General features: G+C 72.7%; 38 protein-coding genes, 1 rRNA gene, 1 other RNA gene and 3 pseudogenes. 30 read left to right on the top strand and 13 right to left on the bottom strand.

Annotation, left to right across the window (positions count from 1 at the left end; all coding sequences use genetic code 11):
• Nucleotides 1-67, top strand: a 5S ribosomal RNA gene (rrf, locus tag ACWCRA_RS27850); the annotation flags it as partial.
• 509 nt (nucleotides 68-576) lie between these two features.
• Here rrf and ACWCRA_RS27845 read toward each other — a convergent pair.
• Complete coding sequence (locus tag ACWCRA_RS27845; RefSeq protein WP_451068888.1) at nucleotides 577-1,800, bottom strand: DUF7544 domain-containing protein; 1,224 nt, start codon at nucleotides 1,798-1,800, stop codon at nucleotides 577-579.
• Between the two features lie 181 nt (nucleotides 1,801-1,981).
• On the opposite strand from ACWCRA_RS27845, the gene mtnA reads away from it, so the two are divergent.
• The 7 genes from mtnA (at nucleotide 1,982) to ACWCRA_RS27810 (ending at nucleotide 10,504) form a co-directional block, all read left to right on the top strand.
• Nucleotides 1,982-3,112 (top strand): S-methyl-5-thioribose-1-phosphate isomerase, encoded by a 1,131-nt coding sequence (gene mtnA, locus ACWCRA_RS27840; protein WP_451068887.1) that lies wholly within the window; start codon nucleotides 1,982-1,984, stop codon nucleotides 3,110-3,112.
• A 4-nt stretch (nucleotides 3,113-3,116) separates the two neighbouring features.
• The gene (gene mtrA / locus ACWCRA_RS27835; RefSeq protein ID WP_187438793.1) at nucleotides 3,117-3,806 is read left to right on the top strand and encodes a two-component system response regulator MtrA; all 690 of its coding nucleotides are present in this window, start codon (nucleotides 3,117-3,119) and stop codon (nucleotides 3,804-3,806) included.
• A 1-nt stretch (nucleotide 3,807) separates the two neighbouring features.
• Entirely contained in the window at nucleotides 3,808-5,805 is a 1,998-nt protein-coding gene (gene mtrB / locus ACWCRA_RS27830; RefSeq protein ID WP_451068886.1) for an MtrAB system histidine kinase MtrB, read from the top strand.
• The gene (locus ACWCRA_RS27825) at nucleotides 5,795-7,639 is read left to right on the top strand and encodes an LpqB family beta-propeller domain-containing protein (RefSeq protein WP_351550941.1); all 1,845 of its coding nucleotides are present in this window, start codon (nucleotides 5,795-5,797) and stop codon (nucleotides 7,637-7,639) included. The genes mtrB and ACWCRA_RS27825 overlap by 11 nt, the downstream gene beginning before the upstream one ends.
• 102 nt (nucleotides 7,640-7,741) lie before the next feature.
• Entirely contained in the window at nucleotides 7,742-8,509 is a 768-nt protein-coding gene (locus ACWCRA_RS27820) for a ComF family protein (protein ID WP_451068885.1), read from the top strand.
• Nucleotides 8,510-8,849: 340 nt separating this feature from the next.
• Nucleotides 8,850-9,539: a ribosome hibernation-promoting factor, HPF/YfiA family gene (gene hpf, locus ACWCRA_RS27815; RefSeq protein WP_351550935.1), complete on the top strand. Its 690-nt coding sequence runs from the start codon at nucleotides 8,850-8,852 to the stop codon at nucleotides 9,537-9,539.
• A 209-nt stretch (nucleotides 9,540-9,748) separates the two neighbouring features.
• Entirely contained in the window at nucleotides 9,749-10,504 is a 756-nt protein-coding gene (locus ACWCRA_RS27810) for a response regulator transcription factor (RefSeq protein ID WP_351550933.1), read from the top strand.
• 146 nt (nucleotides 10,505-10,650) lie between these two features.
• Here ACWCRA_RS27810 and ACWCRA_RS27805 read toward each other — a convergent pair whose 3' ends face one another.
• Both ACWCRA_RS27805 and ACWCRA_RS27800 read right to left on the bottom strand, forming a co-directional pair.
• Nucleotides 10,651-11,814, bottom strand: a complete 1,164-nt coding sequence (locus tag ACWCRA_RS27805; RefSeq protein WP_351550930.1) for a winged helix-turn-helix domain-containing protein — start codon at nucleotides 11,812-11,814, stop codon at nucleotides 10,651-10,653.
• A gap of 55 nt (nucleotides 11,815-11,869) precedes the next feature.
• Entirely contained in the window at nucleotides 11,870-12,496 is a 627-nt protein-coding gene (locus tag ACWCRA_RS27800) for a GNAT family N-acetyltransferase (RefSeq protein ID WP_351550927.1), read from the bottom strand.
• A gap of 238 nt (nucleotides 12,497-12,734) precedes the next feature.
• Between ACWCRA_RS27800 and secA the strand changes: the two genes are divergently transcribed.
• The gene (gene secA / locus ACWCRA_RS27795) at nucleotides 12,735-15,548 is read left to right on the top strand and encodes a preprotein translocase subunit SecA (RefSeq protein WP_451068884.1); all 2,814 of its coding nucleotides are present in this window, start codon (nucleotides 12,735-12,737) and stop codon (nucleotides 15,546-15,548) included.
• A 261-nt stretch (nucleotides 15,549-15,809) separates the two neighbouring features.
• Here secA and ACWCRA_RS27790 read toward each other — a convergent pair whose 3' ends face one another.
• Nucleotides 15,810-16,238 carry an Rv3235 family protein gene (locus ACWCRA_RS27790; RefSeq protein WP_451068883.1) on the bottom strand — a complete coding sequence of 143 codons (429 nt, stop codon included), beginning with the start codon at nucleotides 16,236-16,238 and terminating at the stop codon, nucleotides 15,810-15,812.
• Between the two features lie 292 nt (nucleotides 16,239-16,530).
• On the opposite strand from ACWCRA_RS27790, the gene ACWCRA_RS27785 reads away from it, so the two are divergent.
• Both ACWCRA_RS27785 and ACWCRA_RS27780 read left to right on the top strand, forming a co-directional pair.
• Entirely contained in the window at nucleotides 16,531-17,037 is a 507-nt protein-coding gene (locus ACWCRA_RS27785; RefSeq protein ID WP_351550918.1) for a DUF6912 family protein, read from the top strand.
• 71 nt (nucleotides 17,038-17,108) lie between these two features.
• Nucleotides 17,109-17,825, top strand: a complete 717-nt coding sequence (locus ACWCRA_RS27780; protein WP_451068882.1) for an HAD family hydrolase — start codon at nucleotides 17,109-17,111, stop codon at nucleotides 17,823-17,825.
• A 167-nt stretch (nucleotides 17,826-17,992) separates the two neighbouring features.
• Here the strand turns inward: ACWCRA_RS27780 and ACWCRA_RS27775 are convergent, their stop codons facing one another.
• Nucleotides 17,993-18,550, bottom strand: coding sequence for a DJ-1/PfpI family protein (locus tag ACWCRA_RS27775; protein ID WP_451068881.1), 558 nt, complete (start codon nucleotides 18,548-18,550; stop codon nucleotides 17,993-17,995).
• A 452-nt stretch (nucleotides 18,551-19,002) separates the two neighbouring features.
• Between ACWCRA_RS27775 and ACWCRA_RS27770 the strand changes: the two genes are divergently transcribed.
• From ACWCRA_RS27770 to ACWCRA_RS27760, 3 genes are all read left to right on the top strand, one after another.
• Nucleotides 19,003-24,060 carry an NAD-glutamate dehydrogenase gene (locus ACWCRA_RS27770; RefSeq protein ID WP_451068880.1) on the top strand — a complete coding sequence of 1,686 codons (5,058 nt, stop codon included), beginning with the start codon at nucleotides 19,003-19,005 and terminating at the stop codon, nucleotides 24,058-24,060.
• Between the two features lie 347 nt (nucleotides 24,061-24,407).
• Complete coding sequence (locus ACWCRA_RS27765) at nucleotides 24,408-25,037, top strand: RNA polymerase sigma factor (RefSeq protein WP_351550909.1); 630 nt, start codon at nucleotides 24,408-24,410, stop codon at nucleotides 25,035-25,037.
• A gap of 3 nt (nucleotides 25,038-25,040) precedes the next feature.
• Nucleotides 25,041-26,366, top strand: coding sequence for a CU044_5270 family protein (locus tag ACWCRA_RS27760; protein ID WP_451068879.1), 1,326 nt, complete (start codon nucleotides 25,041-25,043; stop codon nucleotides 26,364-26,366).
• A gap of 192 nt (nucleotides 26,367-26,558) precedes the next feature.
• Here the strand turns inward: ACWCRA_RS27760 and ACWCRA_RS27755 are convergent, their stop codons facing one another.
• From ACWCRA_RS27755 to ACWCRA_RS27735, 5 genes are all read right to left on the bottom strand, one after another.
• Nucleotides 26,559-27,776, bottom strand: coding sequence for a glycosyltransferase 87 family protein (locus tag ACWCRA_RS27755; RefSeq protein ID WP_351550903.1), 1,218 nt, complete (start codon nucleotides 27,774-27,776; stop codon nucleotides 26,559-26,561).
• Between the two features lie 309 nt (nucleotides 27,777-28,085).
• Nucleotides 28,086-28,976, bottom strand: a complete 891-nt coding sequence (locus ACWCRA_RS27750; protein WP_451068878.1) for a carbohydrate ABC transporter permease — start codon at nucleotides 28,974-28,976, stop codon at nucleotides 28,086-28,088.
• Nucleotides 28,973-30,328, bottom strand: a complete 1,356-nt coding sequence (locus tag ACWCRA_RS27745) for a carbohydrate ABC transporter permease (protein ID WP_451068877.1) — start codon at nucleotides 30,326-30,328, stop codon at nucleotides 28,973-28,975. The genes ACWCRA_RS27750 and ACWCRA_RS27745 overlap by 4 nt, the downstream gene beginning before the upstream one ends.
• A gap of 3 nt (nucleotides 30,329-30,331) precedes the next feature.
• The gene (locus tag ACWCRA_RS27740) at nucleotides 30,332-31,699 is read right to left on the bottom strand and encodes an ABC transporter substrate-binding protein (protein WP_351550896.1); all 1,368 of its coding nucleotides are present in this window, start codon (nucleotides 31,697-31,699) and stop codon (nucleotides 30,332-30,334) included.
• A gap of 183 nt (nucleotides 31,700-31,882) precedes the next feature.
• Complete coding sequence (locus tag ACWCRA_RS27735; protein ID WP_451068876.1) at nucleotides 31,883-35,119, bottom strand: FHA domain-containing protein; 3,237 nt, start codon at nucleotides 35,117-35,119, stop codon at nucleotides 31,883-31,885.
• Between the two features lie 479 nt (nucleotides 35,120-35,598).
• On the opposite strand from ACWCRA_RS27735, the gene ACWCRA_RS27730 reads away from it, so the two are divergent.
• The 4 genes from ACWCRA_RS27730 to ACWCRA_RS27715 all read left to right on the top strand — a co-directional run bounded on the left by ACWCRA_RS27730 (nucleotide 35,599) and on the right by ACWCRA_RS27715 (nucleotide 41,660).
• Nucleotides 35,599-37,362 carry a serine/threonine-protein kinase gene (locus tag ACWCRA_RS27730; RefSeq protein WP_451068875.1) on the top strand — a complete coding sequence of 588 codons (1,764 nt, stop codon included), beginning with the start codon at nucleotides 35,599-35,601 and terminating at the stop codon, nucleotides 37,360-37,362.
• A gap of 252 nt (nucleotides 37,363-37,614) precedes the next feature.
• Nucleotides 37,615-38,895, top strand: coding sequence for a serine/threonine-protein kinase (locus tag ACWCRA_RS27725; RefSeq protein WP_451068874.1), 1,281 nt, complete (start codon nucleotides 37,615-37,617; stop codon nucleotides 38,893-38,895).
• A 499-nt stretch (nucleotides 38,896-39,394) separates the two neighbouring features.
• The gene (gene prfB / locus ACWCRA_RS27720; RefSeq protein ID WP_351550884.1) at nucleotides 39,395-40,501 is read left to right on the top strand and encodes a peptide chain release factor 2; all 1,107 of its coding nucleotides are present in this window, start codon (nucleotides 39,395-39,397) and stop codon (nucleotides 40,499-40,501) included.
• A gap of 403 nt (nucleotides 40,502-40,904) precedes the next feature.
• On the top strand, nucleotides 40,905-41,660 hold the full coding sequence (locus tag ACWCRA_RS27715) for a hypothetical protein (RefSeq protein WP_451068873.1): 756 nt from the start codon (nucleotides 40,905-40,907) through the stop codon (nucleotides 41,658-41,660).
• 205 nt (nucleotides 41,661-41,865) lie between these two features.
• On the opposite strand, the gene ACWCRA_RS27710 is transcribed toward ACWCRA_RS27715, so the two are convergent.
• Nucleotides 41,866-42,069, bottom strand: coding sequence for a hypothetical protein (locus ACWCRA_RS27710; RefSeq protein ID WP_351550878.1), 204 nt, complete (start codon nucleotides 42,067-42,069; stop codon nucleotides 41,866-41,868).
• A 260-nt stretch (nucleotides 42,070-42,329) separates the two neighbouring features.
• Here ACWCRA_RS27710 and ftsE point away from each other — a divergent pair, with 260 nt between their 5' ends.
• The 5 genes from ftsE (at nucleotide 42,330) to ssrA (ending at nucleotide 46,384) form a co-directional block, all read left to right on the top strand.
• Nucleotides 42,330-43,019, top strand: coding sequence for a cell division ATP-binding protein FtsE (gene ftsE / locus ACWCRA_RS27705; RefSeq protein WP_351550875.1), 690 nt, complete (start codon nucleotides 42,330-42,332; stop codon nucleotides 43,017-43,019).
• A 74-nt stretch (nucleotides 43,020-43,093) separates the two neighbouring features.
• Nucleotides 43,094-44,014, top strand: coding sequence for a permease-like cell division protein FtsX (ftsX, locus tag ACWCRA_RS27700; protein ID WP_351550872.1), 921 nt, complete (start codon nucleotides 43,094-43,096; stop codon nucleotides 44,012-44,014).
• A gap of 67 nt (nucleotides 44,015-44,081) precedes the next feature.
• Complete coding sequence (locus ACWCRA_RS27695; RefSeq protein ID WP_451068872.1) at nucleotides 44,082-45,344, top strand: S41 family peptidase; 1,263 nt, start codon at nucleotides 44,082-44,084, stop codon at nucleotides 45,342-45,344.
• Between the two features lie 47 nt (nucleotides 45,345-45,391).
• Nucleotides 45,392-45,877: an SsrA-binding protein SmpB gene (gene smpB, locus ACWCRA_RS27690; RefSeq protein WP_351550866.1), complete on the top strand. Its 486-nt coding sequence runs from the start codon at nucleotides 45,392-45,394 to the stop codon at nucleotides 45,875-45,877.
• A gap of 111 nt (nucleotides 45,878-45,988) precedes the next feature.
• Nucleotides 45,989-46,384: a transfer-messenger RNA gene (gene ssrA / locus ACWCRA_RS27685) on the top strand.
• A gap of 47 nt (nucleotides 46,385-46,431) precedes the next feature.
• On the opposite strand, the pseudogene ACWCRA_RS27680 reads toward ssrA, so the two are convergent.
• A pseudogene (locus ACWCRA_RS27680) lies at nucleotides 46,432-47,690 on the bottom strand (MFS transporter); the annotation flags it as partial.
• Complete coding sequence (locus ACWCRA_RS27675; protein WP_451068871.1) at nucleotides 47,654-47,767, bottom strand: LysR family transcriptional regulator; 114 nt, start codon at nucleotides 47,765-47,767, stop codon at nucleotides 47,654-47,656. The gene ACWCRA_RS27675 and the pseudogene ACWCRA_RS27680, both read right to left, overlap by 37 nt.
• Here ACWCRA_RS27675 and ACWCRA_RS27670 point away from each other — a divergent pair.
• The 7 genes and pseudogenes from ACWCRA_RS27670 to ACWCRA_RS27640 form a co-directional block, all read left to right on the top strand.
• Nucleotides 47,735-48,448: pseudogene (locus ACWCRA_RS27670) on the top strand (LysR substrate-binding domain-containing protein); the annotation flags it as partial. The gene ACWCRA_RS27675 and the pseudogene ACWCRA_RS27670 overlap by 33 nt on opposite strands.
• A gap of 427 nt (nucleotides 48,449-48,875) precedes the next feature.
• The gene (locus tag ACWCRA_RS27665; RefSeq protein WP_351550863.1) at nucleotides 48,876-50,132 is read left to right on the top strand and encodes a serine hydrolase domain-containing protein; all 1,257 of its coding nucleotides are present in this window, start codon (nucleotides 48,876-48,878) and stop codon (nucleotides 50,130-50,132) included.
• A 200-nt stretch (nucleotides 50,133-50,332) separates the two neighbouring features.
• Nucleotides 50,333-50,935, top strand: coding sequence for a CGNR zinc finger domain-containing protein (locus ACWCRA_RS27660; RefSeq protein WP_351550861.1), 603 nt, complete (start codon nucleotides 50,333-50,335; stop codon nucleotides 50,933-50,935).
• Nucleotides 50,936-51,519: 584 nt separating this feature from the next.
• Nucleotides 51,520-52,107 (top strand): sigma-70 family RNA polymerase sigma factor, encoded by a 588-nt coding sequence (locus tag ACWCRA_RS27655; protein ID WP_451068870.1) that lies wholly within the window; start codon nucleotides 51,520-51,522, stop codon nucleotides 52,105-52,107.
• Nucleotides 52,104-52,838: an anti-sigma factor family protein gene (locus tag ACWCRA_RS27650; RefSeq protein ID WP_351550856.1), complete on the top strand. Its 735-nt coding sequence runs from the start codon at nucleotides 52,104-52,106 to the stop codon at nucleotides 52,836-52,838. Before ACWCRA_RS27655 ends, ACWCRA_RS27650 begins: the two co-directional genes overlap by 4 nt.
• Nucleotides 52,839-52,899: 61 nt before the next feature.
• Nucleotides 52,900-55,305 (top strand): annotated as a pseudogene (locus tag ACWCRA_RS27645) (HelD family protein); the annotation flags it as partial.
• Nucleotides 55,306-55,921: 616 nt separating this feature from the next.
• Entirely contained in the window at nucleotides 55,922-57,361 is a 1,440-nt protein-coding gene (locus tag ACWCRA_RS27640) for an NAD-dependent malic enzyme (protein ID WP_351550854.1), read from the top strand.
• The last annotated feature ends 250 nt before the right edge of the window (nucleotides 57,362-57,611 follow it).

Here is a 57,611-nt window from a genome sequence, read left to right as displayed (position 1 = left end):
AGCTAAGCCTTTCAGCGCCGATGGTACTGCAGGGGGGACCCTGTGGGAGAGTAGGACGCCGCCGAACAATTTTTAGCCTCAGTCCCCTGGATCTTTATGGTCCGGGGGGCTGAGGCATTTCTGCGTTCAGGACCTTTTTCCGGAAGCTGTGCTGATCCGTCTCGGGTGCCGGCTCCAGCGGGGCGCGGGCGTTGGCCATGGCGGCCGGTCCCAGCGGACCGTACGAGCGGGTGGTGAGCCGTACGACGTGGCAGGTCGCTCTGTGCGTGGAGTGGGCCGGGAGGTGGTGGGCCGTCATCACAGGGCGGTGAGCGGGCCTAGGGCGAACCGTCCGGTGAGTCCACCGGGGTGGTGACGAGGGGGGGTGTGCCGGGGATGATTCCCGGCCCACCGCCAGGAGCGGCTGTACGCGCTCTGGAGGAGGCTCGGGGCGCTCTCGGGTGCCCGGGGCCGGGGCAGCTTGTGCCGGGCTGTCTCACGGGTGCGGGCTGCGGGGGTGCGCGGCGTGCCGACCAGGGCGTCATCGCCTGTGCTGATCAGCGATCGGGCCGTCGCACCCCCGTGGTGAACCCGGAGTCAGTTCCCGGGCCCGCTGCCGGGGTCGCCGGTGTAGCCGGGGATGCCGGCAGCGCGGGCGAGTTCGAGGTCGAGTGCCTCGCGGCGGATGCGCTGGTCGATGTAGAGGAGGACGCTCACACCCGCGGAGACCGGGTAGGTGAGGGAGGCGGCGATCACCGAGCCGATGGATGTGGTGATCAGGAAGGGCCAGCCGAAGTCGGGCGTACGGCCGGAGAGGAGATCGCCGAAGCCGCTGCCGTCCACGATGAAGCCGATCACCGTGAACGGAACCGCGATGATCATCGAGACGAGCAGGGTGATCACCAGGGTCAGCAGGAAGATGCCGAAAACCCGCCACCAGGTGCCCTGGACGAGCTTGGCCGAGCGGCGCAGGGACGCGATGATCCCCTGGCGCTCCAGCATCAGAGCGGGCGAGGCCAGCGAGAACCGGATCATGAGCCAGAGGACGAGCGGAATGGCCGCCAGTGTCCCCAGGGCGAGCAGTGTCTCCCCGGCCGTGCCGCCCAGGACCAGGCCGGGCAGCATGGCCGCTCCTCCGATCGCCACGACCATCAGCGGGAGCAGCAGGGTGAGGCTGAAGAGCTGGAGCAGCCGGGGGCGGGCCTCGCGCCATGCCCCGGCGAGGGTCACCGGCTGTCCCAGCACGGAGCGGCTGACCACGACGGTGAGCAGCGCCGTGATGAAGAGCGTGGCGATCAGGGTGATGAGCATCGTCGGGATCAGCTCGACGAGGCCGGCCTGCGTCGCGTCCACGGTCTGCCGCATGTACTCCGCGGAGCCGGGGTCGGCGTCGACCGCCACCGGGTCGGGCAGCAGATGGCGTTCGGCCAGCACGCTGGCGATCTGGGCGATCACCGAGACGGTGACCGTGATGCCGAGCACGGTGCGCCAGTGGGCGCGCAGGGTGGACACGGCGCCGTCGAGTATCTCCCCGACGCCGAGCGGGCGCAGCGGGATGACACCGGGTCTGGCGGCGGGCGGCTGACCCCAGTTGCCCTGCGGCGGGCCGCCGCCCCAGCCGTGCGGCGGCGGCGGTGGCTGCGGTGGTCCGTACTGGCCCGGGCCGGAGGGCGCGGACCACTGGCTCGGGGGCGGCTGGTTGCTGGACCACTTCGAGGCGGTGCCGGTCCCGTCGGAGGGCTCGGCGGGACGGGGCACGTCCGCGTTCCGGCCGTCGGAGTGAGCGGACCCGGGCGAGGCCCAGCCCGGAGTGTCGTTCACAGTCGTCCACCTCATGAATCGGTTGTGAGGTCGGTTCGGAGAACCGACATGTGCACAGGGGCCGTCCGTGTGTCAGTTCGGCAGGCTGGCAGCCATCGTGCCACGCGGGGCCGGTCGGCGGGTGGGGCCGGTATCTCCTTCGTGCCTTCAATGTCGGTGGCTCACCAGGCAGACTGGGCCAATGGCTGATCAGTACGCGCACAACACGGCCCGCGACGAGCCGCCCACGATGCCGGTGCTGCGCTGGGAGGAGCCTCCCGACGGGCCGGTCCTGGTGCTTCTCGACCAGACCAGGCTCCCCGCCGAGGAGACCGAACTGGTCTGCACGGACGTTCCCGCGCTGGTGCGGGCGATCCGGACGCTCGCCGTGCGCGGCGCGCCGCTGCTGGGCATCGCGGGCGCCTACGGGGTGGCTCTCGCGGCGGCACGGGGCTATGACGTGGAGGAGGCCGCGGTACAGCTGGCGGGTTCGCGGCCCACCGCGGTGAACCTGGGGTACGGGGTGCGGCTGGCGGCGGAGGCGTACCGGGCCGCGGCGGGGCAGGGGCCCGAGCGGGCCGCCCGGGCGGCGCTCGCGGCGGCGGTGGAGCTGCACCGGCAGGACGCGGTGGCCAGCTCCCGGATGGCCGGCCACGGGCTCGCGCTCCTCGACGAGCTGCTGCCCGGCGGCGGTCACCGCATCCTCACCCACTGCAACACCGGGGCGCTGGTGTCGGGCGGGGAGGGCACGGCGTTCGCGGTGGCGCTGAGCGCCCACCGCGCCGGGCGGCTGCGGAGGCTCTGGGTGGACGAGACCCGTCCGCTGCTCCAGGGCGCGCGGCTGACGGCTTTCGAGGCGGCGCGCAACGGTCTCCCGTACACCCTGCTCACCGACAACGCGGCGGGCTCGCTGTTCGCGGCGGGGAAGGTCGACGCGGTGCTCATCGGCGCGGACCGGATCGCGGCCGACGGTTCCGTCGCGAACAAGGTGGGGAGCTATCCGCTGGCGGTGCTGGCGAAGTACCACCATGTGCCGTTCATCGTGGTCGCGCCCACGACGACGATCGACGGGGACACCCCCGACGGCGCGTCGATCCAGGTCGAGCAGCGGCCGGCCCACGAGGTGACGGAGCTGCCCGCGCCCCAGCGGCCGGCGGCCGGGGGAGGGCTGCCGCTGGCGCCGCTGGGCACCCAGGCGTACAACCCCGCCTTCGATGTCACACCACCGGAACTGATCACGGCGATCGTGACCGAGACGGGCACGTTGTCGCCGGTCACCGGGGACGGAATAGCGGCGCTGTGTGCCAGGTCACGCCAGGTCACGATTAGCTAATGGGATGATGTCGATTATGAAGGGACGAGTCCTTGTCGTCGACGACGACACCGCACTGGCCGAGATGCTCGGGATTGTGCTGCGTGGTGAAGGTTTCGAGCCGTCGTTCGTAGCGGACGGTGACAAGGCACTTGCCGCTTTCCGTGAGGCCAAGCCGGATCTTGTGCTGCTGGACCTGATGCTGCCCGGACGGGACGGCATCGAGGTCTGCCGGCTGATCCGGGCCGAGTCCGGTGTGCCGATCGTGATGCTCACTGCGAAAAGCGACACCGTGGACGTGGTCGTGGGCCTGGAGTCAGGGGCCGACGACTACATTGTCAAACCGTTCAAGCCGAAGGAACTGGTCGCCCGTATCCGGGCGCGATTGAGGAGGTCGGAGGAGCCGGCGCCGGAGCAGCTGGCCATCGGGGATCTGGTCATTGACGTGGCCGGTCACTCGGTGAAGCGGGAGGGGCAGTCCATCGCGCTGACCCCGCTTGAGTTCGATCTGCTGGTGGCCCTCGCACGCAAGCCGTGGCAGGTGTTCACCCGTGAGGTGCTGCTGGAGCAGGTGTGGGGGTATCGCCACGCCGCTGACACCCGGCTGGTGAATGTTCATGTCCAGCGGCTGCGGTCCAAGGTCGAGAAGGACCCGGAGCGGCCGGAGATCGTGGTGACCGTCCGTGGTGTCGGTTACAAGGCCGGGCCGAGCTGACATGTCCCAGGGCAGCACTGCTCCGAAGCCCGGGAATCCGGGAGTCCGTACGGGGCGGGCTGCCGGACCGGGTCATGGGCCGTCGGGAGCCGGCCGTCCGCCGCGGGGCGGGCGGCCGGGCCGCGACGGGGAGTCCGGGCGTCCGCTGGTCCGGCTCGTGATGCGCTGGCTGCGCCGTCCGCTGCTGCCCGCTGTGCGGCTGTGGCGGCGGAACATCCAGCTCAAGGTCGTGGTCACCACACTGCTGATGTCACTGGGTGTGGTGGTGCTCCTCGGTTTCGTCGTCATCGGCCAGGTGCGCAACGGACTCCTCGACGCCAAGTCGCAGGCGGCCCAGAGCCAGGCGGCCGGTGGTTTCGCCGTCGCGCGGGAGCGCGCCAACGAGCCGGCCGATCCCGGTGGGCGCGGCGGCACCGACGACGGCCGGGCCGCGAACAGCTCCTGGCGGTCGGATCTGGTGGAGCAGCTCGCCAGCGGCGGCCAGGGCGCCTTCAACGTGGTGGCGCTGAGCGCCGACTCCGAGGGCGGGGGACCCAACCGCGGGCCGCGGACCTCGGGAAGCGTCAATGTGGCGTCCATACCGGAGGATCTGCGGGCGACCGTGGGGCAGGGGACCGGCACCTTCGAGACGTACACCCAGATCGTGTACAAGAACGGCGAGCACGAGCCGGAGCCCGGGCTGGTCGTCGGCACCCGGCTCAACGACATCGACGGCAACCCCTATGAGCTGTACTACCTCTTCCCGCTGGCGCAGGAGGAGCAGTCCCTCGGTCTCGTCAGGGGGACGCTCGCCACGGCCGGGCTGTTCGTGACGGTGCTGCTGGGGGCCATCGCCTGGCTGGTGGTGCGGCAGACCGTGACACCCGTGCGGATGGCCGCCGGGATCGCCGAGCGGCTCTCCGCCGGCCGCCTCCAGGAGCGGATGAAGGTCACCGGCGAGGACGACATCGCCCGCCTCGGCGAGGCCTTCAACAAGATGGCGCAGAACCTTCAGCTGAAGATCCAGCAGCTGGAGGAGCTGTCGCGGATGCAGCGCCGCTTCGTCTCGGATGTCTCGCACGAGCTGCGGACCCCGCTGACGACGGTCCGGATGGCGGCCGATGTCATCCATGAGGCACGTGTCGACTTCGACCCGGTGACGGCGCGCTCGGCCGAGCTGCTCGGGGACCAGCTCGACCGCTTCGAATCGCTGCTCTCCGATCTGCTGGAGATCAGCCGCTTCGACGCGGGTGCGGCGGCGCTGGAGGCCGAGCCGATAGATCTGCGGGAGGTTGTGCGCAGGGTGATCGGCGGTGCCGAACCGCTCGCCGAGCGCAAGGGCAGCCGGGTGCGGGTGATCGGCGACGAGCAGCCCGTGGTGGCGGAGGCCGACGCCCGCCGGGTCGAGCGCGTGCTGCGGAACCTGGTGGTCAACGCCGTCGAGCACGGCGAGGGCAGGGACGTGGTGGTGCGCATGGCGGTCGCCGGCGGGGCCGTCGCGGTCGCCGTGCGGGACTACGGCGTGGGCCTGAAGCCGGGTGAGGCGACCCGTGTGTTCAACCGTTTCTGGCGGGCCGACCCGGCCCGGGCGCGGACCACCGGGGGCACCGGTCTCGGCCTCTCCATCGCGGTCGAGGACGCCCGGCTGCACGGCGGCTGGCTCCAGGCGTGGGGTGAGCCCGGCGGGGGTTCCCAGTTCCGGCTGACGCTGCCGCGCACCGCGGACGAGCCGCTGCGGGGCTCGCCGATACCCCTGGAGCCGGAGGACTCCCGGCAGAACCGGGAGCGGGCGGCCGATCCCCCGGCCGGGCAGCAGGCCTCCGGGCACTTGCTGGCGACCGTACCCGTTCAGTCGGTGGCGGCCCGTTCGGCGCTGCCGGTGGCCGCACCTCCTCCGGGGGTCGATCCCACCGCGCTGCCCGGCAGCGGCGCCCGGGTGGTGGCCCGCCCGGCGGAGCGGCACGACGGCTCCGTGACACACACTTCGCCGGACCGGGAGGACCCGAATCGTGGGCGCTGACCATCGCCGCAAGGGCCGCCGGGGGGCGCTGCGCCTCGGCGCGCTGCTCGGCGGCAGCGGAGTGCTGCTGGCCGGGTGCGCCTCGATGCCCAGCAGCGGTGACATCCGTGCCGTCAAGGCGTCCCCCCGCGCCGATTCCCAGGTGCGGGTGGAGGCGGTGCCGCCGCGCAAGGGGGCGCTGCCCAGCGAGGTCGTCACCGGCTTCCTGGAGGCGATCACCAGCGACGACGCCAACTTCGCCACCGCCCGCGCCTATCTGACCCCCGAGATGTCGAAGAAGTGGCGTCCGGAGGCCGGGACGACGGTGCTGGCCGCCGCCCCCGATCAGGGGGAGCCCCGGCCCGGCGGCCGGGACAACCCGGGTGTGGACTATCCGCTGCACGGCCGGCAGATCGCCACGGTGGACGCGCAGCACGCCTATCAGGCGATCACGCCCGCCGACTACCACAAGACGATCCATCTGAGCCGGCACAGCGGGCCCGACGGCAAGCAGTGGCGGATCGACAGCCTGCCGCCGGGGCTGGTGCTGGGCGCCTCCGACTTCCAGCGGAACTACCGGCCGGTCAACAAGTTCTACTTCGCCGCCGGGCGGCCCACCGTGGTCGCCGATCCCATCTTCATCAGACAGCGGATGGACCCCGTCACCCGGATGGACCCCGTCACCCAGTCGGTCAAGGCGCTGCTGGACGGGCCGACGAACTGGCTGGGGCCGGTGGTGGAATCGTCCGTCCCGGCCGGTACGGCGCTGAAGAAGGGCGTCAAGTCCCTCACGTTCGACGACCGGAACACGCTCAAGGTGCCGCTGAACGAGAAGGCGGCGGGCATGGGCCGTACCCAGTGCAACCGGCTGGCCACCCAGATCCTCTTCACGCTCAAGGACCTGTCCTCCACCCGGGTCGACCAGGTGGAGCTCCAGCGCGCCAACGGCACATCGCTCTGCGTCCTGCCCAGTGGCCAGGAGGAGGGGTACGCCCCCGACCAGTCCTCGGCCCGGGCCCGCAACCAGTACTTCGTGGACGAGCGGGACCAGCTGGCCGTGCTGCCGGACGACGCCGAGGACAAGCCGGTGCCCGTGGTGGGGCCGCTGGGCAGCGGGGCGCACCGGATGAGCCAGGTGGCGGTCGCCCGCGACGAGAGCACCGCCGCCGCCGTCTCCAAGGACCACAAGCAGCTGCACGTCGCGTCGATCACCTCCGACGGCGCCGGGGCGGCCCTGGTGGCGCAGAGCAAGGGTGCCCTGCCGCACCAGCGGCTCTCGGCGCCCAGCTGGGACGGGCGCGGCGATCTGTGGATCGCCGACCGGGACCCCGCGCGCCCGGCCCTGCTGCGCTTCGAGGACGGCGGGGGCGAGCCCGAGGAGGTCGGGATCGTCCAGGGCCTCGACGGTGCCCGGGTCGAGTCGCTGCGGCTGTCGGCCGACGCCACCCGGATCGCGCTCCTTCTGACGAAGGACGGGAGGACCACGCTGAAGATCGGCCGGGTGGAGCGCGAGGGGCCGAAGGACGACCAGGTCGTGTCCGTCGCCGAGCTGCGGAACGCGGCGCCTCAGATGGAGACGGTGACGGCGGTGTCCTGGGCGGGTCCCAGCCGTCTCGTGGTGGTCGGCAAGGAGTCCGGCGGCGTGCAGCAGGTGCGGTACATCCAGACCGACGGCTCCAGTTCGCCCGCGTCCGTGGTGCCCGGCCTCAACAGCGTGAGGGCGGTCGCCGCCTCCGACGACGGGAGCCGTCCGCTGGTGGCCCACTCCGGGGGCGACGGCATTGTGCGGCTCCCGGCGGGAGCCAACTGGCAGACGGTCGTCACCAAGGGTTCGGCACCCGTCTACCCGGGCTGATCCGCCCCGGCGCGCCTGGTCCGCCGCCGTCCCGGATTCCGCCGTTCCGGGAGTTTTCCACAGGGGTGGCGGGGGTCCGGGAGCCTTGGCACAGTGGTGGTCATGCGGGGGTGGTGGCAGGAGATCTCCGGCCTGGTGCTGCCGGCCGCGTGTGGTGGGTGCGGTGCCCCGCGCACACCGCTGTGCGACGAGTGCGCGCGGGAGCTGTACGGCTCCGCCGCGCGCCGTGCGAGGCCCGACCCCGAGCCCCCGGGCCTCCCGGAGGTGTACGCGACGGCTCTTTACGGGGACGCGGTACGGGCGGTGCTCATCGCCCACAAGGAGCGGGGGGCGCTGGGTCTCGCCCGGCCCCTGGGGAGAGCGCTCGCGGGCGCGGTGCGGGCCGCCGCGGCGCCGTGTGCCGTCTCGGGGGCGCGGCGCTCCGCCGGGGTCCGCGCCACGGGGGCGCCATGGGCGGGGGAGGCGCCCCTGCTGCTGGTGCCCGTGCCCTCGTCCCGGCGGGCGGTGCGGGCCCGGGGGCACGACGCGGGGCGGCGGGTCGCGCTCGCGGCGGCCCGGGAGCTGCGGCGCACCGGGACACGGGCCTCGGCGCTCCCCGTGCTGCGGCAGCGGCGGGAGATCGCCGACCAGTCGGGCCTGACCGCCCGCGAGAGGGTGGAGAACCTCTCCGGGGCCCTGGAGGCCGTCGCCGGTGCCGGGCGGCTGCTGGAGGGCGGCAGGGCGGTGCTGGTGGACGATCTGATGACGACGGGCGCCTCGCTGGCCGAGGCGGCACGGGCGCTGCGGGACGTGTCCCTCCCCGGGCGCACCCCGGCGACTGCCGCCGTCGTCGCCACGGCACCCCAGATCGCAGAAATAAACCGGAACTGACGGGGCAGGCGCAACGTTGCAGGTAGTAAGAGCCGAAAATGCTCTGAACGGAGGTTGTTGCTGGTAGCGGGTGCCGACATCAGTCCAATCGAGCTATGTTCGGTTGTGAGGGTCCGCGAAAGGGATGCCGTACCTCAGCGAATGCACTGCTGTGCTTCCGGCCAGGGATTCGGGGCAACGGAAAACCCCGAGAGCTGGTGGGGTGGGGATCTTGTCGACTGGGGAGGAGGAGGTGAAAGTCGCCTAGTCCGAGACTCCGGAACATTCACCGGGGTCTGGTGCAAGAGGGAGACGCTCCGCAGCCACCGGCGGGCGGAGCAATCCGGGAACGGAGTTCTGCGTGGACATCGTCGTCAAGGGCCGCAAGACCGAGGTGCCCGAGCGGTTCCGCAAGCACGTGGCCGAGAAGCTGAAGCTGGACAAGATCCAGAAGCTTGACGCCAAGGTGATCAGCCTGGACGTTGAAGTGTCCAAGGAGCTCAACCCGCGGCAGGCCGACCGTTCCGACCGGGTGGAGATCACACTCCACTCCCGGGGTCCGGTGATCCGGGCCGAGGCCGCGGCCGGCGACCCGTACGCAGCGCTCGACCTCGCCACCGGAAAGCTGGAGGCGAGGCTGCGCAAGCAGCACGACAAGCGCTTCACACGCCGCGGCAACGGACGGCTGTCGGCCGCCGAGGTGCCCGATGTGGTCCCCGGTATCGCCGAGTTGGACGCCCAGGGCAAGCCCGCTTCGGAGGACAAGCCCGAAACCATTCCCACCACCAGGATCGGCCCGCTCGAAGTCCAGGGCGAGGGACCACTGGTGGTCCGCGAGAAGGTCCACACGGCCGCCGCGATGACGCTCGACCAGGCGCTCTACGAAATGGAGCTGGTCGGGCACGACTTCTATCTCTTCGTCGACTCCGAGACGAAGCAGCCCAGTGTCGTCTACCGGCGACACGCCTACGACTACGGCGTCATCCACCTGGAGACCGACCCGCTGGCCGGGTCGGAGGCAGGCGGCGCCGGAGGTGCCCTGGGCGGCTGACCCCGCCGCCCCGGCACCCGGGGAAGCAGGACCGGTGGTGCCCCCGGAGCGCCCTGTGCGCCCTCGGGGGCACCACCGTGCGACCCGCGGGATCACCGCTGCGCCGTCCAGGCATGAAAGCATGGACTCTCAGGCCAACCCGTGCCCCGTGCGCAGGTGTTGGCGAACCTGACATGTCCTTCAGGCCACTGCCTTCAGGGGGAGGAACGATGGCGCACAGCTTCGGGCCGGTGCACGACGACACGGCCGACGCCGGGGGCCCGGTCGCCGGCGTCGGCGCGGCCACCACGGGTGGCAGCCGCGCCGAGCCCATCCGGGTGCTGGTCGTGGACGACCACGCCCTCTTCCGGCGGGGACTGGAGATCGTTCTCGCCCAGGAGGAGGACATCCAGGTCGTCGGCGAGGCGGGGGACGGGGCGGAGGCGGTCGACAAGGCCGCGGACCTCCTCCCGGACATCGTGCTGATGGATGTGCGCATGCCCCGGCGCGGCGGTATCGAGGCATGCACGTCGATCAAGGAGGTGGCCCCCAGTGCGAAGATCATCATGCTGACGATCAGCGACGAGGAGGCCGATCTCTACGACGCGATCAAGGCGGGTGCCACCGGGTACCTCCTCAAGGAGATCTCCACCGACGAGGTCGCCACGGCGATCCGGGCGGTCGCCGACGGCCAGTCGCAGATCAGCCCTTCCATGGCGTCCAAGCTGCTCACCGAATTCAAATCGATGATCCAGCGCACCGACGAGCGCCGTCTCGTGCCCGCGCCCCGGCTCACCGACCGGGAGCTGGAGGTGCTGAAACTGGTCGCCACGGGAATGAACAACCGGGATATCGCCAAGGAGCTGTTCATCTCCGAGAACACGGTGAAGAACCACGTCCGCAACATCCTGGAGAAGCTCCAGCTCCACTCCAGAATGGAGGCCGTGGTCTACGCGATGCGGGAGAAGATCCTGGAAATCCGCTGACCCGGCCGTGCTTCCGGCCCGGGCGGCGAGGCCCGGCCCGGCCGCCGCTGGTCCGCCCGCGGCCCCGTCCGTCCCTCCGCCCCGTCCGTCCCCCTCGCCCGGTCCCTCCGCCCGCCCGGGCGCCGCCCGAGCGGGGCCGGCGGCGCTCAGCCCAGAGCCGAGACCAGACCGGCGGCCAGCTCGGGCTGGTCCACGCGCTCCACCCGGACCGTGTCGCAGCCCACCCACCCGGCCGCCTCCCGCAGCGCCTGCGCCATGGGCTCCACGGCCTTCGGCGTGTCCAGCGACACATGGCGGGCCACCAGCGTCGTGCCCTCGCGCGCCGGATCGACCCGGCCCAGCAGCCGGCCGCCCGAGAGCAGGGGCATCGCGAAGTATCCGTACACCCGCTTCGGCTTGGGGACATAGGCCTCCAGCCGGTGGGTGAACCCGAAGATCCGCTCGGTCCTGGCCCGCTCCCAGATCAGCGAGTCGAAGGGGGAGAGCAGCGTCGTGCGGTGACGCCCGCGCGGCATGGTCGACAGCGCCCACGGGTCCGCCCAGGCGGGCTTGGACCAGCCCTCGACCCTCACCGGCACCAGACCGGAGTCGGCGACCACCGCGTCGAACTCCTCGCCCCTGAGCCGGTGGTAGTCGGCGATGTCCGACCGGGTGCCCACCCCCAGGGCCTGCCCGGCCAGCCGGACCAGCCGGCGCAGGCACTCGGCGTCGTCCGGTTCGTCGCCGAGCAGACCGGCGGGGATCGCCCGCTCCGCCAGGTCGTACACCCTCTTCCAGCCGCGCCGCTCCGTGCACACCACCTCGCCGTACATCAGCGCCCGCTCGACGGCGACCTTGGAGGCCGACCAGTCCCACCACTCGCCGCCGTTCTTCGCGCCGCCCAGCTCCGTCGCGGTGAGCGGGCCCTCCGTGCGGAGCTGCCGGATCACCGTGTCGTACACGCCGTCCGGGAGGTCGTGGTGCCACTGCGGGCGGGCGCGGTAGGCGCGCCGGCGGAACGCGAAGTGCGGCCACTCCTCGACGGGCAGGACGCAGGCCGCGTGGGACCAGTACTCGAAGCTGTGGCCCTCGGTCCAGTACGCGTCCTCGACGGTCCGGCGGCCGACGGCGCCCAGCCGGGCGTAGGGGATCAGCTCGTGGGAGCGGGCCAGGACGGAGATCGTGTCCAGCTGGACGGCGCCCAGGTGCCGCAGCACTCCGCGGACCCCGGCCCGCCGGTCGGGCGTGCCCAGGAGCCCCTGGGAGCGCAGCGCTATCCGGCGGGCCTCGTCGGCGGAGAGTTCGGCAACGGGAGGAGGCAGCGTCGTCATGGTCCGCACGATAGACGGCGGCACCGACAGCCCGTGCCCGCCCCCCGGGTCCTCCTCACTCACCCTCCGCCCCGGCCCGCGGGCCCGGGCGGCTCTGGGTGCCGGGCCGCGGGTGGGCGGGGAGATAGGCGTAACGGCTGGTCAGGCCCAGATCCGAGGGGAGGAGCGAGCCCACCCAGATGTCACGGAGCGTGTCCTTGTTCAGCAGGCCGGCCCGCAGCTCGCCCTCGACGGTGAAGCCCGCCCTCTCGGCGACCGCGCGCGAAGCCGTGTTGCCGACCTCGGCCCGCCACTCCAGCCGGGTGGCGCCGAGCCGGGTGAAGAGCAGATGCGCCACCGCGCGCACACTCTCCGTCATGACGCCGCGCCCCCGGTGCTCCTTCGCCGTCCAGAATCCGATCTCCCAGGTGCCCGAGTACGTGCGCAGGGTCACTCCGACCGAGCCCATCAGCGGGCCGCCCGCCCGGGGCAGCACGGCGAAGGTGCACATGGTCCCGGCCTCCCAGCCCTCCGGGACCAGCTTCCGGGTGAACTCCTCCGCGTGCCGGAGTCCGTACGGCGAGGGGACCGTCGTCCAGCGCTGGATGTCGGGGTCCTGACACGCCTGATGGACCGCTTCCGTGTCACTGTCGGTGAAGGTGCGCAGCAGCAGGCGCTCGGTGGTGAGGGTGATCGGCTCCATGACCGGATTCTCCGGTCACCGGGGGAGCGGTGCGAGCACTTTTCCTCTCCGTCCGCGGCACCTTCCACGGCTCCCGCGCGTTCTCAGAGCGGGTGACAGCGGGCCTGCCGGACCGCGCACCTCCCGACCCAGCGGGGTCCTCGCTTACGATGGCCGTTGCGGTGGGGCCCGCCTGCCGTGCCCGCGCCGGCGTTCACCACGACCCAGCCAGGCCCGATCGGCAAGGAGACCAGCCTCAGTGTCCGTCTTCAACAAGCTCATGCGTGCAGGCGAAGGCAAGATCCTGCGCAAACTGCACCGCATCGCGGACCAGGTCAACTCCATCGAAGAGGATTTCGTGAGCCTCTCCGACGCCGAGTTGCGGGCGCTCACGGAGGAGTACAAGGAGCGCTTCGCCAATGGCGAGACCCTTGACGATCTGCTTCCCGAGGCGTTCGCCACCGTCCGCGAGGCGTCCAAGCGCGTCCTCGGCCAGCGTCCCTACGACGTTCAGCTGATGGGCGGCGCCGCGCTGCACCTCGGCTATGTCGCCGAGATGAAGACCGGTGAGGGCAAGACCCTCGTCGGCACCCTTCCGACGTATCTCAACGCGCTCTCCGGCAAGGGCGTGCATCTGATCACGGTCAACGACTACCTCGCCGAGCGCGACTCCGAGGTGATGGGCCGGATTCACAATTTCCTCGGCCTGACCGTGGGCTGCATCCTCGCGAACATGACCCCGGCCCAGCGCCGTGAGCAGTACGCGTGCGACATCACCTACGGCACGAACAACGAGTTCGGCTTCGACTATCTGCGCGACAACATGGCGTGGTCCCAGGACGAGCTGGTCCAGCGCGGCCACAACTTCGCCGTGGTCGACGAGGTCGACTCGATCCTCGTCGACGAGGCCCGTACGCCGCTGATCATCTCCGGCCCCGCCGACCAGGCCACCAAGTGGTACGGGGACTTCGCCAAGCTGGTGAAGCGCCTGACCAAGGGCGAGCCCGGCAACCAGCTCAAGGGCATCGAGGAGACCGGCGACTACGAGGTCGACGAGAAGAAGCGGACCGCCGCCATCCATGAGGCCGGTGTCGCCAAGGTCGAGGACTGGCTCGGCATCGACAACCTCTACGAGTCGGTGAACACCCCGCTCGTCGGCTACCTCAACAACGCCATCAAGGCGAAGGAACTCTTCAAGAAGGACAAGGACTACGTCGTCATCGACGGCGAAGTCATGATCGTCGACGAGCACACCGGCCGTATCCTCGCCGGCCGCCGCTACAACGAGGGCATGCACCAGGCGATCGAGGCGAAGGAAGGGGTGGACATCAAGGACGAGAACCAGACCCTCGCCACGATCACCCTCCAGAACTTCTTCCTTCTCTACGGCAAGCTGTCCGGAATGACCGGTACGGCGATGACCGAGGCGGCCGAGTTCCACCAGATCTACAAGCTCGGTGTCGTCCCCATCCCGACCAACCGGCCCATGGTCCGCAAGGACCAGTCGGACCTGATCTACCGCACCGAGGTCGCCAAGTTCGCGGCCGTCGTGGACGACATCGCCGAGAAGCACGAGAAGGGCCAGCCGATCCTGGTCGGCACCACCTCGGTCGAGAAGTCCGAGTACCTCTCGCAGCAGCTCAACAAGCGCGGTGTCCAGCACGAGGTGCTCAACGCCAAGCAGCACGACCGTGAGGCGACCATCGTCGCCCAGGCCGGCCGCAAGGGCGCCGTCACGGTCGCGACCAACATGGCCGGCCGCGGCACCGACATCAAGCTCGGCGGCAACCCGGACGACCTCGCCGAGGCGGAGCTGCGCCAGCGGGGCCTGGACCCGATCGAGCACGTCGAGGAGTGGGCCGCGGCCCTGCCCGACGCGCTGGAGCGGGCCGAGCAGGCCGTGAAGGCCGAGTTCGAGGAGGTCAAGGACCTCGGCGGGCTCTATGTGCTGGGCACCGAGCGCCATGAGTCCCGGCGTATCGACAACCAGCTGCGCGGCCGTTCCGGCCGTCAGGGCGACCCGGGCGAGTCCCGGTTCTACCTCTCGCTCGGTGACGATCTGATGCGCCTGTTCAAGGCCCAGATGGTCGAGCGCGTGATGGCCATGGCGAATGTTCCCGACGATGTCCCGATCGAGAACAAGATGGTGACCCGCGCCATCGCCTCCGCCCAGTCGCAGGTCGAGCAGCAGAACTTCGAGACCCGCAAGAACGTCCTGAAGTACGACGACGTCCTCAACCGGCAGCGCAAGGTCATCTACGCCGAGCGCCGCCGTGTCCTGGAGGGCGAGGACCTCCAGGAGCAGATCGCCCACTTCATGGACGACACCATCGACGCCTACATCCAGGCGGAGACCGTCGAGGGCTTCGCGGAGGAGTGGGACCTCGACCGGCTGTGGAGTGCCTTCAAGCAGCTCTACCCGGTGAAGACCGGCATCGAGGACCTGGAGGACGCGGCCGGTGACCGCGCCGGGATCACCGGCGAGTTCATCGCCGAGTCGATCAAGGACGACATCCACGCGCAGTACGCGGAGCGCGAGAAGCAGCTCGGCTCGGACATCATGCGCGAGCTGGAGCGCCGTGTGGTGCTCTCGGTCCTGGACCGCAAGTGGCGCGAGCACCTCTACGAGATGGACTACCTCCAGGAGGGCATCGGTCTGCGCGCCATGGCGCAGAAGGACCCGCTCGTGGAGTACCAGCGCGAGGGCTTCGACATGTTCACCGCGATGATGGACGGCATCAAGGAGGAGTCCGTCGGCTATCTGTTCAACCTGGAGGTCCAGGTCGAGCAGCAGGTCGAGGAGGTCCCGGTCGAGGACGCCGCCGACCGTCCCTCGCTGGAGAAGAAGGACACGGTTCCCGCCGCGCGGCCCGAGATCCGCGCCAAGGGCCTGGAGGCCCCGCAGCGTCCGGACCGGCTGCACTTCTCCGCGCCCACGGTGGACGGCGAGGGCGGTGTGATCGAGGGCGACTTCGACACCGACGGACAGCCCGCCCGCTCCGAGTCGGACGGGATGACGCGCGCCGAGCGGCGCAAGGCCCAGAAGAGCTCGGGCCGCCGCCGCAAGAAGTAGCACCGCCCGCCCCGTTCGCGGGGCGGGGGATCACCGGTATCGGGCCGGACGCCACAGCGGCGTCCGGCCCGATGTCCGTTCCCGGTGTGTCCGGGGTGGCTTCTGTGGCCCTGTGGCCCTGTGGGGCCCGGGGCCACCCGGGGGGCGGAGAAAGGGCCGGTGCGGGTTCCGCGGGCCCCTGGGGGCCTCCGGCGGGCTCCGGGCGCGGGCTCGGGGGGCTCCCGGGCCCCCGGGCGGGCTCGCGGGGGCCTCCGGGGGGGGCTACTCCCGGGCGGCGGCGAGGGCGGCGCGCTCGCCGCCCAGCTCCACGGCCGAGCAGCGCCAGCGCCGGTCCGGGCCCTGCTCCAGCCGGAAGGCCATCGCGCTGACCCGGTCGCCCGAGCCGATCCGGGCGAATGCCTCGATCACGCCGGGGCCGGGGTGGAACTCGCCGCAGTGCCGGAGGACCGGCATCACCCGGTCGGCGGGCAGCAGCGGCGCGCCCGGCGCCAGCCGCACCAGCTGCTCGTACGCCTCACCGGCGGTGTGGCCCAGCATCCAGTGCACCGGGCGCTGACCGCTGAGCACCGCGAGAAGGCGTTCGGCGAACCAGTAGTGCGGGCGCTGCCGCCGCGCACGGGCCACCGCCGACGCCGTGACCCCGGCGGGTCGGCGCTGGTCGTGTCGCCCCGCCGGCCTCGTCCTGTTCATGCGTGTCCCCCCTGCTCACCGGGCCGGACCTCTCGATACCGGCCAGTAACTTGTTGGGGATCTTCTACGGGGTCCCCCGCCGGGCCCGCAATGGGCGGGCGGCGCGGGGGAGGCGGCCCGGAAAGTTCACCGAACCGGGTGAAGGAGGCCGCCTCCGGCCCCGGGAACACCGGGGACGCGGGGGTGAACCGGGGGTGCGCGGGTGACGGCTGGCCGGGGTGGAGCGGCAGCCCGAAAGAGTTACCTCCCCCGTATCCTGAGGTCGCCTCCCGACGACGAAAGCGGCCATCCCATGCGTGTGTACGTTCCCCTGACCCTCTCCGGTCTCGCAGCGGCGCACACGGAGGGCGAACTGGGCCCCGGCCCGGTGACCGCGTACGGCGTCACGCCGGGGCTGCGCGAGTGGTACGTCTCCGACGACGTCGAGGAGCTGGAGTACGCGGCCCTCGGCCGGGCGGCGGCGGCCTCGCTCCGGCTGCTCGCCGACGCCCCGGAGGAGCAGGGCCGGCGGGTCGTCGTCGCCGTGGACGTGCGCGACCAGGACGCGGCGGCCGACCCCGGCCGGCCGTCCGCCCCGGGCTCGCCCGGGCGGCTGCGGATCGCCTCCGCGGTGCCGCTGACCGGCGCGGCGGCGGTGCATGTCGACGCGGACGACGCGGTCGCCGATGTCACCGCGGCGGCCCGTGCGCTGGAGGCCGCCGACCAGGGCGACGCGGGCGCCCAGCTCACGGTCGACGGGGCCGAGGACCATGAGCTGCTCTGGTACGGAGTGCAGGAGATCCCGGCCCTGCTGTCCTGAGCCGTACGCTCCGACCTGCGCGTTCTCAAGGAGATCAGCCGATTGTCGGACCCGGCGGGTACGGTTTTCGCATGGGGAATCACATGGGGAACAGCGCGCTGACGACGGGGCGCCCGGGGGCGTCCGCCGCCACCCACCTGGTCTGGGACTGGAACGGCACCCTGCTCGACGACGTGACCGCGGTCATCGCCGCGACCAACGCCGCCTTCGCCGAGATCGGCCTCGGCCTCGAACCCATCACCCTGGAGCGGTACCGCGAGCTGTACTGCATACCGATCCCCCTCTTCTACGAGCGGCTGATGGGCCGGCTGCCGACCGCCGCCGAGTGGGAGCTGATGGACGGCGCCTTCCACCGGCACTACATCGAGCAGCGCACCGGCTGCGGGCTGACGAGCGGCGTCGAGCTGCTGCTCGACCAGTGGCGGCTCGCGGGCCACAGCCAGTCCCTGCTGAGCATGTACGAGCACGACCAGCTCGTCCCGGTCGTGCGCGGTTACGGCATCGAGAGCCACTTCGTCCGGGTCGAGGGCCGCAAGGGCCCCTCCGGCGGCTCGAAGGCGCTGCACATGGAGCGCCACCTCCGGGCGCTCGCCGACACCGCGCCCCCGGAGCGCACCGTGGTGATCGGGGACGCGGTGGACGACGCCGTGGCCGCCGCGCACGTCGGCGCGCGAGCGGTGCTCTACACGGGCGGGTCGCACAGCAGGGCCAGTCTGGAAGCGGTGGGGGTGCCGGTGGTGGACACCCTCCAGGAAGCGGTGGACGAGGCGATACGCCTGGTGGCGTGAGGCCGTCCCCGCCACCCGCGCCGCACGCCACCGCGCCCCCCCCGCCACCGCACCCCCCCCGCCACCCGCCTCGCCCCAGCGGCACCGGGCCCCGCGGCGGGCCTCACACCGGCGGCCCCGGGCGGCCCCGCACCGGGCGCCTCCAGGTGCGCGGGCCCGGCCGGGTCTCAGCCCTTCGACTTCAGCACTTTGAGGAACTCCCGCATCCACGCCGGGTGGTCCGGCCAGGCGCGGGAGGAGACCAGGGTGCCGTCCACCACCGCCTCCGCGTCCTGGAAACTCGCCCCCGCCGCCTGCATATCCGGTTCCAGGGCGGGATAGGCGGTCACCCGGCGGCCCTCCAGGCCACCGGCCGCAGCCGTCAGCAGCGGGCCGTGGCAGATCTGGGCCACCGGCTTGTCCGCGTCGAAGAAAGCCTTGGTGATCTTGCGCAGCTCCGGGTCGTTCCGCAGATACTCCGGGGCGCGACCGCCCGGGACCACCAGCGCCGCGTACTGCCCGGGATCGACCTCCGAGAAGGCCAGATCGGCGGGCCAGGTGTACCCCGGCTTCTCGGTGTAGGTGTCGAAGCCCGGCTCGAAGTCGTGCACGACGAACCGGAGCTTCTTCCGGGTGGGGGCCGCGATGTGCACCTCGTACCCCTCCTCCAGCAGCCGCTGGTAGGGGTAGAGGACTTCCAGCGACTCGGCGGCGTCGCCGGTGACGATCAGGACCTTGGCTGCCATCTGGCTGCTCCCGGGGTCGGACTGAACGGAAAGGACGGTTCGGGTGACGCAGTGCCGCCGGGGGCGACCGTGTGTCATCACCGACAAACTGCACCGTCAGGGAGTGCTTGCCAAGAGGGCCTGTGTCGCTGCGCAGAGTGTCAAACTTCTCACCCCGCTTTTGTACACATAAGGCTCATGACGCTTCGGGGGTGCGGGGCGATAGCCTGGAGCCGTGATCAGCGCGATACGCCCTGGGGGCAGCGAAGCCCCCGGCCTGCGCCCGGAACGCCACCGCGTCCGGGCGATCGGTGATCCCCCGGTGCCGGCCCCCTCGTTGAATTTTGTCGAATGCGGTCCGGACCACTCTCATCGCGGCATACCGTCGACCACGACCGGACACCCCGTGTCGTGGCGTCGCGTCGCATCTTCCACCTACGTCACGCAACGGCGCGCGACAGGAGCCAGAGGACATGCAGACCAAGCTGGACGAAGCCAAGGCCGAGCTGCTCGCACGGGCGGCCCGGGTAGCTGAGAACAGTCCCGGCTGGGGGCACCTCCCCGCCGGGTCCGAGCGGGAGCAGCGTCCGGACCGGGACACCCTGCTCGGCTACCTCCAGCGCTACTACCTGCACACGGCACCCGAGGACCTCACCGACCGCGACCCGGTCGACGTCTACGGGGCGGCGTTCTCCCACTACCGGCTGGCGGAGAACCGGCCGCAGGGCACGGCCAATGTGCGGGTCCACACCCCGACCGTCGAGGAGAACGGCTGGACGTGCAGCCACTCCGTCGTCGAGGTGGTCACCGACGACATGCCCTTCCTGGTGGACTCGGTCACCAATGAGCTCTCCCGGCAGAACCGCGGCATCCATGTCGTGATCCACCCGCAGGTCACGGTCCGCCGCGATGTGACCGGCAGGCTCATCGAGGTTCTCCACAGCGACGAGCACAGCAAGCACACCAAGGGGAACCGTGCCCTCCCGCACGATGCCCTGGTCGAGTCCTGGATTCATGTCGAGATCGACCGCGAGACCGACCGCGCCGACCTCAAACAGATCACCTCCGACCTGCTGAGGGTCCTCTCGGACGTGCGCGAGGCCGTCGAGGACTGGGAGAAGATGCGCGACGCCGCGCTGCGCATCGCCGACGAGCTGCCGAAGGAGCCGATCGCCGCCGATCTGCTCGACCAGGACGTGGAGGAGACCCGCGAGCTGCTGCGCTGGCTCGCCGCCGATCACTTCACCTTCCTCGGCTACCGCGAGTATCAGCTCACCACGGACGACGCGCTGGCCGCGGTCCCCGGGACCGGCCTCGGCATCCTCCGCTCCGACCCGCACCACAGCGAGGACGACCCGCACCCGGTCAGCCCCTCCTTCAGCCGGCTGCCCGCCGACGCCCGCGCCAAGGCCCGTGAGCACAAGCTCCTCGTCCTCACCAAGGCCAACAGCCGCGCCACCGTCCACCGGCCCAGCTATCTCGACTACGTCGGGGTCAAGAAGTTCGACGACGACGGCAATGTCATCGGTGAGCGCCGCTTCCTGGGCCTGTTCTCCTCCGCCGCGTACACCGAGTCCGTCCGCCGGGTGCCGGTCGTCCGGCGCAAGGTCGCCGAGGTCCTCGAAGGCGCGGGCTTCTCGCCCAACAGCCACGACGGCCGCGACCTGATCCAGATCCTGGAGACCTACCCCCGGGACGAGCTGTTCCAGACCCCCGTCGACCAGCTCCGCACCATCGTCACCAGCGTGCTCTACCTCCAGGAGCGGCGCCGGCTGCGGCTCTACCTCCGCCAGGACGAGTACGGCCGCTACTACTCGGCCCTCGTCTACCTGCCGCGCGACCGCTACACCACCGGGGTGCGGCTGCGGCTGATCGACATCCTCAAGGAGGAGCTGGGCGGCACCAGCGTCGACTTCACCGCGTGGAACACGGAATCGATTCTCTCCCGTATCCACTTCGTCGTCCGCGTCCCCCCGGGCACCGAGCTGCCGCACCTCACCGACGCCGACACCGAGCGCATCGAGGCACGGCTGGTCGAGGCCGCCCGCTCCTGGGCCGACGGCTTCGCCGACGCGCTCACCGCCGAGCTGGGCGAGGAGCACGCCGCCGAGCTGCTGCGCCTGTACGGCAACGCCTTCCCCGAGGGCTACAAGGCCGACCACTCCCCGCGCGCCGCCGTCGCCGACCTGGTCCACCTCGAAGCGCTCACCAGCTCCGGCCGGAACTTCGCCCTCTCCCTCTACGAGCCGGTCGGCGCGGCCCCCGGCGAGCGCCGCTTCAAGATCTACCGCACCGGTGAGCAGGTCTCGCTCTCCGCCGTGCTGCCGGTGCTCCAGCGCCTCGGCTGCGAGGTCGTGGACGAGCGGCCGTACGAGCTGCGCTGCTCCGACCGCTCCGTCGCCTGGATCTACGACTTCGGTCTGCGGATGCCGCCCACCGCCGGCAACGGCGACTACCTGGGCGACGACGCCCGGGAGCGGTTCCAGGACGCGTTCGCCGCCGTCTGGACCGGTGACGCGGAGAACGACGGCTTCAACTCGCTGGTCCTGGGCGCCGGTCTGACCTGGCGGCAGGCGATGGTGCTCCGCGCCTACGCCAAGTACCTCCGCCAGGCGGGAGCCACCTTCAGCCAGGACTACATGGAGGACACCCTCCGCACCAACGTCCACACCACCCGGCTGCTGATCTCCCTCTTCGAGGCCCGGATGTCCCCCGAGCGCCAGCGCGCGGGCACCGAGCTGACCGATGGGCTCCTCGAAGAGCTGGACGGTGCGCTGGACCAGGTCGCCAGCCTCGACGAGGACCGCATCCTGCGCTCCTTCCTCACCGTGATCAAGGCCACACTGCGGACGAACTACTTCCAGGGCGCCGCCGGAGCCGGCGACAACACGGGCGACACCCGGGCCGAGGGCGCCACCAAGGGCAAGGCCAAGGCCAAGGGCGCGGGCGACGCCAAGGGCAAGCGGACCCACCACGGCTATGTGTCGATGAAGTTCGACCCGCAGGCCATCCCCGACCTCCCCGCGCCCCGCCCGGCGTTCGAGATCTGGGTCTACTCCCCCCGGGTCGAGGGCGTGCATCTGCGCTTCGGCAAGGTGGCGCGCGGCGGGCTGCGCTGGTCCGACCGGCGGGAGGACTTCCGTACGGAGATCCTCGGCCTGGTCAAGGCGCAGATGGTCAAGAACACGGTGATCGTGCCGGTGGGCGCCAAGGGCGGCTTCGTCGCCAAGCAGCTCCCCGACCCGTCCGTGGACCGGGACGCCTGGCTCGCCGAGGGCATCGGCGCCTACAAGACCTTCATCTCCGCCCTGCTCGACATCACCGACAACATGGTCGCGGGCGAGGTCGTGCCGCCCGCCGACGTGGTGCGCCACGACGAGGACGACACCTATCTCGTCGTCGCCGCCGACAAGGGCACCGCGTCCTTCTCCGACATCGCCAACGAGGTCGCGGTCGCCTACGACTTCTGGCTCGGCGACGCCTTCGCCTCCGGCGGCTCCGCCGGATACGACCACAAGGGCATGGGCATCACCGCGCGCGGCGCGTGGGAGTCGGTCAAGCGGCACTTCCGCGAGCTGGGCCACGACACCCAGACCGAGGACTTCACCGTCGTCGGCGTCGGCGACATGTCCGGCGATGTCTTCGGCAACGGCATGCTGCTCAGCGAGCACATCCGGCTGGTGGCCGCGTTCGACCACCGCCATATCTTCATCGACCCGAACCCGGACGCCGCCACCTCCTACGCCGAGCGCCGCCGCCTCTTCGAGCTGCCCCGCTCCAGCTGGGCCGAGTACGACAAGAAGCTGCTCTCGGCGGGCGGCGGCATCCACCCCCGTACCGCCAAGTCCATCCCGGTCAACGCGCACATCCGGGCCGCCCTCGGCATCGGTGCCGAGGTCTCCAAGCTCACCCCCGCCGAGCTGATGAAGGCGATCCTCCAGGCCCCCGTGGACCTGATGTGGAACGGCGGAATCGGTACGTATGTGAAGGCGACGGGCGAGTCCAACGCGGATGTCGGCGACAAGGCCAACGACGCCATCCGGGTCAACGGCGACGACATGCGGGCCAAGGTCGTCGGCGAGGGCGGCAACCTCGGACTGACTCAGCTCGGCCGGATCGAGTTCGCCCGCAGCGGCGGTCCCGAGGGCACCGGCGGCCGGGTCAACACCGACGCCATCGACAACAGCGCCGGTGTGGACACCTCCGACCACGAGGTGAACATCAAGATCCTGCTCAACGCCCTCGTGACGGACGGCGACATGACCGTCAAGCAGCGCAATCTGCTGCTGGCGGAGATGACCGACGAGGTCGGCGCCCTGGTGCTGCGCAACAACTACGCGCAGAACGTCGCCCTCGCCAACGCCGTCGCCCAGTCGCCCTCCCTCCTCCACGCCCACACCCGCTTCATGCGGCGCCTGGGCCGGGACGGGGCGCTGGACCGCTCGCTGGAGTTCCTGCCCAACGACCGGCAGATCCGTGAGCTGCTCAACAACGGCAGGGGGCTGAGCCAGCCGGAGCTGGCCGTCCTCCTCGCGTACACCAAGATCACGGTCGCGGACGAGCTGATCGGGACGAGCCTGCCCGACGACCCGTATCTGCGCCGGCTGCTGTACGCGTACTTCCCCAGGCCGCTGCGGGAGAAGTTCACCGAGGCCGTGGAGAACCACGCGCTGCGCCGGGAGATCATCACCACCGTCCTGGTCAATGACACCGTGAACACCGGTGGCTCCACCTTCCTGCACCGGCTGCGGGAGGAGACGGGCGCGTCGATCGAGGAGGTCGTCCGCGCGCAGACCGCCGCCCGGGAGATCTTCGGCCTCAGCTCGGTGTGGGACGCGGTGGAGGCCCTGGACAACAAGGTCGCGGCCGATGTCCAGACCCGGGTCAGGCTGCACTCCCGCCGGCTCGTCGAGCGCGGCACCCGCTGGCTGCTGGGCAACCGGCCGCAGCCGCTCCAGCTGGAGGAGACCATCGGGTTCTTCGCGACCCGGGTGGAGCAGGTCTGGGCCGAGCTGCCCAAGATGCTGCGCGGCGCCGATCTGGAGTGGTACCAGCGCATTCTGCAGGAGCTGACCGACGCGGGCGTGCCGGAGGAGCTGGGGCTGCGGGTGGCCGGATTCTCCTCCGCCTTCCCGACGCTGGACATCGTCGCCATCGCCGACCGGACCCAGAAGGAGCCGATGGCGGTCGCCGAGGTCTACTACGACCTCGCCGACCGGCTGCGGATCACCCAGCTGATGGACCGGATCATCGAGCTGCCGAGGGCCGACCGCTGGCAGTCGATGGCCCGTGCGTCGATCCGTGAGGACCTGTACGCGGCCCACGCGATGCTGACGGCCGATGTCCTCTCGGTGGGCAACGGCGCCTCGACCCCCGAGGAGCGGTTCAAGAGCTGGGAGGAGCAGAACGCCTCGATCCTGGGCCGGGCGCGGACGACACTGGAGGAGATCCAGGGCTCGGACACCTTCGACCTGGCGAATCTGTCGGTCGCGATGCGGACGATGCGGCAGTTGCTGCGCACCCACAGCTAGGGTCCGCGGCCGGGAGCACCGGGAGCACCGGGAGCACCGGGAGCACCGGGAGCACTGGGAGCACCGGGAGTACCGGGAGCGCGGAGAGCGCGCAGGGGCGCCCGCCACCCTTCGGGGAGGCGGGCGCCCTCGCGTATCCACCCGTTGTCCGCACCGCACCGCACCGCACCGGCCCGGCCGGGTCCTCTCGTCCGGGACCTCGTCCGCCTCCGCCTCGGGGGAGTCATCAGAGCGCGAGCGGGGCGGGCCACGGATTCCCACGAGCCGGCGCGCGGGCTGTAACGATCGGCCCCGCCGCACCACTTCTCCATGACAGATCGAACCCGGAGGGGACGGAGGTGCGGGCGGTGGCCGAGGAAGCGGACCGCTTCACCGCGATGTACGACGCCTGCCGCGGGCGGGTGTGGGCCTATGTGGTCAGCAGAGCCGGCCGGCAGGTCGCCGACGAGGTGGTGAGCGAGACCTTCGCCGTCGCCTGGCGGCGCTGGGCCGATGTGCCGGGGGAGCCCCTGCCCTGGCTGCTGGGCGTGGCCCGCAATGTGCTGCGGGACACCGTGCGGGCGGAGATCAGACGGGAGTCGTTCGCCGCCGAGCTGGGGGAGTGGACCGAGCGCTCGGCAGGCGCCGGCACGGGCGATATCGCCGACGATGTGGCGGATCGGAACGCGCTGCTCAGAGCCCTGGCGACCCTGCCCGACGACGACCGGGAGGTGCTGGTCCTCGCGGCCTGGCACGGGCTCGGGCCCGCCGAGGCGGCCCGGGTCGTCGGCTGCTCGGCGGCGGCGATGCGGGTCCGGCTGCACCGGGCGCGCAGACGGCTGACCAGAGCCGTCGACCACGCCGCGCCCCAGCGGCGGGCCGGGAGCCCCGCGCCGAACGGGGGCGGCGCCCCGCCACACGTACCGGACCGCGAGGCGCCGAAGGCACCGGCGCGCGCGGCGGACGGCCGGGTTCAGCTCGTACGAGAGGAAGTGTGAAGGATGAGACACGATGTTCTGCGGCGGCTGGCGGCAGCCCGTCCGGCGCATCTGGACCCCGAGGCACCGGCCGGAGAGGGTGTCAGGGAACGGGAGCTGGCGGCGGCCATGGCGGGCGACCGGGCCACCCACCGTACCCACGGCGCGCACGGCACCCGCGGCGCGGCCGGTGTGCGGCGGGAGCGTACGGCGGCGGGGACGGGAAGCGGACGGACGGGTCCCGGGAGGCTGCTCAGTCCCCGGTGGGGCATCGGGCTGGCCTCGGCCGCGACCGCCGCCGTGCTCGGGGTGACGCTGCTGCCCGCCGGGGACGGCGGGTCGTCCGCGCCCGGCACCGCCCGCGACGCCGCCCGTGAAGCAGGTCAGGGCACCCTCGGTGACGGCGCGTCCGGCGGGGCCTATCTGCTGGCCGCCGCCGAGCGCCAGGAGGCCGGGGGCGACCCGGCCGGCGATGGCGCCTTCTGGTACCAGAAGGAGCGCCACGGCGCGATGTTCCGGGTGCCCGGGGCGAACGGCGGCCCCGGATATGTGGTCGACGACCGGTACGAGTCCCGGGAGTGGCTGGCCCGGGACGCCAACCGGCGCTGGTCCCGGACCACCGGCATCGGCGCCCGCCCCGCGTCCCCCGGGGACGAACGTGCCTGGCGGCAGTCCGGCGCGCCCCGTGCCTGGGATGTCTTCACCGGCTTCGGGAAGCTCCGCCACGAGGCGTCGGGCCTCATCGCCCAGGACGCTCCCGGCGGCAGCGGGGACACCATGCCGATGGGCGAGATCCAGATCAGGCAACTGCGCGGCCTGCCCACCGACGTCGAGGGGCTGCGCGAGCGGCTGCACGAACTCGTCGACGAGGAGTACAACGCCCCGGCGCGCCATCTGCGCGAACTGGTGGCGGCGAAGGCGCTGGAGATCGCGGTCGGCATGCCCGCGGGACCGGAGCTGCGGGCCGCCGCGTACCGCCTGCTCGCCGCCGAGCCCGGGGTCCGCGCCCTGGGGGAGATCAAGGACCGCTCGGGCCGTCCCGGGTACGGGGTCGCCCTGCCCAGCCCCGGAGGCATCGAACGCCGGATCGTGCTCGACAAGAGGACCGGGGCCCCGCTCGGCACCCTCACCGTGGCCACCCGGGACGATCACGACCGGGTGAAGGGCGAGGTCATCGAGTACACGACCCATCTGGAACAGAGCTGGACGGACACGCCTCCGCCGTTCGACCGCGACGAACAGCCGGAGATCGAGCTTCCGTACGACCCGGAGAACCCTCCGTACGACCCCGCGAAGGGAGCCCCCGAGCCGGGGTCCGGGTCCGCCGCCCCGCCGGCGCCGCGCGGCTGACCCGCCGGCGGGTCCGACGGGGTGCTCCGCCGGACCCGCCGGACCCGCCGGACCCGCCGGACCCGCCGCACCCGCCGCACCGCCCGGAGGCCGCCCGCCGCCTGACCACCGGCGGGCGGCCCTCGGGCGGTGCGGCGGCGACGGCCGGGGCCCCGGCCGCCCGGCCCCGGCCGCCCGGGGCGCCGCGGGCGGTCAGACGGTCGTCAGCCAGAGCCGCCGGCAGGAGAGCACCGCCGCCACCAGCAGCAGCCCATTGCGGAGCACCATCAGCAGACACCCCACCGGGGTGCCGTCGATGACATCGTCGTACAGCAGCGGGAAGACCAGCGCGCTGAGCACCGCCGCGGGCACCATCAGCAGCGCCACCAGGCGCTGGGTGGTGTGCCGGGAGGTCAGACAGACCGCCGCCAGACCCAGCAGCCAGATCATGTACTGCGGGCTGATGACCCGGCTGGTGACCGTGAAGAGGAGCACGGCGGCGAACGCGGCATCGTAGGGCGTGGCCGGATTCCAGCGGCGGGCCCTGATCCGCCACAGCACCAGCCAGCAGAGCGCGCCCAGGCTCAGCGCCAGCGAGAGCCGCGCCATCGAGGTGACGTACGGGCCGGTGAACTCGAACGCCCCGTACTGGAAGGCGACCTCGCCCGGCCACCCCCATCTCCGCGCCAGCAGCAGCGCGGTCCCGCCCAGCGACTCGATCTGCACTCCGCGCGCGCCCTGCTGCCGGAGAAAGTCCAGGGGGTGGCTGAATCCGGTCAGCAGTACGGCCATCAGCACGGCGGCGGAGGCGGCGGCCGAGCCCCAGACGGCCCTGGTGGTACGCCCCCGGGGCGTACCCAGGACGGTCAGCAGCGGCCACACCTTGATCAGCGCCCCGATTCCCGCGAGCGCACCGCCCAGATGCGGCCGGCCGCGCAGGGCGAGCAGGGCGAGGACGGCGACGGCGGTGACGGGCACGTCGTAGCGGGCGAGCGGCAGATTCAGCAGCAGCGGCAGCGCGCACACCCAGAGCCAGGCGCCCTGTGTGCCGGCCCGCGCCAGGGCGGCCGTGACGACGGCGTCCGCGAGCAGCACCACGACCACGAACGCCTGGAAGTACGTCAGCCAGGGCAGCGCGGCGGGCGACAGGAAGACCACCGCCGCGCCCGGGGGGTACTGCCAGGTCACATCGCCCAGGGGGAAGGCCCCGTGGACGAGTTGTCCGTACCAGCTCCGGTAGAGCCGGTGGACCTCGCCGGCCACGCCCGAGTCGCCCAGCCGGTCGATGAGCAGCAGGGCGAGCATCCCGAGGCGGGTGACGGTCCAGACGGCGGCCAGCGCGAGGGCGGGCCGGGGCCGGGGACCGGTCTCCTCCGGGTCCCGGAGGAGAAGGAGGGCAGGCGGCAGCGAGGCGAACCGATGGGGCGTCATCGGCCGGTACTTTAGTCCGCTTTGGTGTACTTTCTAGCTATTTCTGGATCGGCGGATCGTGCGCGGCGAGAAGGCATGCGGCGAGAAGGCATACGGCGGAAGTCGGCATACGGCGGGAAGTCGGCGCGCGGCGAGGAGTCGGCGCGCGGCGGGATGGGGCCCTGCGGGAGGTGCTCGGCCGGACGTGCTCGGCGGGAGCCACCCTGCGGGAGGCGCGCGGGGGCGTGTCCCGCCACCCGCCGACGCCGGCCGGGTACGGGGCGCACCCCCGTGCCGCCCCGGACCCGGCCCGCGTCGCCGCGCCGGCCGCTACTTCACCGCCCCGGCCATCACCCCCGAGACGAACTGCTTCTGGAAGGCGAAGAACACGGCCAGCGGAATGATCAGGGACAGAAACGCCCCCGGCGCCAGCACGTCGATGTTGTTCCCGAACTGCCGCACCTGCCGCTGGAGGGCGACCGTGATCGGCGCGCTCTGGGAGTCCGCGAAGATCAGCGCGACCAGCATGTCGTTCCAGACCCACAGGAACTGGAAGATGCCCAGCGAGGCGATGGCCGGCGCCCCCAGGGGCAGCACTACCCGGGCGAAGAGGCGCAGCTCACCCGCCCCGTCCAGCCGTGCGGCCTCCAGCAGCTCCCGGGGGATCTCGGCGAAGAAGTTCCGCAGCAGGAAGATGGCGAACGGCAGACCGAACGCCACATGGAAGAGGACCACCCCGAGCGTGGTCTCGAAGAGCCCGACCTCGCCGAAGAGCCTGGACACCGGGACCAGCGCCACCTGCACCGGGACCACCAGCAGCCCCACGACCACCATGAACCACCAATCGCGGCCCGGGAAGTCCATCCAGGCGAAGGCGTATCCCGCCAGCGAGCCGATCACCACCACCAGCACCGTCGCCGGGACGGTGATCATGACGCTGGAGAACAGCGAGTCGGTGATGGCCTCGTTCTCCAGCAGCCGGGAGTAGTTCTCGGTGGTCAGTTCGGCGGGTGCGCTGAACACCCGCCACCAGCCGCTCTCCGCGATGTCGGACGGGCCGCGCAGCGAGGAGATCAGCAGGCCGAAGGTGGGCATCAGCCAGAAGAGGGCCACCACCACCAGGAACACCCGCATCACACCGCCGGCGGCACCGGCCGCGATCCGCGCCGGGAGTGAGCGCTCTGCCTTCGCCACGCCGTTCTCCGTGGTCGGCGCTGTCATCGGCCCTGCTCCCTTCGCATGCGCCGGATGTTGACGTACATCACCGGAATCACCAGCAACAGCAGCAGCACCGCGATGGCGCTGCCGACGCCCAGGTGCGCGTCCGTGCCGAAGGACGAGCGGTAGAGCTGGAGGGCCAGTACGTTGGCGTCGTCCTGGGCCGAGCCCGGCGCGATGATGTAGACCAGGTCGAAGATCTTCAGGACGTTGATCATCAGGGTGACCAGCACCACCGCCAGCACCGGGGCCAGCAGCGGGACGGTGATCCGCCGGAAGACCTGCCACTCGTTCGCGCCGTCCATCCGGGCGGCCTCCAGCAGCTCGCGCGGGACGGCGGCGAGACCGGCCGCGATCAGCACCATCGCGAACCCGGCCCACATCCAGACATAGCTGCCGATGATCGCCGGGGTCACCAGCGACGGGCCGAGCCAGTCGACACCGTTGTACGGCTCCCGGAAGTTCTCGGCGGGCAGCCGCACCTGGGCGCCCTCCGCCGAGGCCGGCAGCGAGAAGGTGCCGTCCGCCGCCGCCCGGGCCGATGCCACCACCGCGCCGTCCTTCACCGCCTCCACTCTGATGCCCTTGAGCCCCGGCTCCCCGGCGTCGACGACATTGGGCCGGCCGCCGCCGCCCTTGGTGAAGTCCAGCCACGCGGTGCCGGTGATCCGGCCGTCGCCCGCTCCCGGTTCCTGGGCTCTCGCGGCCCCGGCGTCGGAGGGCATCTTCTCCGGCGGCACCCCCACCAGCGGCAGCAGCACCGGGCGGTCCGCGCTCACGGGCTCCTTGGTGACGAAGGAACCGCCGCCGCCCGCCTTCAGCGGATGCGCCGGCAGCGGATGCGCCCGCTGGAAGGTGGCCGACTCGTTGAAGGTGTCGTGCACCCCCACCCAGACCGCGTTCGCCGCGCCCCGCTCCGGGTCCTGCTCGTACACCAGCCGGAAGATGATCCCGGCGGCCAGCATCGAGATCGCCATCGGCATGAAGACGATCAGCTTGAAGGCCGTGCCCCAGCGGATGCGCTCGGTCAGTACGGCGAAGATCAGCCCCAGCACCGTGGAGACCGCCGGGGCGACCACGACCCACACCGCGTTGTTCTTCACCGCGGTCAGAATTGTGTCGTCGGTGAAGATCTCCACATAGTTGTCGAGACCGGCGAATCCACTGCCGGACTGGTCGAAGAACGACCGCTGGACCGAGTACCCGATCGGGTAGACCACGAGCGCGCCCAGCAGCACCAGCGCGGGCAGCAGAAAGCCGGCCGCGACGATTTTACGTGTGCCTGTCACGCTCTTGCGCTTCTTCGCGGGGGGTCCCGGACGCGCCGGGCCCCCCGCCGCCGTCGCGGTGGACACCCGTCAGCTCTTGTACGCCTTGGCGGCGTCGGACTCCAGCTTCCGCTGAATTCCGGCCACATCCTTCGGGTCCTTCAGAAAGTCCTGAAGGTGCTTCCAGAAGCCGCTGCCGGGCGTTCCGCCGAAGGACTGCGGCATCTGGTCCGACATATCGAACCGGAAATCGCTGTCCGCCTCGATCAGCGCCTTCGCGATGTCGCGCTGCACGTCATTCGGGTACGCATCGAGATCCAGCGACTTGTTCGGCGAGACGAACCCGCCCTCGGCGGCCTGAATCCGCGCCGCGTCGGGCGAGGCGAGGAAGGTGAGCAGCGCCTGTGCGCCCTTGCTGTCCTTGAGGGCGACGGCCGCGTCGCCACCCGTCACCACCGGCGGCTTCGAGCCAACCGCGGGGAAGGGGAACACCTTGGCGTCCGTACCGATCTCCGCGTCGGTCTGCGCGATGTTGACACCGACGAAGTCGCCCTCGAAGACCATCGCGCCCTTGGGCTGGTCGCCGCCCGTGAAGGTCTGGGTGACGGAGGCCGGGAACTCGGTCTGGAGCGCGCCGTCCGCACCGCCCGCGATCAGATTCGGCTTGCCGAACAGCTCGCCCAGGGTGGTCAGCGCCGCCTTCACGGACGCGTCGGTCCACTTGATCTCGTGCCGGCCGAGCCGGTCGTACTGGTCCGGGCCCGCCTGGGAGAGATAGATGTTCTCGAACCAGTCCGTGAGCGTCCAGCCGTCCGCCCCGGCGACCGAGACCGGCGGGACACCCGAGGCGGAGATCGTCTCGGCGGTGGCGAGGAAGTCCTTCCAGGTCTCCGGCACCTTCGCGCCCGCGTTCTCGAAGGCCGCGCTGTTGTACCAGACCAGCGACTTGTTGGCGGCCTTGTAGTAGACGCCGTACTGCTCGCCCTCGATCTGGCCGATCGTCTGCCAGCCGACCGAGTAGTTCTTCTCCAGCTGGGCCCTGGCCGCCGCGCCGACGGGCTTGGCCCACTTCCGCTCCACGGCCTGCCGGATGGCGCCCGGCTGCGGCAGCATCGCCACATCCGGCGGACTGCCGCCCGCGATCTTCGTGCCGAGGAAGTTGATGATCGGGTCCTGGGCCGGCACAAAGGTGACATCCGCCCCGGTCCGCTTCTCGAACTCATTGAGGACCTTGACGAAGTTCTCCTGCTCCGGGCCGCTCCAGACCGCCGCGACCTGTATCTTCTCGCCGCTCAGCCTGGGCAGTTCGACGCCGGCCGCCGGCGCCCCGCTCGTGTCCTTGCCGGTGTCCGCACTGTCGCCGCCGCTCCCGCCGCTGTCACCGCAGCCGGCGAGGGCGAGGGCGGCGATGGCCGCGAACGCCACCGCGGCCCTTCCCGTGCGAAGAGGTGTGTGCATTTCTGCCCCGTCTCTCGCGTCCGCTGTCCCGTTGCCCGACAGGTGTACGCCCGGTACCGGGGGCCCGCAATAGCCGTCAGGGGACCCGAGAGCCTTTCGTGATGCCTCCGTGAGGTGAGGTCGCCCCGGTGGCGCGCCGGAGTGCGCCGGTGCCGCGGGCACCGGCGCCCGCGGCACCGCTGGTCAGGGGTGTACGGCGGAGAGGGGCGGCACCGGAGCCGCGTCCACCAGGTGGGCGGCGCGCTCCAGCGCACTGGCGAGCAGGGCCAGATCGGTCGGCCCGTTGCCCAGTTCGCGCACGGGGCGGCGGGTCGGCGGATCGCCCATGCGCTCCCACTCCAGCGGCACCACGGTCGGCCGCAGCGTCGCCGTGCGCGGGATACGGCCCGTCACCCGGCCGGCCTGGAAGGGGGTCACCCGGCCGTCCGGATGCCGCAGCCCGCCCCGGCCCGGAAGCGGATCGTCCGGTCCGGCCGACGCGGGGGGAGCGTCCAGCGCCACCCGCAGCCGGGCCGCCCGCGCGGGCTCGGTGTCCGCCGTGCGGTCCGGGCGGGCCGAGGCCGTCACCAGATGCACTCCGAGCCGCCCGCCGTGCCGGGCCACGGCCTCCAGCGCGCGGACCACCGAACCGGCCGCCGGCCGGCCCGTGCTGCCGAGAGCCGGGGCGACCAGCGCGTCGAAGTCGTCCACCAGGACCACCAGCCGGGGCAGCGGACGCTCCGACGCCGAGGACACGGCCCGCACCCGCCCGCCCGGGCGGAGCCGGAGCGTGCCGCTCGGCGCGGATTCCAGATCGCCGCGCGACGAGGGTTCGTGCGGGTCGGACGGGACGGCCGGACGGCGGCCCGCCAGCCGCTCGGTGGCATGGCGCCGGGTGTGGCTGTCGGCGAACTCCACCCCGCCCAGCAGTTCGGCGCGCCGCTTCAGCTCCGCCCCGAGGGCCTGGGCGAACGTCCGCATCCGCACCGGGTCGTTCGCCACCAGGTGCTCGGTGACATGCGGCAGCTCCGTACAGACCGCGAGCCCTTCACCGCGCCCGCCGCCCGCGCCGTCCACCAGCAGCAGACCCAGCCGGTCGGGCCGGCCCGCGGCGGCCAGCGAGGCGGCGACCGAGCGGAGCAGTTCCGTGCGCCCGCTCCCGGGCGGGCCCTCGATCAGCAGATGCGGCCCGTCCTCGGCCAGGTCGACACAGAGCGGGCCGGCCGGGCCGGTGCCCAGCACCACGGCCCCGTCGGAGGTGCCCGAGGCCCAGCGGGCCATCAGGGAGGCGGGGGTGGCGCGGGCGAGACCCAGTTCGTCCAGCAGCCGGGCCGAACGGGGCAGCGCGGTCGCGGCGCTCGGGCCGGGGCCCGGGCCCTCGGTGCGCAGCGGGGCGAGGGCGCGCGCGAACCGCTCGGCCCAGGCCGCCGACACCGCGTCCACCGCGGCCGGTGTGCCCTGGCCCGCGGGGAGCCCGCCGGCCGTGCGCAGCAGCCGCAGCGCGGTGGCCACATCGCCGCTCAGTATCGCGACGGCTCCGCACTCGCGGAAGGCGAGCGAGGCCTCGCACGCCGACTCGTAGGTCGCGGCTATGGGCGAGAGCGGTGAGGCGGCGGGTGTCTCCGCCAGCGCGATCAGATGGATGCCGGCGGCCGGGCCCACACCCGCGAGCCGGGCCATCGTCTCGCGCAGGGCGGCCGAGCCGGGGTCCCCGTCGACCACGACGACCGTGCGCCGCCCGGTGTACCGGTCGGCGGCGTCGGAGACGGTCGTACGGTCGGCGCTCGGCCAGCCGGCGCCGAGCGGGCCGTCGTCCAGCCGGCGGGTCAGCTCGGCGGCGCGGGCGGCGGCCTGGTCCCGGTCGTAGGCCAGCAGCAGCCGGCAGTCCTGGCCGTGCGCGGGCCGCAGATGGGGCAGCCAGCCGAGCCAGGACCACTCGGCCCTGCGCTCCTCCAGGCTCCGCGCCCGGTCGGCGCTGATCAGCACGATCTCCAGCCCCGCCGGCGCGTGCAGCGCGGCGAGCTGGGCCACGGCGGACCTGGCCGTGCCGGCGAGCCGCTCCCGGGGACCGGCCAGACCCAGCGAACCGGCCTCGCGCAGCCCCACGGTCACCGGCACGGACGGCAGCCCGTCCCGGTCGGCGGTGCCCAGCCGCAGCACCAGCGCCTCGGGGTGGCCGGGGCCCCGCTCCCAGAGCCGCGGCCCGGGGCCCAGGGCGGTGAGCAGTACGGCGGCGGGGTCGGGCCAGCAGTCGGCGACGGAGGCGGCGGCCACCGGCGGCGGGCCCGGCTCCGGCGCGGTCTCCTCGGCGGTCTCCTCACGGCCTCCGGTGAACCGCCGGGCCCAGGCGCCTATGCCGCGCCTGCGGGGGGCGGCCCGGGCGCCCTCCGGCTCCGGCGCCCCGGGGCCGTGCGCCTCCCCGGCGGGGAGGCCGTCGCCGGCGGCCCGGGCCGGGGTGTACTGCGCGGGCACCCGCACCACGGGGCCCGCCGCGTCCCGGGCGCTCCGGGGCGCCTCAGCGGAGGGCTCCCGGGCCGGGCCGTGGCCGGAGCCGTCGGACGATCCGTGTCCCCGGGGGGCGGGGGTGTGCGGGCCGCCGCCCGCCGCCGGGGATATGGACGCCTCCGGGCCGGGGTCGCCGCCGGCCCGGCCAGCCTCCGCGCCGGCCGGCTCCGGGCCGGGCCCCGCGCCGTCCCGCTCCGCCCCGGCCGCCGGGACCCGCAGATGCCCCTCGCCGTCGGGGACCGTGGCCAGCGGCGCCGAGCGGTCGCCCGGCGCGAGCAGGAGCGTGGACTCGCCGAGGCGCAGCAGCGCGCCCGCGGGCAGCCGCACCGGGCGGTCGCCCACCGGTCTGCCGTCCAGCGTGGTGCCGTTGGTGGAGCCGAGGTCGGCGACGGTGACCCGGCCGTCGTCCCCCACGGTCACCTCGCAGTGCAGCCGGGACACATCGGGGTCGTCGAGCGGGACATCGGCTGCGGCGGAGCGGCCGACACTGATCCGGCCGCCGTGCAGCAGATGCACCCCGCCCGCGTCGGGGCCCGCGACGACATGGAGCCGGGCGGCGGCGTCCGTCGCGCACGGGCCCACGGGGCCGGGGAGCTGGAGGGAGAGCACCGCGCCGTCGACCAGCGGCGGCTCGCCGAGGGTGCGGCGCTGGGCGTCCAGCCGCTCCTCGCCCGCGTAGACCACGACGGTGCCGTGGACATCGGGGCCCGCGACGGCGGTCGCCAGCGCGGAGGCCACGGCGGCCAGCGCCGTCCCCGCGGGTGCGGTGACGAGCACATCGCACGCGCGCGCGCCGGAGGGCCCGCGCGCGTGCGCACCGGCGGGGGTCGCGGAGCCCGCGCGGGCCGCGGCGGCCTCCGCCCCGGCGACCGCCGTCGCGGGCCCCGCCGCGGGCTGCCCGCCGCGCGGCGCGAGAACGGTCAGCCGGATCTGCATCGCCGTCAGCAATCCCTTCTGCGCGGGGTGCCCGGCAGGGGTCGCCTCGGATCGCCCCCACCCGGCAGGTCGGCGCGGCCCGTGGGGCTCCCGCCCCCACGGCTCCGCGCTGAGGGCATCCTCGCACCTGCCGCTGACAACACGCCCGGGGACTGTCAATAAGTGATCTTGATTGGTCCGCTCCGGACGGAAAAATGCCTGGTTGGGTTCTGGACCGGAAGCGGATGTTGCGTACGGCACGCGGCGGTCCGGCAACCTTCGCCGCCGAGCGGGCGTCTTCCCCGCGGGCGGGACACGGCCGCCGGCGGTGGGCCCGTGTCCCCGAGGGGCCCGGCGGAGATCACCGGGGGCGCTCCCGGACCACGGCCTGTGGACAACCGCCGGTGTTCTCGGCACAGGCCCTAAAGTGGGTCGGACACCCGGGTGGCCACAGCGGGCCCGGACCACGCAAGGACCACGATCAGCAGGGAGCGCATGACGTGCGGCCTGTAGGCAGCAAGTACCTCCTGGAGCAGCCGCTCGGACGCGGTGCCACCGGCACCGTCTGGCGTGCCCGTCAGAGGGAGACCGCGGGCGCCGAGGCGGCCGTCCCGGGCCAGCCCGGCGAAACCGTCGCGATCAAGGTCCTCAAGGAGGAGCTGGCCAACGACGCGGATGTCGTGATGCGCTTTCTGCGCGAGCGGTCCGTCCTGCTCCGGCTGACCCACCCCAATATCGTCAGGACCCGGGACCTGGTGGTCGAGGGGGATCTCCTCGCCCTGGTGATGGATCTGATCGACGGCCCGGACCTGCACCGCTATCTCCGCGAGAACGGCCCCTTCACCCCGGTCGCCGGCGCCCTGCTGACCGCCCAGGTCGCCGACGCGCTCGCCGCCAGCCACGCCGACGGGGTCGTCCACCGCGACCTGAAGCCGGCGAACGTGCTGCTGAAGACCGACGCCGACGGCCAGATGCACCCGATGCTGACCGATTTCGGCATCGCGCGCCTCGCCGACTCCCCGGGCCTCACCCGCGCGCACGAGTTCGTGGGCACCCCCGCCTATGTCGCGCCCGAGTCCGCCGAGGGGCGCCCCCAGACCTCCGCCGTCGATGTCTACGGCGCCGGCATTCTGATGTACGAGCTGGTCACCGGCCGTCCGCCGTTCGCCGGTGGCACCGCGCTGGAGGTGCTCCAGCGCCATCTCAGCGAGGAGCCCCGCCGCCCCACCACCGTCCCCGAGCCGATGTGGACGGTCATGGAGCGGTGTCTGCGCAAGGAGCCGGGGGAGCGGCCCAGCGCCGAGAACCTCGCCCGCGCGCTGCGCACCGTCGCCGCCGGGATCGGCGTCCACTCCACCCCCGCCCAGGTCGACGCGGCCCTCGGGGTGGCCGGCCTGCTCGCGCCCGACCCCGCGCCGGCCCCCGTGCCCCCGACGCCGGGCGCCGCCGACCTCACCCAGGTGCTGCCGAACAACGCGGGCTCCGACCCGAACGCGGCGACCAGCGTGATGGGGCAGACCGGCTCCCCGGCCGGTGCCGCCGACGCCACGAGCGTGCTGCCGCACACCGGGCCGCCCGGTGCCGACCCGACCGCGGTGATGCCTCCCGTACCGCCGCGTCCGGACGGCTCCCCGCAGCAGCCCGGGCCCGGGGACCCGCACCCCTGGCAGTCCCAGCTCCAGGCCGCCCGCGACCGCAACGACCAGACGCAGGTCCAGTACCTGGACCCGAGCCAGGACCCGCTGCGCCGCCGTCCGCAGCGCCAGCAGCAGCCCCACCCCCAGCAGGGCCACCCCCAGCAGCAGCACCAGCAGCACCAGCAGCCGCCGTACCCGCCCCAGCAGCAGTACGCGCCGCCGCAGCACCAGCCCCAGCAGCCGCCGCAGCGTCCCCAGCCCCGCCGGCAGCGGCCCCAGCCGCAGCCGCCGCAACAGCAGCAGTACGCGCCCCAGCCGTACGCGCCGCCCCAGCAGCCGCAGCAACCCCAGCAGCCGCAGCCGCCCGCGCGGCGGGAGCCCCGGCAGCCGCGCCAGCGCAGCGCCAACCCGACCCGCATCCCGGGTCTGGGCTGCCTCAAGGGCTGTCTGGTCTCCGTGCTCATGCTCGTGGTCGCGGGCTGGCTGGTCTGGGAGCTGACCCCGCTCCAGGACTGGGTCGCCCAGGGCCAGGGGTACTGGGACGCCATCGGCGACGGCATCGCGAAGGTGACGGACTGGGTCTCCGAGCTGGGCGGCTCGGGCTCCGGCTCGGGCGGCGGCCAGTAACCGGCGGGGCGGCCTTCCTGGCCCCGGTCCTCCTGGCCCGGGGCCGGCCGCCGGGTCCCGGACACCGGACCCCGCACCCGCCGGTCCCGGGGGCGGTCCCGGCCCGGCCGCGCGCTCCGGGCCACTGAATGGATTTGTCGACTTCCCGGGTCTCTTTCGTCCCGGGAAGTGAAGGTTGGCGCCATCCGGGGCACACGCGCCCCGGTTCCCCGCGTACGTTATGGGCCAACGCCAGCCGCTGAGGGAGCAGTCTTGGCACGGAATATCGGCAGCCGGTACACAGCCCACCAGATCCTCGGACGGGGCAGCGCGGGCACGGTCTGGGCGGGGGAGGGCCCCGAGGGGCCCGTCGCCGTCAAGCTGTTGCGCGAGGACCTCGCGTCCGACCAGGAGCTGGTCGGACGCTTCGTCCAGGAGCGCACCGCCCTGCTCGGACTCGACCACCCCAGGATCGTCGGGGTCCGTGACCTCGTGGTCGACGGAAACGACCTCGCGCTCGTCATGGATCTCATCCGGGGCACCGATCTGCGCACCCGTCTCGACCGCGAACGCCGGCTCGCCCCCGAGGCCGCCGTCGCGATCACCGCGGATGTCGCCGACGCCCTGGCCGCCGCGCACAAGGCCGGGGTCGTCCACCGGGACGTGAAGCCCGAGAACATCCTGCTCGACATGGAGGGACCGCTCGGCCCCGCCGGTTCGCACCCCGCCCTGCTGACCGACTTCGGCGTCGCGAAGCTCATCGACACCCCGCGCCGCACCAAGTCGTCCCGCATCATCGGAACCCCCGACTATCTGGCGCCCGAGATCGTCGAGGGGCTGCCCCCGCGGGCGGCGGTCGACATCTACGCCCTCGCGACCGTGCTCTACGAACTCCTCGCCGGCTTCACCCCCTTCGGCGGCGGCCACCCGGGCGCCGTGCTGCGCCGCCATGTCACCGAGACGGTCGTCCCGCTCCCGGGCATCCCCGACGAGCTGTGGCAGCTGATCGTGCAGTGCCTGGCCAAGGCCCCCGCCTCCCGGCTGCGCGCGTCCGAGCTGGGCACCCGGCTGCGCGAGCTGCTGCCGATGCTGGCGGGCATGCCTCCGCTGGAGGTGGACGAACCGGACACCGAGCCGGTGTCCGAGCCGTACCGCGAAGCCGCGCCCGAGCCCCAGGGCGAGGTGCGCCGCCGGGGCGCGGTCCCGCTCGTCCCCGGTGCGGCCCCCGCCGACTCCAACCGCGACACCCACACCTCCATGAGGGTCCCGGCCCCCGACGAACTGGCGGGCGGCGCCCACGGCACGGCCCGCGCCCCCCGGGCCCCCGGCCAGCGCCGCCCCGGCTCGGCCCGCAACAGGGGAACGGGGAAGGGCGCCGGCCCCGGCAGGTCCGGCGGGGTCTCCGGAGCCGTCCGCAAGCGCCGTATCACCCTGGGCGTGGCGGGCCTGGCGCTCGCCGCGGCGCTCGGCGTCGGCGGCTGGCTCGCCCTGGGCGACAGCGACCCGGAGCCCCCCGGACGCGACTCCCGGCACTCCTCGCCCACCGCGCCCTGAACCGTCTCTCTCGGATCTCGCCGGGCCCCGGGGCCGCAGCCACGGTCCGCCGCCGGCGCTCCGCGTGGGCTCCGCCCTCCGCCTCGCGATCCACGGCACCGGACCCCGCTCACCGATCCGGCCCGGTCCGAAGGAAGCCCCCTGGACCGCCCCGCCGGACCCCCGGCCCGCCCCGGCCCCGCCGCCGCCCCGGAGACCCGGCGCCCCGGCGGCGTCCCCGGGCTGCGGCGGTGGGGGCGGACCGTGGCTGCGGCCCCGGGCGGCGGCCCCGGGCTGCGGCGGCTCCGGCTGCGGACCTGGCTGCGGCCCCGGGGGCGGCTCCGGCTGCGGACCCGGACTGCGGCCCCGGGCGGCCGGCCCCGGGCGGCCGGCCCCCCTGCCGCCCGGGGCCCGGAAACACCGCTCACCAGGCCCGCCGGAGCCCGGGGAACGCCCCGTACCGGACCCCGTATGACAGGGACCCGCCGGGAACGTCCCCCGGAGCCGTTACGCTGGACCCGTGGCAGTCGTCGATGTATCCGAAGAGCTGAAGTCCCTCTCCTCGACCATGGGGTCGATCGAGGCCGTCCTGGACCTCGACAGGATGAGGGCCGACATCGCCGTGCTCGAGGAGCAGGCCGCGGCCCCGTCCCTCTGGGACGACCCGGAGGCGGCGCAGAAGATCACCAGCAAGCTCTCCCATCTCCAGGCCGAGCTGCGCAAGACCGAGGCCCTGCGCGGCCGTATCGACGACCTCAGCGTGCTCTTCGAGCTGGCCGAGGCCGAGGACGACGCGGACACCCTCGCCGAGGCCGAGTCGGAGCTGGTCGACGTCCGCAAGGCGCTGGACGAGATGGAGGTCCGCACCCTCCTCTCCGGCGAGTACGACGAGCGGGAGGCGCTGGTCAACATCCGCGCCGAGGCCGGCGGAGTGGACGCCTCGGACTTCGCCGAGCGCCTCCAGCGCATGTACATGCGCTGGGCCGAGCGCCACGGCTACTCCACGGAGATCTACGAGACCTCCTACGCGGAGGAGGCCGGCATCAAGTCGACCACCTTCGTGGTGAAGGCGCCGTACGCCTACGGCACCCTCTCCGTCGAGCAGGGCACCCACCGTCTGGTGCGCATCTCGCCCTTCGACAACCAGGGCCGCCGCCAGACCTCCTTCGCGGGCGTCGAGGTGCTCCCGGTGGTGGAGTCGAGCGACCATGTCGACATCGACGAGACCGAGCTGCGGGTGGATGTGTACCGCGCGTCGGGCCCCGGCGGCCAGGGCGTCAACACCACCGACTCGGCGGTCCGGATCACCCATATCCCGACCGGCATCGTCGTCTCCTGTCAGAACGAGCGCTCCCAGATCCAGAACAAGGCCAGCGCGATGAACGTCCTCCAGGCGAAGCTGCTGGAACGCCGCCGCCAGGAGGAGCAGGCCAAGATGGACGCCCTCAAGGGCGACGGCGGCAACTCCTGGGGCAACCAGATGCGTTCCTATGTGCTGCACCCCTACCAGATGGTCAAGGACCTGCGCACCGAGTTCGAGGTGGGCAACCCCCAGGCGGTGCTGGACGGGGAGATCGACGGATTCCTGGAGGCGGGGATTCGCTGGCGCAAGCGCCAGGAGAAGTGACAGCGGAGTGATACGGCGGAGGTGCCGGCTCGATACGAGTCCGGCACCTCCGCCGTTTGTGGATTTCCCGTGCCGGCACCGGAATTCACGTATCGGATTATCGCCGTACCGGCATATGAACCGATGAACACATCAACTCTCTTTGTCGACAAGGAAACTGCCATCTCCCGGTGATGCGCTCGCTTTTATGTCACAGTTGCATCGCCGCACCTCGGTCAATCCTCTTCATACCGGGCATCCCCTCCCACAACTGCCTTGACGCGTCTGGGAAAACTGGGAAGGGTAACGCGCGGCATGCGTGTTTCCGGTGCGGCTGAGAGCCAGGAGAGAGTTCGAAATCCCCTGAGGTCGCCGCGCTGGACCCTGCTCCACTGAACGATCAGCTACTGGGGGTAGCAGTTAGATGACCAAGAAGATGCGCATCCGTGTCGCGCGAATCGCCGCGGGTGCGGTGGTTGCCGCCGGCGCGTCCCTGACCGCCGCGGGGGCCGCCTCGGCCGTCAGCTCCGACTTCAGCGTGGGCTCCGAGGCCGGACTCGGCATCACGGAGACGGAGACCGCGAGTCCCACCCCGTCCGTGCCGCCGACCACGATCCCGACGCCGACCGCCACGGCGACCTCGGAGCCTCCGAAGCCCACCACCCAGCCGCCGAGCCCCACCACGGAGCCGCCGAGCCCGACGACCCAGCCCCCGAAGCCCACCACCCAGCCGCCGAGCCCCACCACGGAGCCGCCGAGCCCGACGACCCAGCCCCCGAAGCCCACCACCCCCGCCCCGACCGGGACCAGCGCCCCGGGTGACGACGGCGGCAGTGACAACGGTGGCAACGAGTCCGGTGGCAACGAGTCCGGCGGCGGCGACTCGGGCGGCGGTGACTCCGGCGGCAAGGAGACCAGCGGCACGGAGAGCAACGGCGGCAGCGGCGGCGACAGCGGCGACTGCACCGTCAACTCCGACGGCGTCGAGTGCACCGACAACACCGACACCAACAACGCCGGCTCGCAGCCGGTGGAGCAGGGCGAGGCCAAGGAGGAGCTGGCCGAGACCGGCGCTCTGGAGACCACCTACCTGCTCATCGGCGCCGCGACCATGATCGCCGGTGGTATCGGCTTCCGTATGCTGCCGCGTCTCGTCGGCGGCAACCGCACGGCCGTCTGACCGGCGGGCGCCGGAAGGCGCCGCGGAGCGGTGACGGCGCGGTGACAGCGCGATGGACACCGTCCCGGAGCACCGCGCTCCGGGAACAGGGGGAGGGCCCGGGGTGCGGCACAGCACCCCGGGCCCTCCTGATGTCTCACGCGGTCCCCCGCGGGCGATGTCCCGTCCGGGCGAGGCGGGGCCGCCCGGGGTGCGCGCGCGGCGGTTACGCCGTGCGCGAGGCCAGCACGGCCAGTGCTCCCACGAGCACGGCCAGCAACATCAGCAGTGCCGCCGGGTTCAGCCCGCCGAAGGGACCGCCGCCGCCCTCCTCCTGCCGGAGCCGCTCGCGGTTCGCCCGGCACACCGGGCAGCGGCCCTCGGCCACCGGGGCCGCGCAGTTGGCGCATACCAGTCGGTCATAGGTCATGCGCTCTCCTCCTCCCGCGCGCCGGAGCCGCGGACGCGGACCGTCAGCACACTTCTCCTCGACAACGCCCGGCGCGTCGCGACTGTTCCCCTACCACTGTGCCAGCTCCCGTGCCATTCGGCGCGCCCCACCCGGCCGCTCCCCCCGGCGCGGGGGAAGCCTGAGGGGACAAAGCGCGCAAGCCCGGCCGCCGACTGCGCCCGCGAGCCCCCTTCGCGTAGTGTCACGCACACCTACCCCCGGCCGACCGTGGTGCACCCGTGATCCGATTCGACAGTGTTTCCAAGAGCTATCCCAAGCAGAACCGCCCCGCCCTGCGGGATGTCTCCCTCGACATCGAAAAGGGCGAGTTCGTCTTCCTCGTGGGCTCGTCCGGTTCCGGAAAGTCGACCTTTCTGCGGCTGATCCTCCGCGAGGAGCGCGCCAGCACCGGTCTGGTCCATGTCCTCGGCAAGGATCTGGCCCGGCTCTCCAACTGGAAAGTCCCGCACATGCGCCGCCAGCTCGGCACCGTGTTCCAGGACTTCAGGCTGCTGCCCAACAAGACCGTCGCCGAGAACGTCGCCTTCGCGCAGGAGGTCATCGGCAAGCCCCGGGGCGAGATCCGCAAGGCCGTGCCGCAGGTGCTCGACCTCGTCGGGCTCGGCGGCAAGGAGGACCGGATGCCGGGCGAGCTGTCCGGCGGTGAGCAGCAGCGGGTCGCCATCGCCCGCGCGTTCGTCAACCGTCCGATGCTGCTGATCGCCGACGAGCCGACCGGTAACCTCGACCCCCAGACCTCGGTCGGGATCATGAAGCTGCTGGACCGGATCAACCGCACCGGCACGACCGTGGTGATGGCGACCCACGACCAGAACATCGTCGACCAGATGCGCAAGCGGGTCATCGAGCTGGAACTCGGCCGTCTCGTACGTGACCAGGCGCGCGGCGTCTACGGCTACCAGCACTGAGCGGACGCCGGGGCCCCGCGCCCCGGCGGCCGTGCACCGAGCAGAGAAGCGCAAGGAAAGGCTGAACGCACGCGATGCGCGCCCAGTTCGTACTGTCGGAGATCGGCGTGGGTCTCCGCCGCAATCTCACCATGACCTTCGCCGTCATTGTCTCCGTGGCGCTCTCGCTCGCGCTCTTCGGCGGTGCGCTGCTGATGAGTCAGCAGGTCAACACGATGAAGGACTTCTGGTACGACAAGGTCAACGTCTCGATCTACCTCTGCAACAAGAACGACGCGACGACCAATCGCGCTTCCTGCGGCAAGGGCGCGGTCACCGATCAGCAGAAGCAGCAGATCAAGGCCGACCTGGAGAAGATGGAGATCGTCGACAAGGTCCACTACGAGACCGCCGAGCAGGCGTACAAGCTCTACAAGGAGCAGTACGGCGACACGGCGATCGCCGCCACCATCACCCCGGACCAGATGCAGGAGTCGTACCGGGTCAAGCTCAAGGACCCGGAGAAGTACCAGGTCGTGGCGAGCGCCTTCGCGCAGCGCGACGGTGTCCACCAGGTCCGGGACCAGCGGGACATCCTGGAGAACCTCTTCTCGCTGATGAACGGCATGCGGGTGGCGGCGCTCTGTGTGATGGGCCTGATGCTGGTCATCGCCACCATGCTGATCGTCAACACGGTGCGTGTCTCGGCGTTCAGCCGCAGGCGTGAAACCGGGATCATGCGGCTCGTCGGCGCGTCCAGCTTCTACATCCAGATGCCGTTCATCATGGAGGCCGCTTTCGCCGGGCTGCTCGGCGGCGCGGTCGCCTGCGGCTTCCTGCTGCTGGGCCGCTACTTCCTCATCGATCACGGCCTCGCCCTCGCGGACAAGGTGCAGTTGGTGGAGTTCATCGGCTGGGACGCGGTCTTCACCAAGCTGCCGCTGGTGCTCGCCATCGGTCTGCTGATGCCCGCCTTCGCCGCTCTGATCGCCCTGCGCAAGTACCTCAAGGTGTGACGATCACCCCCGGGCGCCGTACGGCAACAGCCGTACGGCGCTTTTCGCTTCGCCTAGACTCGGCCTCATGCCGGGCTCGGATCTCTGCCGCCGCCGGCCCCGCCGCGTCAGCCGTGGGGCGAGCCTGTCCTTGGTTTTTGTGACCGTTCTGGCCACCGCGGCGGCCACCGACTCCCTCCCGCGCGACCCGGGCGCCCAGGACCGCCCGCCCGCCGCCCGGCCGTCGGGTCCGGGCGCCCTCGCCCCGGTCGCCGCCGGCGCTCCCGTCACCGGCGCGCCCCCGCCCGGGCCGCGCGCCGGCGATCCGCCCCCCGCCGGGCCTGCCGCCGACGAGGGCACGGTCGCCTGGGCCGCGGCCGAGGCCGAGGCCGACGGCAAGTCCGGTGCGCGGGCGGCCGGGGAGGCCGTCCGCCGCAGCGGCGACCGCTGGGGCGCGGTCTACGACCGCCGGGAGTACGAGACCTTCCGCCAGGCCCTCGACGGCCAGTACACCGGTGTCGGGCTCTGGGCCCGCCGCTCCGGGGACGGCCGGGTGGAGGTCGCCCGGGTGCGGGCCGGCGGACCGGCCGGCCGGGCGGGCATCCGGGCCGGGGACCGGCTGCGCACCATCGACGGCGCGGCGGTCGACCGCCGCCCGGTGACCGAGGTCGTGGGGCTGCTGCGCGGCCGGGACCGCACGCATGTGGCGCTGGGCCTGGAGCGCGCGGGCCGCTCCTGGACCCAGTCCCTGACCCGTACGACCCTGAGCACCGAGTCCGTCACCGTCGAGCGGCTCGACGACGGGGCCGTGGTGATCAAGGTCGTGGCCTTCACCCGGGGCACCGGCACCCGGGTCAGGGAGGCGGTGCGGACCGCCCCCGAGGGCGCCGGGGTGCTGCTGGACCTGCGGGGGAACAGCGGCGGTCTGGTCCACGAGGCGGTGGACGCGGCCTCCGCCTTTCTCGACGGCGGCCTGGTCGCCACCTATGACGTGCGGGGGAAGGAGCGGGCCCTGTACGCGGCGCCGGGCGGTGACACGGCGAGACCCGTGGTCGCGCTCGTCGACGGCGGCACGATGAGCGCGGCCGAACTGGTCACCGGGGCGCTCAAGGACCGGGGCCGGGCGGTGACGGTCGGCGCCCGCACCTTCGGCAAGGGCTCGGTCCAGATGCCCAGCGAGCTGCCCGACGGTTCGGTGGCGGAGCTGACCGTGGGGCACTACCGCACCCCCGCGGGGCACGATGTGGACGGCGAGGGCATCGCCCCCGACCTCCCGGCGGGCGAGGGCGCCCAGCAGCGGGCGAGGAACGTGCTGGACGGCCTCGGCACCGCGCCCGGAGCGTCCGACTGATCCTCGGGCTTAAATCTGTTGCGGGGTAGTGCGAAAATGAACGCACTATGGCTAAGGAAAAGGACCCAGGGCGCAAGCTGATCGCGCAGAACAAGAAGGCGCGGCACGACTACCAGATCATCGACACCTATGAGTGCGGTCTCGTGCTCACCGGTACCGAGGTGAAGTCCCTCCGGCAGGGGCGGGCCTCGCTGGCCGACGGCTTCGTCCAGATCGACGGCCACGAGGCCTGGCTGCACAACGTCCATGTGCCCGAGTACACCCAGGGCACCTGGACCAACCACTCCGCGCGGCGGAAGCGGAAGCTGCTGCTGCACCGGGCGGAGATCGACAAGCTGGAGTCCAAGTCCCAGGAGACCGGTCACACGATCGTGCCCCTGGTGCTGTACTTCCGGGAGGGCCGGGCGAAGATCGAGATCGCGCTGGCCCGGGGCAAGAAGGAGTACGACAAGCGGCAGACCCTGCGCGAGCGCCAGGACCGCCGCGAGGCGGACCGGGCGATGTCGGCCGTGCGCCGCCGTCAGCGGGCCTGACCCGCGCCATCGCGGGAATACGCTGGCATGTGGCCGCGTTGGTCACGTACGATGGCACTGCCGACCACCGGAGGGGCAACCCTTCCGCGGGAAGCATTGATAAAAAAACATGGGGATGATCGGTTTCGACAGCGGATGTCGAAGCAGGTGAAGCGAGCCGAGGAAGCGGCAATGATCTCGTAAACCATATGTCGCAAAAAACAATCGCCAATTCTAAGCGCGATAACTCCGAAGCCTTCGCTCTCGCTGCCTGATAAGCAGTAAGAACGAACCTTCACTCATGGAGCGTCAGCCCGGGGAGCGTTCCCGACCCGGTTCCTGGCGTCAACTAGGGAACTAAACCTCTGGACCCGGTCACGGGGTCCAGGGGGAAATCAAACAGTGACTGAGCCCGTCGGAGACTTGTCCGTGTGATCTCCGGGGCCGAGAAAATCGCAGCGGACTGCGCTCGGAGAAGCCCTGATTCCGCACCGTTGGACGCGGGTTCGATTCCCGCCATCTCCACTTCATCCCATGTGGGCAGAGGCCCGGCTGCTACGGCAGCCGGGCCTCTGTCATGTCCGCGTGCGCCCGGCCGGTGCGGAGGTCATGCGCGCCCCTTCCGGCCCGCCTGCCCTTCCGGCCCGCCTGCCCTTCCGGCCCGCCTGCCCTTCCGGCCCGCCCGCCTGTCCGGCCGCCGCCCGGTCCGCCCGGCGCGCAGCCGCCCGGATCGGGACGGTGAGCAGCGCCGCGACCGCCGCCGCCGCGACGGGCACCGTATAGCCGTACACCGCGCCCGGCCCCTCGGCGATCCGCCCGGCCGCCGCCGCGCCCACCGCGATGCCCCCGAGAATCGCCGTCACCGCGAGGGTCATCCCCTCGTTCAGCGAGCCGCGCGGGGTCAGCCGCTGCACCAGCGTCATCCCGGTGACCATCGCCGGCGCGGTCGCGGCACCCGCCGACAGCAGCGCGAGCGCCAGCGGCACCGCCGAGCCGGTCCGGGCGGCCAGCAGCGGCAGCACCATCAGCGCCGCCATCGCCCCCAGACAGAGCCCCAGCCGCCCAGACAGAGCCCCAGCCGCCCGGGCAGATCGCGGGCCGGCCGCAGCGTCCCGTACAGCAGTCCGGCGGCGCCCGACCCCGCCGCCTGGAGTCCGAGCAGCGCGCCCGCCCACGGGCCGTCCAGATGGGCCAGGGTGGAGACCTCCAGCGCGCCGAAGACCGTGCCGGTGGCCAGGAAGACCAGCAGCAGCGGCAGGACGCCGGATACGCGCAGCGGGGAGCGGGCGCCCGCGCGGCGCGGGGCGGGCGGGGGCTCGGTGGCGCGCTGCGCGGTGAAGACCAGTACCCCGGCGAGGAGCAGCACCGCGCCGGTCACCGTGCCCGCCTCCGGGAAGAGCGCCGAGCAGAGCAGGGCCGCGAGCACCGGGCCCAGCATGAAGCACACCTCGTCGGCGGCCTGTTCGAACGAGTTCGCGGTGTGCAGGGCGGCCGGGTCGCCCCGGTGGAGACGGGCCCAGCGGGCCCGGGACATCCCGCCGGTGTTGGGGGCGGTGGCGGTGGCGGTCGCGGCGCAGGCGGCGAAGAGCGTCCAGTCGGGCGCGTCGAGACGTACGCACAGAACCAGCGCGAGCGCCCCGAGCACGGCCGGCACCACCGCCGGAACGGCGACCCTGGCCTGCCCGTACCGGTCCACCAGCCGGGCGGTCCACGGCGCGACCAGCGCGGTGACCACCAGGCCGGTCGCGGTGACCGCCCCGGCGAGCGCGTACGAGCCCCGCGACCCGGCGATCATGATCACCGCGCTGACGCCGAACATGCCCATGGGCGTTCGCCGTCGGCGGTGAGGGTGACCCGCCGGGTGGTACGGAGGAACAGCTCGGCGCCCAGTTCGCGCTCCAGCCTGCGCACATCGCGGCTCAGCGCCTGCTGGGCGATGTGGAGCCGGGCGGCGGCGCGGGTGTCCTGGCCAGGGCCCGGGAACTCGATCCCCGGTGCGAGCTGATGGCGCGCTTCGAGAGCGGGCTCACCGGCGCGGCGGCCGAGATCGCCGCCGGCCGGCTCGATGTCTCCTTCGGCTACTTCCACGGGCTGGCCGACGCGCTGCGGGCCCCCCTCGCCCACCGGCTCGTCCGGTACGAACCGCTGGCGGTGATCCTGCCGTACGACCATCCGCTCGCCGGGCGCGAGCGGGTGCCGCTCGACGCGCTCGCGGGCGAGACGGTCTACGCGGGGGCCGGCAACCCGCGCACCCCGGAGTGGACGGAGCTGGCCCGGCGGCTCTTCGCGGGCCGGGGGATCGGGATCGCGCCGCCCGCGCCGATGGCGGTCGGGGCCGAGGAGTTCCGGCGGGTGATGGCGAAGACCCGCCGCCCGGTGCTGGCGACCGTCGACTTCCCGGCGATGCCGGAGGCCGTGCTGCACCCGCTCACCGACCCCGTGCCGCTCTCCCCGCTCTCCCTGGTCTGGCGCCGGGGGCTGCGCCACCGGGGCCTCGATGCCCTGTGCGCGGCGGCGGCCGGGCTGGCGGGCGAGTCGGGCCGGCTGGAGCGCGGCCCGGGCCACTGGGTGCCCGTCCCGGAAGCGGCCTGAGCGCCGCCCGGCCGTCTTGTGCCGGTGCCGCCGGCACTTCACCGCCGGCTCGCACCGCCGGCGCAAGGTTTCCGCAAGGTTCGCCGCCATGCCCGTGCGGGACAGTGGCCCCGTGGTCGGGACCCGGATCGATCCGGGTCGCACGGCGCCGCACCGACGGGGGCGGTGTGCCAGGGGGAATCGGCCACGGGCCGCCGGCGCTCCGTGCCGCCGATGACGCGCCCACCGTGGGGGACCCGCGACGGGGGGATGGGTCCCCCACACTCACGCCCGCACCCACCCGCACCTCCGCGCCCCGGGCGCTGCCATCCGGGGGTGTCCGGCGCACGGGAGCGAAACCCGCGCCGGATTGCGCCGTTCACACGGGGAGCCGCGCTCGCGACCGCCGCGCGGCCGTTCGTCGAACGCGGAACGGGAGCTGAGGCAGATGATCTCGATCACGGTGGGCAGGGGCGCGGCGCTGGGCGCGGCCGTGCTGTCGCTCCTGGCGGTCCCGGTGGGGGAGGGGGCGGGCGCGAGCGCGGCGGCGGTGCCCGTACGGGCGGCCGGCGGGGGGTCCGCCGCGACGGCGTCCTCCTCCGCGCCCGTGCTCGCCGCGCCCGACGCCGTCGCCCCCGTGCTCGCAGCGCCCGACGCCGTCGCCCTGCGCGCCGCCCTGCGCTCGGCGCTCTCCCACGGCGCGCCCGGCGCCCTCGCGCGCGTCCAGGACGGCGCGTCCGTGCGCACCTTCGCCGAGGGCGTCGCCGACCGCGCCACCGGACGGGCCGTCACCGCCGCCGAGCGCTTCCGGGTCGGCAGCGTCACCAAGACCTTCACGGCCGTGGTGCTGCTCCAGCTCGTGGACGAGGGCCGGCTCACCCTCGATTCCCCGGTCACCCGCCATCTGCCCGGGGTGCTGCCGGACGACCGGATCACGGTGCGTCATCTCCTCAGCCACCGCAGCGGCCTGTACGACTACACCAACGTGCTGTTCGCCCGTACCGTCGCCGGCTTCGAAGCCGTACGGAACCGGGTCTTCACCCACCGGGAACTGCTCGACATCTCCCTGGCCGAGCCCAGGACCGGGCAGCCCGGCGCGGCGTACTCCTACTCCAACACCAACTTCGTGGTCGCCGGCATGCTCGTCGAGAAGCTCACCGGCGTCTCCACCGGGGCCGCCTACCGCGAGCGGATCATCAACCCGCTGGGTCTCGCGGACACCTTCTACGTCCACCCCTCCACCGCCATTCCCGGCACGCACACCAAGGGGTACCTCACCCCCGACTCGGCGAACGCGTCGCTGATCGACTCCACCCGCCAGACCGCGTCCTGGGCCCAGAGCGCGGGCGCGCTCATCTCCAGCGCCCGGGACCTCAACACCTTCTTCGCCGCGCTGCTCCGGGGCGAGCTGACCTCCACCGCGGGGCTGGCGCAGATGCGGAAGTGGACCGCGGTCAACAGCACCCAGGGGTACGGGCTCGGGCTGCGCCGCCGCGATCTCTCCTGCGGGGTCTCCGTGTACGGGCACAACGGCACCGTCCAGGGGTACTACACCTACTCCTTCACCTCCGGGGACGGCGCCCGCTCGGTGACCTCGGCCGCCAACACCTCCAACAACAGCGCCGTCCTCAACACCCTGCCCCGCACCCTGGAGGCCGTCTTCTGCGGCGGGGCCGCCGCCGCACGGGACGCGGCCCGCCCCTGAACCGGGCCCGGGCCCGGGCCCGGGCCCGGGCCCGGGCCGGGTTCCCGGGGGAGGGGTTCCGGCCGCCCGCGCCGGAAAGGCTTCCGGGCACCCGCCGGGACGGGCACTCTGGTGGGAAGACCCCGCGGCAGGACTTTGCGGCACCCGTGGCGGACCCGGCGGAGTGCCCGAGGCAGTGACCTTGAGGCGGTGACAGGCGCATGGTGACAGGCGCGACCGGTACGGCTCCTCACGACTGGCGGTTCGACTCGGGCCGGCTCTGCCTGGATCTGATGGCGACAGGAGAGTCGGCCGGACGCGAACCCCTCGCGGGCCCCGGCCGGCTCGCCCACTGGCTGCTGACCGCGGGGCTGCTTCCCGCAGGTACGCCGGTGAGCGCGGTGGACGGCCCCTGGGTGGGGCGGTTCGTGGAACTGCGCGGCTGGATCAACCAGGTGGTGCGGGCGGAGATCGACGGGCGGTACGCCCCGACCGCCCTGGAACGGGTGAACGCGGCGGCCTCGGGGCCGCCGCCGCCGATCCGGGCCGTGCGGGACGACACCAGCGGCGCTCTGGTGATGGTGCTGGGGACGGCGCCGGAGTGCGGGGCGCTGCTGGCGGCGGTGGCGCGGGACGCGGTGGAGCTGCTGACGGATTCGGTGGCGAGAGGGGGGTTGAGGGAGTGTTCGGGGGAGGGGTGCCGGCGGGTGTATCTGGACAGTTCGCGGGGGCGGAGGAGGAGGTGGTGTTCGAGTGAGGTCTGTGGAAACCGGGAGCGTGTGGCCCGCCACCGCCGCCGCACCGCCTCGATGACCCGCGCCTGACCTCCGCCCCGTGCACGGCCCACACCCGGGGCCCGGCCCCGAGGCCCCGCGCCCCAATCGCCGGGCGAACCCGGGTTGTCCGGCACTTGGGGACGGACTCTGTGCGACAGGTGCCCGCACGGTGCGGGCCACGGTCGGGGGCCAGCCCCCGAACCCCCGCGCCTCAAACGCCGGCGGGGCTGGAGTGGTGCTGCGTCAATCGCCGGCGGGGGTGAGGGGTGCTGCGTCGCTTGCCGGCGGGCTGGAGTGGTGCTGTATGGAGGGCTCCGGCGGGGCTGGAGTGGTGCTGCGTCGCTCGTCCGCGGGGGTGAGGGGTGCTGTATGGGGGGCTTCGGCGGGGCTGGAGTGGTGCTGCGTCAATCGGCGGTGGGGCTGGAGTGGTGCTGCGTCAATCGCCGGCGGGGGCTGAAGTGGAGCTGCCTCGGCGGCTTCGGCGGGGCTGGGTGGACCCAGCACCTCCGGGGGCACCCCCAGAGGCAGCTCTGGGGGAGATTGAGCACCGACCCCGCGCCCACAGGACCCCGCTCCCCGTGGGCGGGGGGCTCCCGGATGAGGGTGTCGTGGGGGTCGACCGGGAGGGTCGGGTGCGCGAGGATGCCGCCGTGGCCGACGACCGTCCGCGCAGGGCCCGCCATCGCGGCGGGAAACCGCTCCGTGCCCCCTCCGCGCCCGACGAGGACCTCATGCGCGCGCTCTACCGCGACCACGCCGGCCCCCTCCTCGCCTACGTCCTGCGCCTTGTCGCCGGCGACCGCCAGCGCGCCGAGGACGTGGTGCAGGAGACCCTCATCCGCGCCTGGAAGAACGCCGGCCGGCTCAACCGGACGACCGGCTCCGTCCGGCCCTGGCTGGTGACGGTCGCCCGCCGGATCGTCATCGACGGGCACCGCAGCCGCCAGGCCCGGCCGAGGGAGGTCGATCCGTCGCCGCTCGACGTCATCCCCGCCGAGGACGAGATCGACAGGGCGCTCTGGCTGATGACGCTCGCGGACGCGCTCGATGATTTGACTCCCGCGCACCGGGAAGTCCTTCTGGAGACGTACTTCAGGGGACGTACGGTCAACGAGGCCGCCGAGGCCCTCGGCATACCCAGCGGGACGGTCCGCTCCCGGGTGTTCTACGCCCTCCGTTCGATGAAGCTCGCACTGGAGGAGAGGGGGGTCACGGCATGAGCGGGCACGAGCACGAGTCCGTCCACGACGCGGTCGGCGCGTATGTGCTCGGGGTGCTCGACGACACCGACGCCTCCGTGTTCGAGACCCATCTCGTCGGGTGCGATGTCTGCGCGGCCCGTCTGGAGGAGCTCTCCGGCATGGAGCCCGTGCTCGCCGCGCTGCCCCCGGCCACCCCGCCCCGCGCCCCCGCCCCGCCCGGCGGGCGGGTGCTCGAAGGGCTGCTCGCGGAGGTCGCGGGGCAGCGGGCCGCCAGGCGCCGCCGCGCCCTGTGCCTGATCGCCGTCGCCGGGGCCCTGATCGTCGGCGGCCCGCTCACCGCCGTCGTGGTCACCGCCGACGCCGCCGCCCCCGCCGCGCAGGCGCCCCCGGCCGAGGACACCTCCCTCCGCACCATGGACGCCAAGGTCACCGCCACCGACTCCACCACCCGCGTCCGGGCCACCGTCGGCACCGAGGAGAGGGAGTGGGGCACCCACACCGTCCTGGAGCTGAGGAATGTCACGGGCCCGCTCAAGTGCTCGCTGATCGCCGTCTCCAGGAGCGGCGAGGAGGAGATCGTGGCCTCCTGGGCCGTCCCCCGCCGCGGCTACGGCCCGGCGGACGGCCCGAACGGAACGTCGGGTGAGCCGCTCTACGTCCACGGCGGAGCCGCCATGCCCCGCGCGGACATCGACCGTTTCGAGGTGCGTACGTTCGACGGCAGAAAGCTCGTGGAGGTCGACGCCTGACAGATTCGCCCCCTTCGCGTACGGTTGGCGGCTGCCCAGTGCACGTCAGAAGGGGGCCTCGGTGGCCGCGCAGGAAGCCGCTGTCGACGCTGTCGATCAGGTCGCAAGAGACACCGTCCGGGGACATTCCACCCCCGAGGACTCCGTCCGGGACCGAGAGATCGCCGTTGAGCAGGAACATCTCGACCGGGTGTACCGCCGGCTGGAGGAGAAGATCGACGAGGCGGAGTTCCTGATGAAGGACGCCGCCAAACTCGGCCAGGTCGGCACCCCCGGGGCGCTCGCCGAGCGGGACGCCCAGGTCTTCCGCGCGGGCGTCCACCTCAGCCGCCTCAACAACGAATTCGAGGACTTCCTCTTCGGCCGGATCGACCTGCTGCCGGGCAAGGACGGACAGCGCGGCCCGGACGGCGCGTACACCTCGGTGGAGCCGGCCGACGACGCCGTGCGCCCCGACAGCACCGCCGACATCGCCGAGACCCTGCACATCGGCCGGATCGGGGTGCTGGACACCGACTACACGCCCCTGGTCATCGACTGGCGCGCCCCCGCCGCCGCCCCCTTCTACCGCTCGACACCGGTGGAGCCGGGCCGGGTGGTGCGCCGCCGGGTCATCCGCTCCAAGGGCCGCCGGGTCCTCGGGGTCGAGGACGACCTGATGCGTCCCGAGCTGACCGCGCGGCTCGACGGCGCCGCCCTCCCCGTGATCGGCGACGGCGCGCTGATGGCCGCGCTCGGCCAGGCCCGCAGCCACACCATGCGGGACATCGTCGCCTCCATCCAGGCCGAACAGGACCTGGTCATCCGGGCGCCCGCCGCCTCCGTCACCCATGTGGAGGGCGGCCCCGGCACCGGCAAGACGGCGGTGGCGCTGCACCGGGCCGCGTACCTCCTCTACCAGGACCGCAGACGGTACGCGGGCGGCATCCTCATCGTCTCGCCCACTCCGCTGCTCGTCGCCTACACCGAGGGCGTGCTGCCCTCGCTCGGCGAGGAGGGCCAGGTCGCCATCCGCGCGGTGGGCCATCTGGTCGACGGCGCCGAGGCCACCGTCTACGACGAACCCGCCGTGGCGCGGGTCAAGGGCTCGTCCCGGATGCTGAAGGTCCTCCGCCACGCCGCCCGGGGCGCCCTGGAGCGCCCGGGGCCGACGGTGACCGTGCGGGACGGCCAGCTGATGCTGGGCGAGGAGGAGGCCGCCGGTACGCCCGAGCGGCTGCGGGTGGTCGTCTTCGGACGCCGGCTGGAGCTGGAGGCCGCCGAGCTGCGCCGTATCCGGGCCAATGTCCTCAGCGGCACCGCGCCGGTCAATCTGCTGCGCCCGCGCGCCCGCCGGCTGCTGCTGGACGCGCTCTGGACCCGGTCGGGTTCGGCGGGCCGCCACAGCGATCCCGAACTCGCCGCCGAACTGCGCTCCTCCTTCGACGAGGACGTCAGCGGCGAGGACAGCTTCCGCTCCTTCCTGGACGAGTGGTGGCCCGAGCTGACCCCGCGCGGGGTGCTCGCCGCCATGGCCGACGAGCGGCGGCTCGGCCGGTGGGCGCGACGGATTCTCGACCAGGGCGAGGTGCGCCGGCTGGCGCGCTCGCTGAAGCGGGCGGGCGAGGACGGCAAGGGCCCCCTGTCCGTGCACGACGTCGCCCTCCTCGACGAGCTCCAGGCCCTGCTGGGGGCGCCGGCCCGGCCCCGGCGCAAGCGGGAGCTGGACCCGCTGGACCAGCTCACCGGTCTGGAGGAGCTGATGCCCCAGCGCGAGGAGACCCAGCGCGAGCGGGCGGAGCGGCTGGCGGCCGAGCGCACCGAGTACGCGCATGTCATCGTCGACGAGGCACAGGACCTCACCCCGATGCAGTGGCGCATGGTGGGCCGCCGGGGCCGCCACGCCACCTGGACGGTCGTCGGCGATCCGGCCCAGTCCTCCTGGCCGGAGCCCCAGGAGGCCGCGGAGATCCGCGACGAGGCGCTGGGCACCCGTCCGCGCCGCCGTTTCCAGCTCACCGTCAACTACCGCAACCCGGCCGAGATCGCCGCGCTGGCGGCCCGGGTGCTGGCGCTGGCGATGCCGGACATGGAGTCCCCGGCGGCGGTCCGCTCCACCGGGGTCGTCCCCCGCTTCACGGCCGTCGGCGGGCGCGACCTCGGCGAGACCGTGCGGGAGGAGACGCGCCGGCTCCTCGACCGGGTCGACGGCACCGTCGGCGTCGTGGTGGCCATGAGCCGCCGCGAGGAGGCCGCGCGCTGGCTGGAGGGGCTGGGGGACCGGGCGGTGGCGCTCGGTTCGCTGGAGGCGAAGGGGCTGGAGTACGACGCGACCGTCGTGGTCTCGCCCGCGGAGATCGCCGACGGCACGCCCGTCGGGCTGCGTGTGCTGTACGTCGCACTGACCCGGGCGACCCAGGAGCTGACGGTGGTCTCGGGGAGCCGGGACGAGCCGGACGCGGAGGGGGTGCCGGAGCTGCTCGCCGAGCGGGTGGGAGACCGGCTCCGGGAGCGGTTCCGGGAGAAGCCGCGCGAGCAGACCCGCGAGCAGGGCCGTGAGCAGGGCCGCGAGCAGGCCCGTGAGGGCGGCCAGGGTGGCCAGGGCGGTCAGGGAGGCCGTCCGCCGCGCGGCAGACGGCAGGGCGGGCGCAGACGCGAGCGGCCCGGCGGAGAGCGGGGCCAGGGCGGCCGGGGGCAGACCCGCCCGGAGCAGACACGGGAGTGACGAGGAGTCAACCCGCCGAGAAGGAATCACTTGCCGGGGTGGTTTGTTAGCCTGGGGGTGGCACCGGCTCGATCCAAGCCCCCGGGCCCAACCTTCGTCGCTCAGAGCGACCACTTGCCGCGAGGCGAGCATGGCGGGTCGGTGCCACTTTCAGCGTCTCTTCAGGCCCGTGTCCCACTCTCGGTGGGGCACGGGCCTGCTGCTGTGCTGGGATGGTCCGGTCGCGGTATTCCGCATAGTGGAAAGTTTCTTCCAGAAACAAAACGACCACTATTACCGGCTACCGGCTGGTAGGTGCGACCATCGGAGTGCGTCCGCCCCGGGGTGCCCGGGGCCGGGCGCATAGCAATGAAGCTAGGGAAAGCAGAGGAACCCGGTCATGGCAACGGCGCCCAGCGTCTCGTATTCGATGACGGTCCGGCTGGAGGTCCCCGCGAGCGGTACCGCGGTCTCCCAGCTCACCACGGCCGTGGAGTCCTCCGGCGGCTCCGTGACCGGCCTGGACGTGACCGCTTCCGGCCACGAGAAGCTGCGGATCGATGTGACCATCGCGGCCACCTCCACGGCGCACGCCGAGGAGATCGTCGAAGGACTCCGCGACATCGAGGGCGTCGTCCTCGGGAAGGTCTCCGACCGTACGTTCCTGATGCACCTCGGCGGCAAGATCGAGATGCAGTCGAAGCACCCCATCCGCAACCGCGACGACCTCTCGATGATCTACACCCCCGGTGTGGCGAGGGTCTGCATGGCGATCGCCGAGAACCCCGAGGACGCCCGCCGCCTCACCATCAAGCGGAACTCGGTCGCCGTGGTCACCGACGGCTCCGCCGTCCTGGGGCTCGGCAACATCGGCCCGATGGCCTCGCTGCCCGTGATGGAGGGCAAGGCGGCCCTCTTCAAGCGGTTCGCCGGGATCGACGCCTGGCCGATCTGCCTGGACACCCAGGACACCGACGAGATCGTCGCCATCGTCAAGGCCATCGCGCCCGGCTTCGCGGGGATCAACCTGGAGGACATCTCCGCGCCCCGCTGCTTCGAGATCGAGGCGCGGCTGCGGGAGGCCCTGGACATCCCGGTCTTCCACGACGACCAGCACGGCACCGCCATCGTGGTGCTCGCCGCGCTGACCAACGCGCTGCGGGTGGTCGGCAAGGGGGTCGGGGATGTACGGGTCGTCATGTCCGGCGCGGGCGCGGCCGGCACGGCCATCCTGAAGCTGCTGCTCGCCGCGGGCGTCAAGCACGCGGTCGTCGCGGACATCCACGGTGTGGTCCACGCGGGCCGCGCCGACCTGGTCGACGCCGCGCCGGAGTCGCCGCTGCGCTGGATCGCCGACAACACGAACCCCGAAGGGGTGACCGGCACCCTCAAGGAGGCCGTGGTGGGCGCCGATGTCTTCATCGGGGTCTCCGCGCCGAACCTGCTGGGCGCGGAGGATGTGGCGGCGATGGCGGAGGGGGCGATCGTGTTCGCGCTCGCGAATCCCGATCCCGAGGTGGACCCGGCGATCGCCCGCCGGACGGCGGCGGTGGTGGCGACCGGGCGGTCCGACTTCCCGAACCAGATCAACAATGTGCTGGTCTTCCCCGGGGTGTTCCGGGGGCTGCTGGACGCTCAGTCGCGCACCGTCAACACGGAGATGATGCTCGCGGCGGCGAGTGCGCTGGCGGATGTGGTGACGGAGGACGAGCTGAATCCGAACTACATCATTCCGTCGGTCTTCAACGACAAGGTGGCGGGGGCGGTGGCGGGGGCGGTCCGCAATGCCGCGAAGGCGGCGGGCGCGGCGCACGCCCCGGTCCTGAACGGCAACGGCTGACCGTCTCCTCCCTCCCGCCGGCAGACCCGGCCACCCCCGGCCTGCCCGACGGAGCGGAGCCCGGCCACCCCCGGCCTCCCCGGGAGACCTCGCCACCCCCGGCCCTGCCGGCGGAACGAGCCCGGGCACACCCGGTCCCGTCGGGAAGCCTGGGTACACCCGGTCCCGTCGGGAGGCCTGGGCACATCCAGCCTCGTCGGGAGGCCTGGGTACACCCGGTCCCGTCGGGAGGCCTGGGCACATCCAGCCT

This window comes from Streptomyces sp. NPDC001889, from assembly GCF_053594535.1.
This window is presented reverse-complemented; position numbering and strand designations above follow the sequence as displayed.

Bases quoted from the DNA above. Each gene is read 5' to 3' on its own strand.
- mtnA (WP_451068887.1), top strand. From the start codon at position 1,982: ATGGCTGATCAGTACGCGCACAACACGGCCCGCGACGAGCCGCCCACG.
- mtrA (WP_187438793.1), top strand. From the start codon at position 3,117: ATGATGTCGATTATGAAGGGACGAGTCCTTGTCGTCGACGACGACACC.
- mtrB (WP_451068886.1), top strand. From the start codon at position 3,808: ATGTCCCAGGGCAGCACTGCTCCGAAGCCCGGGAATCCGGGAGTCCGT.
- ACWCRA_RS27820 (WP_451068885.1), top strand. From the start codon at position 7,742: ATGCGGGGGTGGTGGCAGGAGATCTCCGGCCTGGTGCTGCCGGCCGCG.
- ACWCRA_RS27810 (WP_351550933.1), top strand. From the start codon at position 9,749: ATGGCGCACAGCTTCGGGCCGGTGCACGACGACACGGCCGACGCCGGG.
- ACWCRA_RS27805 (WP_351550930.1), bottom strand. From the start codon at position 11,814: ATGACGACGCTGCCTCCTCCCGTTGCCGAACTCTCCGCCGACGAGGCC.
- ACWCRA_RS27800 (WP_351550927.1), bottom strand. From the start codon at position 12,496: ATGGAGCCGATCACCCTCACCACCGAGCGCCTGCTGCTGCGCACCTTC.
- ACWCRA_RS27790 (WP_451068883.1), bottom strand. From the start codon at position 16,238: ATGAACAGGACGAGGCCGGCGGGGCGACACGACCAGCGCCGACCCGCC.
- ACWCRA_RS27785 (WP_351550918.1), top strand. From the start codon at position 16,531: ATGCGTGTGTACGTTCCCCTGACCCTCTCCGGTCTCGCAGCGGCGCAC.
- ACWCRA_RS27780 (WP_451068882.1), top strand. From the start codon at position 17,109: ATGGGGAATCACATGGGGAACAGCGCGCTGACGACGGGGCGCCCGGGG.
- ACWCRA_RS27775 (WP_451068881.1), bottom strand. From the start codon at position 18,550: ATGGCAGCCAAGGTCCTGATCGTCACCGGCGACGCCGCCGAGTCGCTG.
- ACWCRA_RS27770 (WP_451068880.1), top strand. From the start codon at position 19,003: ATGCAGACCAAGCTGGACGAAGCCAAGGCCGAGCTGCTCGCACGGGCG.
- ACWCRA_RS27760 (WP_451068879.1), top strand. From the start codon at position 25,041: ATGAGACACGATGTTCTGCGGCGGCTGGCGGCAGCCCGTCCGGCGCAT.
- ACWCRA_RS27755 (WP_351550903.1), bottom strand. From the start codon at position 27,776: ATGACGCCCCATCGGTTCGCCTCGCTGCCGCCTGCCCTCCTTCTCCTC.
- ACWCRA_RS27750 (WP_451068878.1), bottom strand. From the start codon at position 28,976: ATGACAGCGCCGACCACGGAGAACGGCGTGGCGAAGGCAGAGCGCTCA.
- ACWCRA_RS27740 (WP_351550896.1), bottom strand. From the start codon at position 31,699: ATGCACACACCTCTTCGCACGGGAAGGGCCGCGGTGGCGTTCGCGGCC.
- ACWCRA_RS27735 (WP_451068876.1), bottom strand. From the start codon at position 35,119: ATGCAGATCCGGCTGACCGTTCTCGCGCCGCGCGGCGGGCAGCCCGCG.
- ACWCRA_RS27715 (WP_451068873.1), top strand. From the start codon at position 40,905: ATGACCAAGAAGATGCGCATCCGTGTCGCGCGAATCGCCGCGGGTGCG.
- ACWCRA_RS27710 (WP_351550878.1), bottom strand. From the start codon at position 42,069: ATGACCTATGACCGACTGGTATGCGCCAACTGCGCGGCCCCGGTGGCC.
- ftsX (WP_351550872.1), top strand. From the start codon at position 43,094: ATGCGCGCCCAGTTCGTACTGTCGGAGATCGGCGTGGGTCTCCGCCGC.
- ACWCRA_RS27695 (WP_451068872.1), top strand. From the start codon at position 44,082: ATGCCGGGCTCGGATCTCTGCCGCCGCCGGCCCCGCCGCGTCAGCCGT.
- smpB (WP_351550866.1), top strand. From the start codon at position 45,392: ATGGCTAAGGAAAAGGACCCAGGGCGCAAGCTGATCGCGCAGAACAAG.
- ACWCRA_RS27665 (WP_351550863.1), top strand. From the start codon at position 48,876: ATGATCTCGATCACGGTGGGCAGGGGCGCGGCGCTGGGCGCGGCCGTG.
- ACWCRA_RS27660 (WP_351550861.1), top strand. From the start codon at position 50,333: ATGGTGACAGGCGCGACCGGTACGGCTCCTCACGACTGGCGGTTCGAC.
- ACWCRA_RS27650 (WP_351550856.1), top strand. From the start codon at position 52,104: ATGAGCGGGCACGAGCACGAGTCCGTCCACGACGCGGTCGGCGCGTAT.
- ACWCRA_RS27640 (WP_351550854.1), top strand. From the start codon at position 55,922: ATGGCAACGGCGCCCAGCGTCTCGTATTCGATGACGGTCCGGCTGGAG.